This is a genomic window from Paenibacillus sp. JDR-2, from assembly GCF_000023585.1.
Lineage (GTDB): Bacteria > Bacillota > Bacilli > Paenibacillales > Paenibacillaceae > Pristimantibacillus.
Genome location: NC_012914.1, coordinates 6,547,501 through 6,605,171, shown reverse-complemented (window position 1 = coordinate 6,605,171; position 57,671 = coordinate 6,547,501). Strand labels below are relative to the sequence as shown.

Below are 57,671 nucleotides of genomic sequence, written 5' to 3'. Positions count from 1 at the left end.
TGCTAATGGGGATATTCAAGTAACGATTCCTAAAGGCTCGGTTCTTCCTGAAGGTACCGTACTTAACGGAGTTACATACGCAGGCGCTAACCGTACGCTTGCAGAGGATTTGACTGTAACGGTTCAAGGTCTGAACGGCTTGCATCAGCTTGGCTATACGATGAACGGGGAACAAGGCGAACCGCTGTTTACCGATGCGAACGGCAATACGGATAATTTGACCGCTGCGAATATTCAGTTGAATCCAAAGATTGCAGCAGACCCTACGCTGCTTGCCACTTCCATGAAGGTGACCTTCAACGACGATGGTACGGAGACGGTTGTAGCGGGTAACAACTCGATGGCTGTCCTTATGTCTCAGGCACGTGACACGAAATTTGCTTTCGATGCGACGGACAACAATACGATTAGCGGATTCTTCCGTGCCGTTGTTGGCCAATTAGGCGTGCAATCCAAGGAAATGCAGCGGCTGCAGACGAATCAGCAAACGATCGTGGACCAGGTGGATTCCCGCCGTATGTCGGTAAGCGGAGTTTCTCTTGACGAAGAAATGTCCGATCTCGTGAAGTTCCAGCATGCCTATAACGCATCCGCACGCGTGATGACCGTTATTGACGAGACGCTGGACCGTATTATTAACAGCATGGGCCGCGTCGGCCTGTAATCTACTAGATAAAGCCGGAGGTGCAGCCACATGGCATTACGCGTAACGCAAAGAATGATGTCTTCCCAAATGCTTGGCAACATAACGAACAACCTTAACAGTATGAATAAGCTGCAAAATCAACTCGCTACAGGTAAAGCGATTAATAAACCTTCCGATGATCCAATCGGGATTACGTTCGCTTTGCGCTATCGCGGCGAGATTGCATCCAATGATCAATATACCGACAATTCCGATGCCGCATTGTCCTCCTTGGAATATATGGATACGACGATTGGACAGGCTACGGACATCGTTCAACGGTTCCGGGAGCTCATCGTCAAAGGCTCGAACGGCACGTTGGAACAAACCAGCATGACCGCTATTCAAACGGAAGTTTCCCAGCTGTACAACCAAATGGTAGAGATCGGCAACAGTCAGTTTAACGGGAAACAAATGTTTAACGGTGAGCAGACGGGCGTTAAGCCTTACTCCACCCTTGGCTTGGATCAGCAGTCCGATCCTTCTGCAGATCCTCCAATTCTGAAGGCTTTCAGCAATCAGACCGACACGGGAAGCATCCAATACGAGCTGTCTCCGGGAATGACGATGGATGTAAACATGACTGGCAATGATGTGTTTGGCGCTCCTGTTGCAGACGAATCCGATACGACAAGCGATAACTTGTTCCAGCTCATGCACCGTGCTTACGATATGCTGGGTTCTGGCGACCAGGAAGGTCTGACGGGTCTGCTTGGCCAGATTGATACGCGTATGAACACGATGCTGACGGCAAGAGCTCAGGTTGGAGCGCGGGTTAACCGTGTGGAGATCGTGCAAGGAAGGCTTTCCGATGTGGATATTAATCTTCAACAGATGCAGCAAAAGGTCGAGGACGTCGATATGGCCGAGGCTATCACGAATATTACGACCTTAGAGAACGTCTACCAAGCTTCTCTGTCGGCAGGCGCGAAGATCATTCAGCCAAGTCTTGTTGACTTCCTGAGATAGGGTGGTTCCATGGCTATCGGACAAATTCAGATTCACCAGCAGCCTGCCCTTATTGGAATTCAGGTAAGGCCGGCGGAGCAGCATATCGAGCAGCCGCAAGCTACGATCGACATGCGTCAGATCCCCGCGCAGCTGTCGATCGAGCAGCCTATGGGTGTCCTGGAGGTCGATCAGAGTCGGGCTTGGGATGCGCTTGGGCTGGCGAACAACCTGGAAGTATCGAGCAGAATTTATTCGCAAGCTAAAGAAATAGCGCTGCAAGGTGTGGCTCGTCGCATGGAAGAAGGGCGGCAGCTGGCAGATCTTGCGCATGTGAAGAGTAATCCTGTAGCAAGCTTGTCTAAGGACTGGCGGATCGAAGGACCGCCGATGCCCGTTACAGGTCCAGCGTCCATTGATAACGTGGATCTATCTTTTACGCCCGGAAAAGTGCAAATATCGGTTGAACAGGGCGGTGTCGAGCTAAATGTTACGCCTAACCGTCCCATCCATGAATATACGCCGGGTAAAGCGGAGATTTATATGAGGCAATATGCTTCCGTACAGATTACGCCGCCAAGCATCGACACGGTTTTATAGGATTTTACATTGCTCATAGAATTAGGTTTAATAACTATAGGCCTTATGCGTATCTTTATACGGGGCCTGTAGTTTTCTTTTTATATAATGAAGACGAAGAGGGGATTCGAGTGACTACATACCAGTTCGATAACGGAATACCGGGCTTTGAACATCTGCAGCAATTTGTGTTGTCCGAGGTTGAAGGGGAAATGCCGGTCAGGCTGATGCAATCCGTGGAGGATGGGAATATCACGTTTCTTATTGCCAGCCCCTTTTTCTTTTATAGCGATTACGAATGGGACTTGCCGGATTCGGTCGTACAAGAGCTGAAGCTGGATGACGAGAAGGATGTTGAGGTCTGGTCCGTCGTTACTCTCAATCAAGATCCGAATAAATCCACGATAAATTTGTTGGCGCCGATTGTATTAAACAAGACGACGAAACGCGGCAAGCAGCACATCATCCACGATCATGTTTATAGCTCAAGAGCGCCTTTATATCAAGCCTAAGGAGGAGCGTTATGCTCGTATTATCTCGTAAGACGGATGAATCGATTATGATTGGCGGCAATATTGAGATTGTCGTGCTTGGTGTCGAGGGCGAGACGGTAAAGCTGGGTATTCGCGCCCCTAAGGATATTGAAATATTCCGCAAAGAACTGTATATGAACATTCAAGCTTCTAACCGGGAAGCAGCGAGCAGTCTTCTAGCTATTAACGATGTTGTTCAGCTGCTCAAACAAAATCGCTCAGACAAATAAAAAAGAACAAATTAAAATAGAAAATTTTGTTTTTCCTCTATAAAAAATCCCGAATGCTGTCGATATAAATAATAAGCGCGGGGGAGGGGCGGCCGACCCTTTCACCGTAAGCTTCCGCAAGGATGCGGAACTAACAGACATTCAGGGAGGAAATAACAATGCGTATTAATCACAACATTGCAGCTCTTAACACTCTGAGCTCGCTGAACAACGCTTCTAGCGCTCAAAGCAAATCCATGGAAAAACTGTCTTCCGGTCTTCGTATCAACCGTGCTGGCGACGACGCTGCTGGTCTGGCAATTTCCGAAAAAATGCGTGGCCAAATCCGCGGTCTGGACATGGCTGCTAAAAACGGTCAAGACGGCATCTCTTTGATCCAAACAGCTGAGGGCGCTTTGAACGAAACTCATAGCATCCTGCAACGTATGCGCGAGCTGGCTACACAATCCGCGAACGGTACGAACACGGATACTGACCGCTCGGCTCTGCAAGACGAAATGAACCAATTGACTTCCGAAATCAACCGTATCGGCAACACAACTGAGTTCAATACTCAAAAATTGCTGAACGGTGGTATCGCTTCTACTGACGGTTCGAAAATTACTCAAGCTACAAACGCGAAAATGACACTGGCTAACGCGATTGCAACTGGAACAGTTGGAGCTGTAACAATCACTGTTGACAACCAGACGTTTGATCTTTCCGGTGCTACTATGGATACAACGCTTGGCAGCTCGACAACCGCTATCGATGCTGAAGACTACAATGAGTTCATCACTGAACTTGGGAACACTACTTCTGGTGGAGTAAAACTCTCCGATTTAGTAGATATTACCAAAGATGCTACTAATCATCTAGTGTTCACAGCTAAATCTGCAGGGTCAACGAGCACTATTCAAATCAATGCGGCAGCTGCTGACACATCTCTGGGTCTAACAACTGCTAGCACAGGTTCGGCTAACACGGCAAAAGGAGATCCAACAACAATTGAGCGAGCCGGTGTAGAAGCTACAGCAGCTATTGGTGCAACTGCAGATACAACTATTGCAGCAAACAGTACCTTTACAATTCAAGTTGGTACTGACAGTGCTGTAACAGTAGAACTCAACAAAGGTACAGATCCAAAAGTATATGACACAAATAATACAGATGTAAATGTTGCCAATGCGGCAAAACAAGATCTTATTAGAGATTTGAACGCAGCTCTGCAAGATGCAGGTCTTGATGGAAAAGTATCTGCTTCTCTATCCAAAGACGGTAACGTTCAATTCATCTCGGAAACTGGCAAAGACCTTAAACTGACTGATGGAACAAACGGACCACTGTCTAGTGCAACAGGCCTTGCATTTACAACTGCATCAGACCTGTCTACTGTTAAAAACGTTGAACAAATTGTTGGACCTGGCGCTCAAGGTTCCGGCTTCTCGACTAAATTCCAAATCGGTGCGAACTCGGGTCAATCGATGTCCCTGACAATCGGTGATATGCGTTCATCTGCACTAGGCATAACTGGTAATGCGGGCCAAGCTGGTTTTACTACATCTAACTCGGTTACTAACGGAACAAACGACGTGAAAGCTGAAGCTGCTCTTGATATCTCGACTAAAGAAGGCGCTTCTTCAGCAATTAAAGTTCTGGATAAAGCGATTAACTCTGTATCCAGCGAACGTTCCAAACTCGGTGCTGTTCAAAACCGTCTGGAGCACACGATCAACAACCTGGGTACAGCTTCCGAGAACTTGACTGCTGCTGAGTCCCGTATCCGTGACGTTGATATGGCGAAAGAAATGATGGAGCAAACGAAGAACTCGATTCTTGCACAAGCTGCTCAAGCTATGCTTGCTCAAGCTAATCAACAACCGCAAGGCGTTCTGCAACTTCTGCGTTAATACAATGAACTGTAAAAGGGTCAGGAACTTTCCTGGCCCTTTTTTAAATAATTATTGAGGTGCAAAATGAAAATTTCAGCTTGTTTAATCACAAAAAATGAAGAAGCAAATATCCGCAGATGTATTGATAGTTTTAAAGAAATAGTAAATGAGATTATTCTAGTGGATACTGGCTCTACTGATAACACTGTTGAAATTGCAAAAGAATTAGGAGCAAAGGTGTTTTTCTTTGAGTGGAATAATAGCTTTGCGGATGCAAGAAACTATGCCTTAGATCAAGCTTCAAGTGAATGGATTGTATTTTTGGATGCAGATGAATTCTTTTATAAAGATACAGCTAAAACAATTCCTCCAGTTTTACAAAAGATAAATAATAATAAAAATATTGATGCTTTATTATTAAAACACTTGAGTATTGATGGAAGAGAAGAAAAAGTAATTCAGACTAATTCTTTAGTAAGGGTATTCAGGGGAAATACTAATATTAGATATAAGGGAAACATTCATGAAAGTGTTTTTAAAGAAGGGGATACGGTTAAGTTATTTAATTCAACTAATCTCGACTTGAAGATCTATCACACGGGTTATTCAGGTGAAATAATTTCAACTAAGGCTGAAAGAAATCTTGAACTATTATTAATTGAACTGGCAAACAATAGTAAAAATAAACTTAATTACTTGTATTTATCGGATTGTTATATCACATTAGGACAATACGATGATGCTATTAAATATGGACAAATGTTTATTGAGTCAGGGGCTTCGGCTGTAGGGCTTAATTCCAAGCCATATCACAATATAATAAGGTCAATGAAACAGCTAGGTTATTCATATGAAGAAAAGAAACGGACAATATTCAAAGCAATCGATAGATTTCCTTCGCATCCGGATTTTTATAAATATCTGGCCGTAGAATATTTTAATAACAAGGAATACATTAGGGCACTAGAGGCATTTAACAAAGTTATTGAACTTCAATCTAAATATAAAGACATTGAACTTAATACAATACCCGGATTATTAACGGATATTTATTACTATATGGGTATTTTGTATGAATATAAGAATGATGCTGGATCAGCATTTGATCATTACTTTAACTCGTTATCTGAGAATAAATATAACGAAAATTCCTTTTACTCCTTAATAAATTTAATTAAAAAAGAAAATCCAGAAGATATTATTCTTCTACTAAATAGAATTTATCATAAGTCCGTTGAAGAAGATGTTAGGTTTCTAGTAACTAAATTGTCTACAGTGAAACTAGGAAAAGTTCTATTATTCTATTGGAAAATTTGGAACTCACAATATAGATACGAAGACAGCACACTTATGTTCGCGTTACTCTCTAATGGTAATTATGAAGCAGCCTATAGCTGTTTTTACAAATGTTATTTAGAAGAACGTACCGATTGGACAGCTCTGTTTACTGTTGTTTCTTCTATTTTAAGCAATTCTACAATAGAAGTAGATCAGACTGAGGATTTTCCAATATCGTATAAAAAAATCATTCTTTTATATACCGGACAAGCAACTGATCAAATACTTTTAAAGGAAGAATTGCTGGTTTACATGAACCTAATAACTGAAATGATTTTACTTGATAATAGACAAGTAGTTAACGCCTTGCTCAACTTAAAATCTAATTTTGAAATTGATATTTCAACAGCTATAGGCAGTACCCTTATGGATTATAGAATTTATGATCTTGCTATTGAGCATTTCGCCGAAGCTTTAGACAATACGAGTGAAGATATGCAAAAGTCAAAGCTATACTTTAACATAGGTTATTGCCATTTTAAATTAGTTAATTATAGCTTGGCGAAAGAATCTTTTATGATGGCTCAACGACACGGATACAATGCCAACAATGTTTATGATTATATGACATGGGTTAATAACCTAATTAAATAATTTAGGCAATTGCTGAAATTTGAATAGAAAGAAGTTGCTTCTATGCTAAGAGAGTCCATTCAAAAACTGAGGTCGCAGGAATATATTGACCGCGTAAAGCGCCTTATATGGGCTGAAAAACAACAGCTTAATAAAAAAACAAACTCCAGAAATAAACAAGAGCCAATACATGTTGTATATGTATTAAATCATGTTGGTGTTTGTGGTGGGGTCAAAATTATTTTTGAACATGCGAATGGATTGCAAAAACTCGGAGCCCGAGTGACCTTGGTGTCTCATTTTCCTAAGCCCGATTGGTTTCCTATAGAAACTGATTATATATGTGTTCCCTTTGAAATCGAATTAGCAAATGGTATTCCAGATTGCGATGTAATTGTTGCGACTTACTGGGAACACGTTAACGCATGTGTGGGAATGGGAATTGCACCTGTCGTTTATTTTGAACAAGGCGATTTCCATCTTTTTGAGGATGAAGGTGTTTCTAAAGAAATCTCAGTGATTGTTAAAAAACAATATCAAATGCCAGCCTATATTCTTGCTGTGTCTGGACAAATCTCTAAAATCATTCACCAAAAATATGAGCGGCAATCTACTGTGTGTCAAAATGCACTAAACAGCTCTTTATTTTATGGTAAAAAGACAGAAGCAACTAAAAAATCAATGATCATAGTTGGAAGTGAACAAGCCGCTTTTAAAGGGATCAAAGATTTGAAAGCTGTATATAAAGCTGTACTTTCAAAAGGCTATGATATTGAGCTGATTTGGATAACCCAACACCAGCCTGCTGAACCGCTTGGAAGAGTGTATGTTAGCCCATCTCAAGAACAGATAGCAGATCTGTATAGGGAGGCATTTGTCTATGTCTCAGGTTCTTATTATGAATCATTTCCACTCCCCCCTCTTGAAGCAATGGCATGTGGTACTCCAGTTGTCACAACTGAAAATGTTGGCGTAATGGAGTATGCAGAGGATGAGTACAATTGTCTAATTGCTCAGATAGGCGACATAGAGAAATTGACAGATAACATAGTGAGGCTGCTAGAGGATCAAGAGCTATATAGAGAGCTACAAGAAAACGGGTATCATACGAGCTCGAATTACGAATGGAATGCTATCTTAACGGAACTGTTGAATTATTATGAAGAGATTGCAGATTATGAGGTAGCTCCATTATATTCAAATGAGCACGACTGGAACAGAGTTTATGGTGGTACATTTCTTGCAGATAAGAATACCATTTTAAAAATAGATCGATTTTTATCCCATTCAATGGCTAATGAAGTTTTTATTCCGGTGGAATATGAGTTTATTCCTGGGATCTCAGTCGTAAGGTGGGAAATGTGGGCCAGCAGGAAAAGTCATATCGATAACGGCTATTCGGACAAACTCTACGTCAGAGTGAAGGGCCTTGGTCAACCTAAGGACGATAAATATAAAGAAATAGCAGATTTGTTTTTGATTAAGAAATACAAGGAAGCTCTTTATTTACTAAAGGACAAATTGCAAAGTATTTCATCGGATTCTATGGAGTATCCGATTTGTGTCCGATGGATTGTGCTGTGTTATATCGAGCTGGAGCTTGATAGTCAAGCACTGGCTTTATTGGAAAGTACGTTGCCCAACCATATGTTAAACACAGATTTAGTCTATTTATATGGAACGGTTCTTCAATTAATGGGAAATAGTGAGATGGCAAAGCAAGCCTATGATTATTGTCTTTATATCCAGGATGCGGCTTACTATCCAGAATACTTTGGTAACTTAAGAGAAAGAATTCTATTAACAAAAGATGAATTATAGTTTTGCTGGTAAAAGATCTAGGATTTTTAATTAGGAATCTTTTATGTGAAAGGATACTATATAAATTGATTACATTAAGAAACCTTGTAGCATCAACCGAAAACGCTATACTTTCCTATGATAGTCCACCCAATCGGAATTTTAGTTATGGAACAATTGGGAGATATAGTTATATTAATGAAATGACAGTTTATATGTTACACGGGGTTAAGAATGCAAACTTACAGATAGGAAATTTCTGTTCAATTGGATATCAAATTACTTCAATTCTTAATTTAGTTCATGACTATAAATCAGTGACAACATCTTACGCTCCGATTTTTAATTTCAATTTTTATGAAAAAAAGATGGAACAAAAGTATGAAATTCTTATTGGCAATGATGTATGGATTGGTAACAACGCAATCATTTTACCCGGTGTAAAAATCGGAGATGGGGCTGTTATTGCGGCAGGGGCTGTTGTTACAAAAGATGTTCCTGCTTATGCAATCGTAGCCGGTAACCCTGCTAGAATAATAAAGTATCGATTTAAAGAAGAACAAATAGAAAAACTATTAAAAATTAAATGGTGGAATTGGCCTAATGAGAAGATTCAACAATACAGAGAGTATTTCTCGTTAGAAATTGAAAATTTTGTTGATAGATTTTATTTACAGGAGCGACATATACCGAGCTTAGCTTTACAACTGAAATCAACTTCTGTGTTATTTTATCCTGATTTTGATGACCCTTATCCATTATGGGAAATGGTTATTGAGGAATTTATTGAAAAATTTTCTGCCAAAGATGACATAACATTGGTTTTAAGAATTGAAGATAATACCGAATTTTACACACAGTTGAATGCTATAAAAGGGCTTCTTGCTTCACATGAGGAGGACCTGCCAGATATACTAGTATTAAATGATAAAATCAAGGAAGAGAGTAGTATATTCCAAGAAATCAATTTTTATATTACAAGTAGGAGTGAAAATACGATTTTTCATATGGGAATTGCAAATGATTTTAATGTGAAAATTCTGTCTGGTGTTAATATTCCTGTATTTAATTTCAGTTTATAAAGCTTTAGCCAAGTTTGAATATGGCTGTTATCCATAAGGGGTGATTTATACTGAAGATATTAATGTATTCATTTGATCTACATCCTTGCCCTGGCGGTGTCAACACTTTTGTTTATCAATTGATGGGTGGACTACGCCGACGTGGGCACATAGTTGACTTCTTGTGCTCCTCACATATTAAATTCTTACCAAAGTCAGTTCAGGAGGATATTAATCGATATCGTCAAAGTATTCTTCAATTCCCCCGAGCCGTTAGAAATATAGAATTGTTAAAGTATTCCAATAAATTATTGGCGCAACACATTGACATGACTAATTATGATGTGATTCATTCCAATAACGCACTATCAAGCTACGTTTCAAGCTCGATTGCACCCTCCATACCATTATTAGGTACAATACACGGTGTTTATAAACAAGAAGGACTTTTAAATGGATCGGTATCCTCCAAAGAGGAGGAAGAGTGGTTGCGATCATATGATCAAATGGCAGTTCAGTGTCCAACACTTGTGCATACAGTGTCTCATGCAATCACCGAGTTAATGCCGGAAATTGCATTATCAAAGCATGTTGTTGTTCATAACGGGGTGTATCCAGATCAGTTTCAACCTAATTTTCGTATCAATAGTCCTCTGCGAATAGCAGGGGCTGGCCATTTTAATCGTCTGAAAGGATATGATCTGTTACTCAAGGCATTGGCTTTATTAAATGGACAAGATATAGGAGAGTTCGAGGTTGTACTTTATGGTGACGGACCCCAGAGGGCTGCGCTCGAAGCTGAATCAAAAATATTAAAGCTTCCGGTTACTTTTCGTGGGAATTTACCATCTAAACAATTACATGCGGAGCTAGCAGATTATGATATATTTGTCCATCCGTCGAGAATGGAGAGCTTTGGTTTATCAGTAACGGAAGCGTTGGCAAGTGGCTGTGCTGTAATTTGTAGTGATGTCGGAGGATTAAAAGAACAAGTAATTAATGGTGAGAATGGTTTACTCTTTGAGTTAGAAAACGTGTATGAATTAGCTCATTCAATTCGTTGTTTGGCTACAGATACTGAATTACGCCAACGTTTGCGTCGTCGGGCTGTCGAAACGGTTCGTGAAAAGTTTTCCTTTGATAATATTGTGGTAATGTTTGAACAAGCTTATAAAAAAACAATTCAAAATCATCTTTTTTAAAGAGGAGATACACATGAGAGGATGCTATATTGGTAATAATCGAGTTTTGGTGCACTTAACATGGGGTGGAAAGATGATTGTCAATTCAAATGACCTAAGTCTCGCACCAGACCTTATCATTCATGGTGTATATGATGTGCCATTGACCAATTACATTTTGAAAAACTTAAAGCGTGGTCAAGTTTTTGTAGATGTAGGAGCAAATATGGGGCTATTTACGATATTGGCTGGATATTTGGTTGGGAAGGAAGGCTATGTAGTTGCGTTTGAAGCAAACGTTAAGCATTATGAGATCATCAGAGAAAACCTCGCAATGAACTATTTAACTGAACAAACTCTTGTTTTTAATGCAGCCGTATATTCAGAAGAGACTAAATTGACATTCCATGCAACAGAGAAGTTTATGGGGAATGGATCTTTGATTGAACATGATGAAAATTATAAGAACCGTTATCACGTTGATACTTATAGTAGTTATGAGGTGGACGCAGTTGCCCTTGATCCGTTGTTTACAGATGTAGAGTATATCGATCTCGTAAAAATAGATATCGAGGGAGGGGAATATCATGCCTTTCTAGGTCTTGAAGAATCTCTGCGTACTAGGAAAGTAGGCACCGTAATTTTTGAATTGAACAAACAAATGTTACGAAACAAGTGGTTTACATTTATGAATCGATTAATGGAGTGTCGTGATGATTATGGTTATAAATTTTTTATTTTAGACCAAAAAGGAGAAACTATCCCGACCGACATCGACAACTTGTTCATGCAGGATGAGGTACATGCGGTTGTGATGTCAATCAAATAACGAAGTGTGATATCTCAAAAAACGTAGAGATCTTTCAGCATGGAGGAACTGCTAATGGTAATACTAGTAACTGGTGGGGCAGGTTATATTGGTAGCCATACCTGTCTCGAGTTGATAAATGCCGGTTATGAGTTAATAGTTTTAGATAATTTTTCAAATAGCAATATTGTTCCTCTACATCGAATATATGAGATCACTGGTAAGCATATAAAATTTTATCATGCAGACTTATTAAATAAGAATAGTATTGAAAAGATTTTTATGGAGAACAAGATTGATGCAGTTATACATCTAGCTGGATACAAATCAGTCGGACAGTCAGTACAATCTCCCTTGAGTTATTATCATAACAACGTTACAGGAACTCTTTTTCTTTGTCAAACTATGCAGAAATTTAATGTGACGAAGATGGTATTTAGTTCTTCTGCTACAGTATATTCCATTAATGAAGGAGCAATATCGGAGGACGCGCAACTTGGATCTTCTAATCCTTATGGGCGTACTAAGCTTATGATTGAGGAGATTTTAAAGGATCTATATGTCTCGGATAATAATTGGAGTATTTCGATTTTAAGATACTTTAATCCAGTGGGTGCTCACTCAAGCGGTCGACTCGGTGAGGAGTCCAACGGTATTCCAAATAATTTAATGCCCTATATTACTCAAGTAGCGATAGGAAAACTTGAACAACTTCAGATATTTGGTGGCGATTACCCAACTCCTGACGGAACAGGGATTAGAGACTATATTCACGTGATGGACTTAGCAGCAGGGCATATTAGGGCAATTGAGAGAGTAATGACATCTACTGGTGTCAAGGCGTACAATCTTGGGACAGGTAATGGTTATAGTGTCATGGAGATGATCATTATGTTTTCACAAGTATCGGGTAGAAAGATTCCATATACGATTGTTGATCGAAGACCAGGTGACGTTGCAGTATGTTACGCCGATCCATCTATGGCTAAAAGGGAATTATTTTGGGAAGCGGAAAGAGGAATCGAAGAGATGTGTGAGGATGCTTGGCGATGGCAGTTAATAAATCCGAGTGGTTATAAAGAAATAGTTAGAAAAATATAAAAGCAATAGAGATATAAGTGCTGAGTCTCCCTATAAATTAGAGGACCCGGCATTTTTGACGTTTATGGCAGGTTAATAGAAGTATTAGAGATTAAGTTTTTAGTGGACTAGGTTATCTATTGTCTCTCATTTTATCCCCATTACCTTGATTGAGCCTATAATATTTCCATTTTATTGTGCCGATATAATAAGTAATAAACATCAATCTGGCAGGAGGAAAATTCGGATGAGTTCAAATCTTTCTATCTCAGGGTCGAATTTTCCATCGGAACGAATTCCAGCATCGGATGCACCAAAGACTCCTAGCAAAGAAGTGTATGCGGAAACTTCGGTACAGATGGAAGCAGCTGTTCAAGGATCACGATCCTATACCAGCTTTGAAGATGTGAAGATAGCTGAGCTGCAGGGCGAGAAGATTAGCGTTGGAGAGCAGCAGTTATTCAAAAATATTGAGCAGGCCGTTAAGGCTATGCGCGGAAGACCAACGGAACTGCAATTTGACGTACACAAACAAACCCATCTTGTCGCAGTAAAGGTGAAGGATAAAGAAACGGGCGAAGTATTAAGAGAGATCCCGCCGGAGAAGTCTCTGGACTTTATCGCAAAACTATGGGAAATGGCAGGCTTAATTGTTGACGAGAAACGGTAACGATCAGGAGGGATAAGAGTGAGTACTTTACGTGTAACCGGGTTAGCATCGGGTATCGATTACGAGAGCATGATTAAACAGATCATGGATGCCCAGCGCGTACCACTAGACAAGCTCAACCAGAAGAAGCAGATTAACCAGTGGAAGCAGGACGATTATAGGGCGATTAACAACAAGGTTCTGGATTTTAAAAATGCCGCATTCGATATGAAGCTGCAATCCGCTTACTTGACGAAAACTGCTTCTTCCTCGAATACAAATGTAGCGACGGTAACAGGAACGGCAACGGCGATTGAAGGATCGTATTCCCTGCAGGTTGAACAGCTGGCTAAGTCCGCTACGCTTAAGAGCGGAACTTTGACGGGCGCAACCATCGGGAAGGATACGACGATTAGCGTCAATGGTGTTGACGTTGAGGTTAAGAGCGAGGATACTTATCAGGATCTTGCTAATAAAATCAACGCGCAGTCCGTAAAAACAGGTGTAAAGGTAGCCTATGACTCTACTTTGAAGACAATGTTCTTCTCTTCTTCCAAAACAGGCGCGGCTGCGGATATTGACCTTAGAGGCGCGGATGTAGGTAGCATTTTAGGCCTGACTACAAGCACAACGGCTGCAACTACAACGGGAACGGAGAAGCTGGCATCGGATACTTCTTTAGCTTCTTTTGCAGGCAAAGCTTTCTCCCTGAAAATCGGTGGCAAAGAGTACAAGGTTGATCTTACGGACAAATCCACCGTTGGAGATCTGGTTTCAAAGATGAATGATTCCCTTAAGAATACAGGTGTTTCTTTATCTTTGAATTCTACTGGCAATCTGGTTATTGATAATCCGGATAAAAGTAAAACGATTGATTTTACTACAGGTTCCGACGCTGGTGTAGTAGGTGCTCTTGGTTTGACAGGCGCTACGCCTACTGATACAGCACCTTCTATTTATACGCAAGGCCAAAACGCTAAAGTAAAGTTCAACGGAGTAGAGGGCGAATACGACTCAAATACTTTCACCATCGCCGGCCTCAGCATTACGGCTAAATCGGAAGGGTCCGATGTAACGAACATTGGCGTTACGCAAGACGTTGATTCTGTTTTTAACAAGATCAAAACCTTCGTAGATAAGTACAATGACCTGATCAGCTCGATCAACTCGGAATTGTCGGAAGAGAAATATCGCGACTACACTCCGCTGACTGATGCTCAGAAGAAAGAAATGACCGACGATCAGATTAAGCAATGGGAAGAAAAAGCAAAAAGTGGTATGCTTGCTAATGATTCCGTTCTTACATCAAGCCTGTATTCGATGAGACAGGCCTTGTCTTCCTCAATTAGCGGCTTGGCATCCGGACAATTGAAGAATCTGTCCGATATAGGGATTTCGAGTTCGTTAATTAGCGGAACGTCCGTTAGCGGCAGCTATTTGGATAAAGGCAAGCTGTACATTGACGAGACAAAGCTCAAACAAATGATTTCGGAGAAGCCGGATGAAGTAATGGCTTTGTTCACTGCAGACGATAAGGATAGCAAGACGACTGCGGGAGACGGTGTTGCCACTCGGCTGTACAATCAGGCGAGCTCCATTTTTAGTCAAATTGTTGATAAAGCGGGAACAAGCACATCCGTCAAAAACACTTATATACTCGGAAAAGAATCATTAGAATACGATAAGCAAATCTCGGCTCTCCAGACCCGTCTCGACGATATGGAGACCCGTTATTACAATCAATTCACCCAGATGGAAACCTACATCAGTCAGATGAATTCACGCAGCTCAAGCCTTGCATCGCTGCTTGGTTCCTAGGAGGCTAATAACCCATGCAATACCAACCGCGCAATCCATACATGCAGACATCGGTTCAGACGGCTAATCCGGCTGCTTTGCTTATCATGCTTTACGACGGGGCGATTCGTTTCTGCCGTCAGGGCATTGAGGCTCTCAAAGAGCAGCGGAATGCGGATGCGCATACGAGTCTCATGAAGACGCAGGAAATCATTAGCGAGTTCATTATTACCCTGGACCGTTCGAACCCGGTATCGGAAAGCTTGCTGCTGCTTTACGATTATTTCAACCATCGGTTAATCGAAGCCAATACCCGGAAGGATGCCGAACCGGCCGAAGAAGTGCTTGGGCACTTAATAGATCTGAAGGCAACGTGGGTGGAAGCGGCCAAGCAAGTCAATCAAATGGCGGGACAAGCTAATGGAAGCTCTTTTACAGCGACTCATTCTACTGTCGTCTAATTTGGTTGAGCGGTTGGACAGCGCCGATATGGAACAGTTCGACGAATACATGCAGCAGCGGGAAGAACTGTTCCTGGAACTGGAGCAGCTGGTTGTCCCGGCGGAGCAAATGGCCGTGCTCCGGCTGGAAGCCGACCGGTTAATTTCCATCGAGTCCGTTATCGTTGCGAGAATGGTTATCCTTCGTGACGAAGCAAGGCAGCAGTGGGATAAAATCCAGCAGGGACGCCGTTCCCAAGCTAGATACGACTCCGCTTACGGCGGCGGAGACAGCCTCTTTTTTGATACGAAAAGGTAGTCTTCAGGGATGTCTAAAAAAAATGTATTCGCTTACAAGGAAATATTGACAATAGTGTGTCACTGGTGGTATATTCGACTTGTGGGCCATAACATAACTTAGACGCCTCACAGTATTTGAAGATGAAGGGACTGTTTATGTATGCAAGGTAAAGTTAAATGGTTTAACGCAGAGAAAGGTTATGGATTTATCGAGACTGAACAAGGCGGCGACGTATTCGTTCATTTCTCCGCAATCCAAGCCGAAGGCTTCAAAACACTCGAAGAAGGCCAAGCGGTTGAATTCGACATCGTAGAAGGCGCTCGCGGTCCACAAGCTGCAAACGTAGTCAAACTGTAATCATCTAGGCTGACTCATTCAGCCACATTATATGGTTCGATTGACAAGTGCCTATTCTAAGCTCCGGGAAACCGGGGCTTTTCATTTTTATAGCCCCTTTTTCAACTGTCATGATCCATAGCTTATCCGCATATTAATGAAGAAACAGATTCAGGCCGATCCTCCGAAAATATTATCTGAAAATTCATAATAAATAAAAAACTATTTTGAAATAGGCGCTGGCATATGTTATAATAAGAACACGTAAAGGAGGAATGCCCCATGAAATACATCATTCGAGGTCATCGTATTCAAGTGACAGAAGCTTTACGAGAGTATGCTGTGAAGAAGATCAGTCGATTGGAAAAGTATTTTGAAGCTCCTGCCTCCGAAACAACCGTCACGTTGTCTGTTACCAAAGGCAAACATGCGGTGGAAGTAACAATCCCGCTGGTCGGCGTTATGCTGAGGGCGGAAGATAAGAGTGAGGACATGTATTCCTCCATTGATGTTGTGGTGGACAAACTGGAACGTCAAATTCGCAAACATAAGACTAAGATGAACCGTAAGTTCAGGCATGAAAGCGGCGTAAAAGCTCTGTTCAAGGAAGGCCTCAGCCAGACAGCCGTATCCGTTATGGATGAGGAAGATGAACTTGAGCTCGTTCGGACGAAGCGCTTCATGCTGAAGCCGATGGACGTTGAGGAAGCCATTTTGCAAATGAACATGGTAGGACATAACTTCTTTGTATTCTCCAATATTGATAATAAGGAAGTGAATGTTGTTTATAAACGCAGCGACGGGAAATATGGGCTGATCGAGCAAGAATAAAATCTGAAACCAGCAATTATTTCCGCATTCTTACTTATAAAATTGCCAATCACGGCCTTTTCTCCGACGGGGAAGAGGCCTTTTATATGAATGTATACCTGCTTATTGCTGGAAATGAACGCGATGCGTTGCGGGCGTCACGACAAACTGTTACAATTTAAGGCAAACAGGCGTATTTATGAAAGGGGAAGACCATGCTCGGACTAGTGAAAAAAATATTCGGTGATGCGAACGAGCGCGAGGTCAAGCGTCTCACGCGTACGGTAGAAGAAATTAACGGACTTGAGTCCAAGATATCGCCGCTGTCAGACGATGAGCTGCGTAATAAAACGGAAGAGTTCAAGGCACGCCTTGAGAAAGGCGAGGAGATTGACTCGATTCTGCCGGAAGCTTTCGCGGTTGTGCGCGAAGCGTCGAAGCGTACGCTTGGCATGCGCCATTTTGACGTACAGCTGATGGGTGGTATGGTACTGCACGAAGGCAAGATCGCAGAGATGAGAACCGGTGAAGGTAAAACGCTCGTTGCGACGCTTCCTACTTATCTGAATGCACTGCAAGGCAAAGGCGTACACGTTATTACGGTCAACGATTACCTTGCATCACGCGACAGCCAGATCATGGCTGAGCTTTATAATTTCCTTGGACTGACTGTCGGCTGTAACTTGCACGGCTTGACGCATGAAGAGAAGCAAGAGGCTTATGCTTGCGATATTACTTACGGAACCAATAATGAGTTCGGCTTTGACTATTTGCGCGATAACATGGTGCTCTACAAAGAGCAAATGGTTCAACGCCCGCTTTATTATGCAATCATAGACGAAGTGGACTCCATCCTGGTCGATGAGGCGCGTACGCCGCTGATCATCTCCGGACAAGCACAAAAATCGACGGAGCTGTATTATGCCGCAGACCGTTTCGTTACCCGTTTGAAGCAGGAAGAAGACTACACGGTCGACATCAAGCTTCGCAATGTTACGCTGACGGAAGCTGGCGTTGACAAGGCGGAGAAAGCATTCGGCATCGAGAACTTATTCGATCACGCGAACGTAACGCTGAACCACCACGTGCAACAAGCGCTCAAAGCCCATGTTATTATGCGTCGTGACGTTGATTACGTAGTTAATGAGGACGAAGTCGTTATCGTTGACGAATTCACCGGCCGGCTTATGGCTGGCCGCCGATATAGCGATGGTCTGCACCAAGCAATTGAAGCGAAAGAGCAGCTGAAGGTTCAGAACGAGAGCATGACGCTTGCAACGATTACGTTCCAGAACTACTTCCGTATGTACCGCAAGCTGTCCGGCATGACCGGTACGGCGAAGACGGAGGAAGAAGAGTTCAAACGGATCTACGGTCTTGAAGTAATTCAAATTCCGACGAACCGCTCGCTTATTCGTAAAGATATGCAGGACGTGGTCTACAAATCCGAGAACGGCAAGTTTAAAGCCGTTGTGGAAGAGATTGTAGAACGTCATAAAAATAATCAGCCTGTGCTTGTTGGTACGATCTCGATCGAGAACTCCGAGAGATTAGCCGAAATGCTGAAAAAACGCGGTGTTGCGCATAAAGTGCTAAACGCGAAGTTCCACGCGGAAGAAGCGGAAATTATTTCCCGCGCGGGTCAAGCGGGTTCGGTTACGATCGCAACGAATATGGCGGGACGCGGTACGGACATTTTGCTCGGAGAAGGTGTTCACGATGTGGGCGGCTTGCACATTATCGGTACGGAGCGTCATGAGAGCCGTCGTATCGACAACCAGCTGCGCGGTCGTGCCGGACGTCAAGGCGACCCGGGTTCCTCGCAGTTCTACCTCTCCCTGGAGGATGAGCTGATGCGCCGCTTTGGCGCGGAGAACATCATGGGCATGATGGACCGTCTGGGTCTTGAAGAAGACCAGCCGATCGAGAGCCGCCTGATTACTCGTGCCGTTGAGTCCGCTCAGAAGCGCGTAGAGGGCAGCAACTTCGATACCCGTAAAGTCGTCCTGCAATATGACGATGTCATGAACCAGCAGCGTGAAGTTATATACAAGCAGCGCCGTGACGTATTGTACTCGGAGAACATCCGCGAGATCGTTATGGAAATGATCGTGCCGGTCATCGAGCATGTGGTTGAAGCCCATACGGAAGGCGATATTCCGGAAGAGTGGGAACTGCAGGAAATTGCGGATTACGCGAACTCGAACCTTCTCCCTGACGAGACCTTCACGAAGGACGATCTGTGGGGCAAAGAGAAGGAAGATATTATCGAGCTTATCAAGGGTAAGGTTGTTGCTTATTATGATGAGCGCGAGGCTGAGCTTGGCGCCGAAACGATGCGTGAATTCGAGAAGGTTGTCGTATTGCGCGCGGTAGACAGCAAATGGATGGATCACATCGATGCGATGGATCAGCTCCGTCAAGGTATCCACCTCCGTGCATACGGCGGTACGGATCCGCTTCGCGAGTACCAATTCGAAGGCTTCGAGATGTTTAAGGAAATGATCTACAGCATCCAGGAAGAAGTCGCGAAGTACATCATGAAGGCACGCGTGGAGAGCAACCTGGAGCGTCAAGAGGTCGCACAAGGCCAGACGACGACCAATAGCCCTGCAGAAGCGGAGAAACGCCCTGCGAAGCGCGAAGAGCGTACGGGACGCAACGACCTTTGCCCATGCGGCAGCGGCAAGAAGTACAAAATGTGCCATGGCATGGGTAAGTAACACCTGACCTAAGCTATCCGCATAAGGTAACATACACGGTTAACGCGCCGGTCAGCCCTTAACGGGCGAACGGCGCGTTTTATGCGGTCTGCACGGATTTACCGTGGCCAGGCCGCGCATACTTAATTTTGAGGTGAAGCTACGCGATGATAGAAACAAACGTGAAACAGGATTTGCGTGAAGTGGCGAAGCGGCTCCAAGAACTCAGGGGGTCTCTTTGACTTAGATCTGAAGCTGGAGCATATCGCAAACTTTGAGGAGAAAATGACTGCCCCGGATTTCTGGGACGATAATACGAAAGCGCAGGGCATTATCTCGGAGCTGAATGCGATTAAGTCGGTCGTTGAGCATTATGAACGGCTGAATGCGGATTGCGAAGATCTACAGACATTGATTGAACTGGCTGATGAAGAAAGCGATGATTCGCTGGAGGCTGAAGTCATTGGAGGCATTGCTTCCCTGAACGAAAAGGTAAATGGCTTTGAATTGCAGCTGCTGCTGAATCAGCCTTACGATAAGCTGAATGCGATTCTCGAGCTTCATCCGGGTGCGGGAGGTACCGAGTCGCAGGACTGGGCGCAAATGCTGTACCGGATGTATACGCGCTGGGCCGAGAAGCGTGGTTTCAAGGTTGAGGTGCTGGATTATTTGGACGGCGATGAAGCGGGCATTAAGAGCGTAACGATAGCGGTCAAAGGTTATAATGCCTACGGCTATCTGAAAGCGGAGAAAGGCGTGCACCGTCTGGTTCGCATCTCGCCGTTCGACTCGTCCGGCCGCAGACATACCTCATTCGTATCCTGCGATGTGGTACCGGAGATTACGGAAGATATTGAAGTGGAGATCCGTACCGAGGATCTCAAGGTCGATACGTACCGCGCAAGCGGCGCCGGCGGCCAGCACGTCAACAAGACGGAATCTGCAATCCGGATTACGCATATTCCGACAGGGATTGTCGTAGCCTGCCAGCAGGAACGTTCTCAGATTCAGAACCGCGAGCGTGCGATGAACATGCTCCGTTCGAAGCTTTATGAACGCAAGATCGAAGAGCAGCAAAAGCATCTCGCCGAAATTCGCGGCGAGCAGTCGGATATCGCATGGGGCAGCCAGATTCGTTCGTACGTTTTCCATCCGTACAGCATGGTGAAGGATCACCGGACTTCGGTGGAAACAGGCAACGTTGGCGCTGTGATGGACGGCGACTTGGATGCATTTATCGACGGCTATTTGCGCAGTCAGATCCGTCACGACTAAGGAATCGGCAAGTTTATATGCATAGCTTTGGGGAAGAGCTCCAACACTTATAAAGGTTGGAACTCTTCTTTTTTGTGCGTTATGAGAATTACATACGATGGAAAGTCATGCGCAGCATGAATAACATAACAGAGGTTGACATACAGAGAGGCGGCATGGTGATCCATGGACAGCAAGAATAACGGGGTAAAAATTTCAAAACGCAATCGACGGCCGGCAGGCAGGAAAGCAACGCGGCTTGATGTCTTCTGGAGCTTTTTTCAGGTTATTATTGGCTCGTTTGTAGTAGCGCTCAGCTTTAATCTTTTCCTTGCTCCGAATGGAATCGCTTCCGGCGGCGTATCGGGCATATCGATCCTTGTGCATAAAACGCTTGGCATCACGCCGGCTTATACCCAATGGGCGCTCAATATTCCGCTCTTCCTGGCGGGGTTGTTCCTGCTCGGCAAACGGTTTGCGCTCAAAACCCTGCTTGGCACCATCGTGCTTCCTTTATTCGTCCTGCTTACGGCAGACTGGTCGCCTCCTACCGACAATATGCTGCTTGCGGCAATCTATGGCGGCATTGGCGTAGGAATCGGGCTTGGCATCGTATTCCGCGGGCGGGCTTCAACCGGAGGGCTTGATTTGGCCGCGCAGATCCTGCACCGTTACACCGGCATTCCGCTTGGGCTTGCCGTGGCATGCTTTGACGGATGCGTGATTGCGGCGTCGGGTATTTTTATTTCTCCGGAGGCGGCTTTGTATGCCTTGATCGGACTGTTCGTAACCAGCAAGACGATTGATATTATTCAGAGCGGCATTCCGCTGTCGAAGGTTGCTTTTATTATCAGCGATCATGCCGATCTGCTTGTGAATGCGATCCTGCATGACCTGGACCGTGGAGTTACGAAGCTGGACGCGCATGGCGGCTACACGAACGAGAAGCGTCAGGTGCTGATGGTCGTTGTCGGGCAGATGGAAGTAGCCAAGCTTAAGCAGCTGGTAAGAGCGGTGGATCCCGGTGCTTTCGTCATCATTAGCAACACGGCGGAGGTTGTGGGGCAGGGTTTCAAATCGGAATAAATTGTACGGAAAATGACATCTTTTTAACATTGTATTAATATGAATACGACTGTATAATAATACGAAACAACGTAATATTTCCATGTGAACCTGATTCATGTACAATATAGATTTAGATGATCTAGGTAGGTTGAATCCATGCTTCGGGTTCAACTTATTTCAAGGGAGAGAACGTGTATGAGCGAGAAATTGAAGGTTGCGATCGTTGGCTCTACCGGCTATGGCGGTATTGAGCTTATTCGTTTGTTGGCTAGCCACCCGTTGGTGGAGATTACGTCGGTTATTTCCTCGTCCAGCGCGGGGATGCCGATTGCGGAATGGTTCCCGCATTTGACGGACATTCAGACGGCTTTGCTTGATGACGTGGATCCGCAAGGGATCAAAGCGAAGGCTGACGTCGTCTTTACGGCAACTCCGGCAGGAGTTGCGGCTAAGCTTGCTCCGCAGCTGCTGGATGCAGGCCTGAAGGTTATTGACCTGTCCGGCGATTTCCGTCTGCAGGATACGGCTGTATACGAGGAATGGTATAAAAAAACACCGGCGGATGAGCACTACCTGAAGCAGGCTCTTTATGCTCTCCCTGAGATTAACGGCGACAAAGTGCAAGGTGCTTCGTTTATTTCCAACCCGGGCTGTTTCGTAACGTCCGCGCTGCTTGGTCTTGTTCCTGCCGTGAAGGCAGGCTGGATTGATCCGGCGACGATTATTATCGATTCGAAATCGGGCGTGTCCGGCGCAGGCCGCGGCGCAAGCCTTGGCACGCATTACTCCGAGCTGAACGAGAACTTCAAAGCATACAAGGTAAATCAGCATCAGCATGTCCCTGAAATCGAGATGGTGCTGTCGGAAGCAGCTGGCCAGGAGGTAGTGACAACGTTCACGCCGCATCTAGTGCCAATGACGAGAGGGATCCTGTCGACCATGTACGCTACGGTGAAGGGCGAGCATAACGCCGCTGATTTTATTGAACTCTATAAGCAATCCTATGAAGGCCGCCAATTCGTCCGTATCCGCAAGGAAGGCGTTCTGCCGCAGACGAAGGAAGTTTGGGGCTCCAATTATTGCGATATTGCTTTTAACTACGATGCGAGAACGGGCCGCATTACGATTATTTCGGTCATTGATAACCTTGTTAAAGGCGCGTCGGGACAAGCGATTCAGAACCTCAACCTGATGATGGGCTGGGATGAAGGCCTTGGTCTGCAGTTCGTGCCGGTATATCCGTGATCTTGAAAACATTGCAGTAAGAATATTCTTTATACTTATAAAGTTTTAAATGGAGCAATTATTCGTACAAGGTGAAGGAGAAACGAGGAGAAATGGGACAGGTGCAACAAGCTAAAGCGCTGTATTCGGTCGTCTCGGACGGATCGATTACGACTCCTAAAGGATTCAGAGCCGGTGGTCTCCACTGCGGCCTGAAGAAGACAACCCGCCATGATCTTGGCGCAATCGTATGCGAAGTACCGGCGGCATCCGCTGGCGTCTATACCACTAACGTGTTCCAGGCTGCGCCAATCAAGGTGACGCGCGAGAGCATTGAATCGGATGGCTTCCTGCGCGCCGTTATCGTGAACAGCGGCAATGCCAACGCTGTAACGGGCAAGCAAGGCGAAGACGATGCTTACGAGATGCGTTCGCGCTTTGCCGAGTCTATTGGCGTGTCTGCAGATCAGGTTGCGGTCGCTTCGACGGGCGTTATCGGCGAGAATCTGAAGATGGATAAGGTACGTGCGGGTATCGACGCGCTTCCAGCCAAGCTGGAGAATGACCGCGATGCAGCGGACGGCTTCTGTCAAGCGATCCTGACCACGGACCTTGTGCAAAAAATGGTATGCGTCTCGGTTGAGATCGACGGCCAGACGGTACATATTGCCGGCGCGGCCAAAGGCTCCGGCATGATTCATCCGAACATGGCTACTATGCTTGGCTTTGTGACTACGGATGCGGCAATCGGAAGCGTTGCGCTTCAAACGCTGCTTCGCGAAGCGACAAACTATACGTTTAATATGATTACGGTTGACGGCGATACAAGCACCAACGATATGCTGGTAGCCATGGCGAGCGGTCTTGCCGGCAACAGCGAACTGACTTCGGAGCATGAAGGCTGGGCGGCTTTCTCGGCAGGTCTTCGTTATGTATGCGAAGTGCTGGCAAAAGCGATTGCCCGCGACGGAGAAGGCGCAACAAAGTTGGTTGAAGTGCAAGTGCACGGCGCTGTGAACGACGAAGCTGCTAATGCGATTGCGAAGACGGTTATCGGCTCCTCCCTGGTGAAGTCCGCGGTATTTGGCGCTGACGCGAACTGGGGCCGGATTATTGCCGCGGTGGGCCGCGCTGGCCAGCCGGTGAACCCGGATACGGTAGACGTGCGCATCGGCGATATCGTGACTCTCGAAGGCTCCCGTCCGGTTGCTTTTGACGAAGATGCGGCACTCGAATACTTGAAGGGCGATACGGTAGTGATCCGCGTCGACCTGCATATGGACAATGGCACGGCAACGGCTTGGGGCTGTGACCTGACTTACGATTATGTCCGCATTAACGCGGCATACCGTACGTAACGCTAGGGCAGAGGAGAACGGATTAACTTATGGCACAACGTTTTGTAATGAAATGCGGCGGCAGCACGCTGGCGGCGCTTCCCGATTCCTTCTTCGGCGAGCTGCGTGAGCTTCAGCAGTCCGGCGTTCATCCGGTTATCGTCCATGGCGGCGGTCCGGCGATCTCCGAGACGCTGACGAAGCTTGGTATTGAGACGGAATTCGTAAACGGCCTGCGCAAGACCAATGACGCTGTACTCGACGTTGTCGAGATGGTGCTTGCGGGCCGAATCAATAAAGAAATTGTCCGCAAAATCCAGACAAACGGCGCGAAAGCGCTAGGCCTCTCCGGTGTAGACGGTTTGCTGATCCAAGCAAAGCCGGTAGCTAACACCGCGGAAATCGGTTTTGTCGGGGATGTAACGGATGTGAATGCGGAAGTGATTGAAGGCGTAATGGCTATGGGCTATATGCCGGTTATCGCTCCGATTGGGATTGATGCAAGCGGTCAGCGCTACAACATCAATGCGGATACGGCGGCAGGCGCCGTTGCTTCCCGTCTTGGCGCTCCGCAGATGATCGTCGTGACGGACGTACCGGGCATAATGCGTACGGTAGACGGCGAGAAGAAGGTACTGCCTTCCGTTACCGTAGCCGAGATCGAAGAGATGATTGCAAGCGGCGAGATTTACGGCGGCATGATTCCGAAGGTGCGCGCGGCGGTGCAATGCATTCAAGGACGCGTTCGCGAGGTTGTTATTGTCAGCGGCGAAGAGCCGGGTGTTCTTAGCCGGGCCGTGCGAGAAGGCGGCGTAGGCACAAGAATCGTACAGGAGTAGAGAAAGGCGGTTATAGTCGATGAGCGAAACGAAAGTAGCGGCAGCGCCCGAGCAATCCTTGCTGCCAACGTATGCGAGATATCCAATCGCGCTTGTGAAGGGCGAAGGAAGCTGGCTTTGGGATGATCAAGGCAATAAATACCTCGATTTCATGAGCGGTATTGCCGTAACCAACCTTGGCCATGCGCCTCAAAAAGTAAAAGAAGCGTTGATGAAGCAGCTGGATGAGCTGTGGCATGTGTCCAACCTGTTCCGCATTCCGAATCAGGAAGAGGCAGCGCATCTGATCACTTCGAACAGCAGCGGCGATGCCGTCTTCTTCTGCAACTCCGGCGCGGAGGCGAATGAAGCAGCGATCAAGCTGGCTCGCCGCTACCAGCAGAAGGTGCTGAACAACGGAAGGTACGAAATTATTACGTTTGAATCCTCCTTCCACGGCCGTACGCTGGCAACCTTGACAGCTACCGGACAAGAGAAGGTGAAGGAAGGCTTTGCGCCTTTGCCGGAAGGTTTCAAATATATCCCTTATAACGATATCGAAGCTTTAAAAGCGGCGATCTCCGATAAAACAGCGGCAGTTATGCTCGAATTGATCCAAGCGGAAGGCGGTATCTTCCCGGCGAATCAGGCGTTTGTAGACGACTTGGTGAAGCTGTGCGAAGAGAACGGAATTCTGGTCATCATCGACGAGATCCAGACCGGTATGGGCCGTACGGGCAAATTGTTCGCATATGAGCATTACGGCATAGAGCCGGATATTTTCACGCTGGCAAAAGGTCTCGGAAGCGGGTTCCCGGTTGGCGCGGCGGTTGCGAAGGAAAAGCTTCGCGAAGCTTTTGGCCCGGGCAGCCACGGCTCTACCTTTGGCGGTACGCCGATTGCGACGGCAGCGGTAAAAGCAACGGTGGAGACGATTGTAGGCGAGAACCTGCCGCAGCGTGCGGCTGAGATGGGTGCTTATCTGATGGATGAGCTGAAGAAGGAACTCGCGGGCAATTCGTTCGTGAAGGAAGTTCGCGGCCAAGGTCTGATCGTTGGAATCGAATGCGCGGAACCGATTGGATCCGTTTTGACGGCGGCGCAAGAGCAAGGTTTGCTCGTCATCTCCGCAGGACCAAACGTTGTGCGTCTTCTGCCTAACCTTCTGGTGACGAAGGAAGAGATCGATCAGGCTGTGGCAACACTAAAGCAATTGCTGGCTAACGCGGTTAAAGCCTAAGGGCTAGAAATTGAAATATAGGTTTTAGGAGGGTTACGCAATGGTAGATACAGTAAAGGAAGATTTGGCGGCAAGCCTAAAAGGCCGGGATTTTCTTATGCTTCTGGATTACACGCCGGAAGAAATCAGGTACCTGATCGATCTTGCGATCGATTTGAAGAAGAAGCAGAAGGCTGGCGAGGTATATCAACCGCTGAAGGGCAAAACTTTGGGCATGATTTTTGAAAAATCGTCCACCCGTACCCGCGTATCGTTCGAGGTTGGCATCTACCAGCTGGGCGGCCAAGGGCTGTTCCTGAGCGGTAATGACCTGCAAATCGGCCGCGGCGAGCCGATTCTGGATACGGCGCAAGTGCTGTCTCGTTACCTTGACGGCATCATGATCCGTACGTTTGCTCACCGCAACGTGGTTGAGCTGGCGCGCGGAGCAACAATCCCGGTTATTAACGGCCTTACGGATCTGTCTCATCCATGCCAGGCGCTGGCGGATTACCAGACAATCCTCGAGCACAAAGGACGTCTTGAAGGGCTGAAGCTGGCTTACATCGGCGATGGCAACAATGTTGTTCACTCCCTGATGATGGGCGCTGCGAAGCTGGGCGTTGATATCTCCATCGCGACACCGGAAGGCTACGAGCCGGACGCGGATCTTCTGAAGCAATCGATCGACAACGCGAAGGAAACCGGCGCTCGCATTCACCTGTGCCGCGATCCGAAGGAAGCGATTGCCGATGCGGACGTGGTATACTCGGACGTTTGGGCGAGCATGGGTCAAGAGTCGGAGCAGAAGGATCGCGAGCTTGCTTTTGCCAACTTCCAGGTGAACGAAGCTTTGGCGAAATACGCGAAAAAGGATTACCTGTTCATGCACTGCCTGCCTGCACACCGCGGCGAGGAAGTAAGCGAAGGCGTTATCGACGGCCCTCATTCGATTATTTTCGACCAGGCGGAAAACCGTCTGCACGCGCAAAAAGCGATTATGGCAGCAATCATGTAGCATTGAAATAGTGTTTAATAACTTAAAGGGGTGCTAGGAGAAATTATGGCGAAGGAAAAAATTGTACTGGCCTATTCCGGCGGTCTGGATACGTCCATCATCTTGAAATGGTTGAAAGAAACTTACGATGCGGAGATCATTGCTTTTACGGCTGACATCGGTCAAAAAGAAGAGCTCGACGGCCTTGAGGCAAAAGCTCTGGCAACCGGAGCATCGAAGGTATACATCGATGACCTGCGCGCTGAGTTTGCAAGCGACTTTATTTTCCCAATGTTCCAAGCGGCAGCACTGTATGAAGGCCAATACCTGCTTGGTACATCCATTGCCCGTCCTCTGATCGCGAAGCGTATGGTTGAGATCGCCCGCGCGGAAGGCGCTACGATGATCGCGCACGGCGCAACAGGCAAAGGCAATGACCAAGTGCGTTTCGAGCTTGGCGTAGCCGCTCTTGCTCCGGACATCAAAGTTGTCGCGCCTTGGCGTGAAGAGCGCTTCCGGGAAGAGTTCCCTGGCCGCGCGGAAATGATCGCTTTTGCCGAGAAGCATGGCATTCCGGTAACCGCATCGGCTTCCAAGCCTTACTCGACGGACCGCAACCTGCTGCACATCAGCTTTGAGTCCGGCATGCTCGAGGATCCTTGGTTCGATCCAAGCGCAGAGTCCAACGAAGAGATGTACGTGCTGAGCGTATCCCCGGAGAGAGCTCCGGATCAAGCGGAATACGTAGAGCTTACTTTCGAAGCAGGCAACTGTATCGCGATCAACGGCGAACAGCTGAGTCCGCTGCAAGTGATGGATAAATTGAACGAACTAGGCGGCAAGCATGGCGTAGGCCGCGTGGACATGGTGGAAAACCGCTTCGTTGGCATGAAGAGCCGCGGCGTGTATGAGACGCCGGGCGGTACAATCCTGTTCACGGCACACCGCAAAATGGAATCCCTGACCATGGACCGCGAGGTTATGAACCTTCGCGACTCCCTGATCTCGAAATACGCGCAGCTCGTGTACAACGGCTTCTGGTTCGCGCCTGAGCGTCTTGCGCTTCAAACGCTTGTAGCCGAGTCGCAAAAGAACGTAACGGGCGTTGTCCGCCTGAAGCTGTACAAAGGTAATGTGATCGGCGCCGGCGTGAAGAGCCCGGTGAGCTTGTACAACCCGGATATCGCGACAATGGAAGCTGATCCATCCCAAGCGTACGATCAAGGCGACGCTACTGGCTTTATCCGCCTGAACGCTCTTCGTCTGAAAGTATCGTCCGGCGTAGAACAAAGCAAGAAATAATATAACCGAATATTCATCTAGGCCGTTATGTGCGATGCATCTAGCGGCCTTTATGGCAATTTCGGGAGGGAGTGTACCAAGTGAGCAAATTGTGGGGCGGACGGTTTACGAAAAAGACCGACCAATTGGTAGAGGAATATACGGCATCCATTATGTTCGATAAAGAGCTTGCCGAAGAGGATATCCAAGGCAGTCTGGCGCATGTAACGATGCTTGGCAAGCAAGGCATCTTGCCTGCGGACGACGTAGAGGCGATCAAGGACGGCCTGCACCGCGTGCTGCAGCGCATTAAACGCAATGATATCGAGTTCTCCATTTCCGATGAAGACATTCATATGAATATCGAAAAAACGCTGATCGACGATGTTGGCCCGGTAGGCGGCAAGCTTCACACCGGCCGCAGCCGTAACGACCAAGTAGCAACGGACATGCACTTGTACCTGCGCAAGCGCGTCGTTGAGTTCGTGGACATGCTGCATAAGCTGCAATCCGCGCTGATCGAGCAAGCGAAAGCCAACATCGATACCATCGTACCGGGCTACACGCATTTGCAGCGTGCGCAGCCGATTCTGTTCGCTCATCATCTGATGGCGTACGTTTCGATGTTTGGCCGCGATCTGGAGCGTCTGCAGGACAGCTACAAGCGCATCAACATGCTGCCGCTGGGCGCTGGCGCTTTGGCGGGAACAACGTTCCCGATCGACCGCCATTTCGTAGCTAGCCAACTGAAGTTCGACCGCGTATACGAGAACAGCCTGGATGCGGTAAGCGACCGCGACTTCATCCTTGAGTTCCTCTCCCACGCTTCTATTATTATGATGCACCTGTCGCGTCTGAGCGAAGAGCTGATCCTGTGGTCGAGCACGGAATTCCGCTTCGTTGAGCTGGATGACGCGTTCTGTACGGGCAGCAGCATTATGCCGCAGAAGAAGAATCCGGACGTTCCGGAACTTGTCCGCGGTAAAACAGGCCGTGTCTACGGCAACCTTGTCGGCCTCCTGACGGTACTCAAATCTCTGCCGCTTGCTTACAACAAGGATATGCAGGAAGACAAGGAAGGCATGTTTGATACGGTGAAAACGATGCAGGGCGCGCTTCAGCTGTTCGCTCCGATGATCGCGACAATGAAAGTGAACAAAGAGCAGATGCGCCAAGCCGTTAACCAGGACTTCTCGAACGCAACGGACATCGCCGACTTCCTCGTTGGCAAAGGCCTGCCGTTCCGTCAAGCGCATGAGGTAATCGGCAAGACGGTATTGTACTGCATCGAGCAGAACAAATACCTGCTTGACCTGACTTTGGAAGAGTTCAAGCAATTCTCGCAGCTGTTTGACGACCGCATCTACAACGTGCTTCAGCCGGAGCAAGTCGTAAATGCCCGCAACGTCTACGGCGGCACGGCGAAAGTACAGGTCGAGGCGGCAATCGCCCGCGCCGAGCAGGTGCTGGAGCAAACCGCTGCCTGGGTAACCGAGTACGCCGAGAAGAGCCGTTAATTCGCATTATAGTTAGCAAGCTCCTGACCCCGCCATCATGGCAGGGTCAGGAGCTTTTTTGGCGTCCGCGCCAAGTGCCCGCGCCCTCGTGAGGCGGTTACATTGGATTCACTCCAGTATAATTGGACCGGAAAGAATAGAGGGACACGCTACGTTGGATTGGCTCCAGTAAATTTCGTCTGAATGAGCTCTAATCGTCCAAATCAGCAGATTTAATTGTATAGAATCCAACGTAGCCCAAATTCCAGGCTAAAATGCCGCTATACGCTGTATGAAATCCAACGAAGAAAGTTTTTATCCATGACCCCTTCTACAACAAAGAACTAAGTGCTCTCTCAGTTATTTCATAACGCCTGATTTGCGTTCCGCTTATGATTGGCTTAAGTAATCCTTTGTTAGAGAGGGTCTGCAGCTTATTGCGAGCCGTCCGAAAATCAACCTGTAAATAGTCGATAATATCTTTAGGACGAATTGGTCTGCTTAGCTGAAAGGCATATCGCAATATTTCTTTTTCAAGTAATTGAACGGGATCGGGAGAAGGAGCGCTATGTATGAGACGTGGATTAATAATACCCTGGAGCAGCATTCTGCAAATCTCGGGTCGATTCTGAACATCATCAAAGGAAAAATGGATCATAGTCCAGCCCATTCCCTTTAAGAACGTATCCCGATTCAGCGAATAACTGAACTTCTCCCGATCCATATCTTTGACGTGGCTTTGAAAACCGTCGCATTCGATGCCGAATTTACCGTAAGGCGGAAGAAAAGCAAAGTCCAAGAATTGTGACTTCCGATTCCAATCGTACACCTCATATTCGGGATGCAGGTGCTCAAAGCTGCCGAACAACGGCCACCATACGTTTTGCAGAATCAGCTTCTCCGCAAAGTTATGTCCGCGTACCAAGCGTCCCTTTCTTTCACCGCCTCTCAATTCCAAATGTTTCGTAAGAAATTGCTGATGTGCTTCTTCAAATTCAATCATCCTTTCCCCTCCTTAAAACATAAAAAAACGCCCTCAGCCAAAAGGCTAAGGACGTTCTTCGTCTGCCAATAGTTTACCATATCATTTCCAATGTGAACAGTCGCCCCTCTATGGTAGTTCTTACGGTGGATTCACTCCATTAAAATAAGCAGAAAACGATGGCAGGATACTGCTACGCTGGATTCTCTACAGTAAAAGTAGCTAGAATAAGCCCGATTGGTCCTAAAAAGCAGTATTTTACTGTATCCAATCCAACGTAGCTTAATCCCCGATCGAAATCGACGCTCTATACAGTACGAATTCCAACGTAGCCCATAAGAGGGGCGATGCTAAGACCTAAGCGGGGACCAGCCCGTGGTCAAGGAAAAGCAGAGGCCAAGAGTAGAGGCTAAAGCCAGTTAAGGAGGCCAACAAACTCAGAACCAATGCCAGCAGCTAAGTCAAGGCAAAGGCCGAATGCAGCGCACGGCCATTCGGCCTTACCCAACCTAATCAAATCCCGTCCTCAACCGCGCCGCCCGAGCTTTGCGAACCGGAGGAACCGCCGGCGCCTGCGGCGACGTGAACTACGATTGGCTGCGCTCTGTACGTATCATGCGAGATTTTCTCGCGGGAGACCTGTTTGCCGTCTTTGTACATGGTGCGGTAGGTATCCACTACATAGCCGATTGAGCCGTTCTGAACGGTAACGCTTTGACCGGCGCCGAGCGATTTGTCCGTTACCTTTTGTACGGCAGGCTGCACCGTCTTGACGATGCTCGACTCAATGTCGTAGCGGATATTCTCCGGCATCGTGCCGAACAGCTTCACCGTCAGCTTGCGGTTCTCCACCACCGTGCGGATGATTAATTGCTTGCCGGTCGAGTTGCGGAAGCGGAAATCGATCGAACCGGATGCGAAAGTGGCGTCCTGGCCTTTCGGCAAATAAGCGACAGGAAGGGAGTGATTGCGCCGTTCTACGATATCAATCCCTGCCGTTCGGATAATCGCATTGTACAGCGTGCTGGATACCTGGCAGATCCCGCCTCCAATACCCGGCACAAGCTTGCCGTTCGAGATAACGGGCGCTTCCTTATAGCCGTATTCCTTTTCGGTCTTCGCGACAACGTCTCCGTAAGAGAACACTTCGCCGGGTTCGAGCACCCAATCGTTTAACGCCTTGGCTGTCGACGTTACGTTGAAGGCCCTGCCTTCGGCGCTTGTAGCAAAGTTGGTTGTAAACTCCATGATTTTGCGGTCGATGCCTTCATCCTTCAGCTTCTCAAGCGTGATCTCCGGATGAACGGTCTTTACGCCCAGCTGGACGGTCAGAACCTGCTCCGGCTGTCCGCCCAGCTGGCTGTCGGGCACGGTAATCCACGAAGCGACCTTTTCCTCGAGTGGAGCGACGTCGATCCGGTAAGCGTCGGTATGGGACGTATAGACGACCTCGTCATTGTCCGTTATTTTGCGCGTGGCATTTACAGGCTTATTGGAGTCAATCCAGTCGAACTCCGCGAGGACAAGCTTGTCAAAGACGGCCGGATCATAGCTTTGCTTCAGCTCAAAGGAAGTAGTGAAATGATAGCGGAATTTCGAACGGGTCCATACGTTTCCGGTACGAAGCTTTTTAAGCTCCTCCTTCACCCCGACGAACTCGGCGTTATAGCCGATCTCTGCTGCCTTCCACGTTTGGCTGCCTTCCGCTTTGGCTTCGGCATTTCCCTCGACGGTTACCGTTCGGCTCTCCAGCATCTGTTCGTATTGGTCCAGCTTTTTCAGCGCATCGTCAATGGACAGCCCCCCGATGTCTACTCCTCCGGCCGTAACCTTCTCGGGTACGGTATCCTGCCCGGAATAATAGGATAGGGCGCCGTAGCCGACAGATGCGACCAAGAGCAGCGCAAACACGATAATGACCCACAAGTGCAGCTTTTTCCACATGATAAGACCACCCTTTCCGTTCAAAAATGGCAATGTTTCATGTATATGCAGGAGTTGAAAGGTACTTGTCATTTACTCGTTATTGTTCATTTTCGCCAATAGACGACAAGCACTGCTTGTCGAAAAACAGGCATATTTCCAGGGAAATCAACGATCTAAACGTTTATGAGAATTGTGAAAAATGAGGAAATAAGACCCAATATGAAGGATTTCGTATATCCCTGTCGAATTAGTAAGGCCGAGGTGAAATGGCTTCCGCCGTTTTTAGGTGGCGGGGAATGTTTCATTCCGGAGAATTCTAAGCCCTATTTATAAGACGACAACTTAGAAATGCTTAGAATTTGATAAAAAACAGGATGTGATAATGTTGATAGAGATGCAAGACATATGGAAGACTTACACCGACGGTACTCACGCCCTGCGCGGCGTATCTGTTCGCATAGATCGCAATGAATTCGTTTACCTCGTCGGCCCGTCCGGCGCCGGCAAATCTACCTTCATGAAGCTGATCTACCGTGAGGAAGTGCCAACGAAAGGCCAAATCTCCGTCAACGGTTTCAATATTGGCAAGCTTAAACCTCGCAAAATCCCGTACGTTAGACGCAATATCGGCGTTATATTCCAAGATTTCCGGCTGCTTCCGAAGCTGACGGTCTACGAAAACGTAGCCTTTGCCATGGAAGTTATCGAAGCGCCGCGCCGCCTCATCAAGAAGCGGACGATGGAAGTGCTCGACCTGGTCGGACTTAAACATAAGCATTCCAGCCTGCCGGCCCAGTTGTCCGGCGGTGAGCAGCAACGTGTCGCTATTGCGCGCGCAATCGTTAATAATCCAACCGTTATCGTCGCGGATGAGCCGACCGGTAACCTTGATCCGGAGACCTCATGGGGCATTATGAATCTGCTCGAGGAAATTAACTTCCGCGGCGCAACAATCGTAATGGCTACTCACAACAAAGAAATCGTAAATACGATGCGCAAACGCGTCATCGCCATCGAGAACGGCAACATTGCCCGTGACGAAGCAAGAGGGGAGTACGGGTATGAGAATTAGTACGCTCCTCCGCCACTTCCGCGAAGGCTTCAAGAACATCATCCGCAACGGGTGGATGTCCTTCGCCTCGATCAGCTCAATCTTTTTCTCGCTGTTCCTGCTTGGCGTATTCGTCTTGTTGGCACTGAACATTAACAACATGACCTCGAATATCGAGAGCCAGGTGCAAATCCGCGTTTACCTGCAGACCGATATCGATCAGCAGAAGGCCAATGAGCTGGAGAACAAGATCCGCAAGCTCACCGACGTCAGCAAAGTCGAGTTTGTGTCCAAGGAAGAAGGACTTGAGCTGCTCCGCAAAAATCTCGGCAAAGACGGCGACGCTCTCTTGGACGGTTACGATAAGGACAGCAACCCGCTGCCGGATTCCTTTACCGTCGAGGTGTTTGACCCTCAGAACATAGCTGTCACGGCAAACGAGATTACGGCACTGAACAACAGTGATGAAACAAAGCCGATTACAAGCGTCAAATACGGCCAAGGCACAGTAGAGAAGATGTTCAAGATTACGAATGCGATCCGCAACATCGGTCTTATCATCGTTATTGGTTTAGGCGTAACCGCGATGTTCCTGATTTCCACAACGATCAAAATGACGATTCTGGCAAGACGGCGCGAGATTGGCATCATGAAGCTGGTAGGGGCGACGAATTCGTTCATCCGCTGGCCCTTCTTTGTAGAAGGCGCCTTGATTGGGATTGTGGCTTCGGGCATTACAACGCTTGTTGTTCTGCTTGCCTACTCCAAGCTAGTTAGCATGAATGAAATGGAATTGGGACTGCTGATGATCAAGCTTATTCCGATAGAGGAATGCGGATGGAAAATCACTGTCCTGCTTATGGGTCTCGGTACCTTGCTTGGCGTCTGGGGAAGTGTTTTATCCGTACGAAAATATTTGAAAGTGTAGGTGACCGCGCAGGTGAGTGTGAAAAAAGGGTTTATCGTCATAACGATGTTGACTGTATTTTTGTTGCAGCCTGTTGGCGGAAATGCCGCATCCTCAATGGATAAAATCAACAAGGATCTTGCCGCGGCAAAGAAACAGATTGAAGAGGCGCAGAAAATCGCCAAGAATGCCGATGTAAAGAAAGCGGATATTGCCGGGAAAAAGGAAGATGCCCAGCAGGCTATCCTCAAATTAAACGCACAATTGGATCAGGTTGCGGACAATCTTAATTATGTGCAAGATCAGGTGGATACCAAGGAAGCCGAGCTTCAGAAGGCCGGCAAAGAGCTGGACACGGCTATAGAACAGGTGAAGGAGCGGGACGAGCTGCTTCAATCCCGCCTGAAGCTGATGTATGAGAACGGCGCGGTTTCTTATCTGGAGGTGCTATTCAGCGCCACCAGCTTCTCGGATTTTCTTGACCGATTTGATTCGCTTCACTCCATTTTGAGCCAGGACCGCTCGATTCTTGAGCAGCACAAGAAGGATCAAGCGATGGTAGAGGAGAAGAAAGCACACGTTGAAACGGCTCTCGGAGAAGTAAAGACGATGTACACCAAGCTTCAGAAGTACAAAGGCGAGCTGGATGAAAAAGAGGGAGAAAAAGAAGTGCTGATCGCGAGCTACAACAAGGAAATGGAAGAGCTCGAGGATATCAGCGAGGAGCAGGAGCAGCAGCTGCTTGCCCTTGCGAAGAAAGTATCCGATCTGAATAAGAAGAAAAACGCGATCAAAAAGCCATACTCCGGCGGCAAGCTGGGGATGCCGCTTCGCAGCAATTACCGGATCAGCTCGAACTTCGGTTACCGGATCCATCCGATCACCCATGTGAAGAAGCTGCATGCCGGCATTGACTTTGCAGTCCCGCAAGGCACTGATGTTTACGCGGCTGAATCGGGTGTTGTAATCGTTGCTCAAGTATGGAGCGGTTACGGCAATACCATTATTATCGATCATGGCAACGGTCTATGGACGTTGTACGGCCATCTCCGCAACGGCGGCATTATGGTTGAGAAAGGCCAAAGCGTGAAGAAGGGCGAGAAAATCGCGGAGTCCGGCAATACCGGCGATTCGACTGGACCGCATCTTCACTTCGAAGTCCGGAAAAACCAAGTAGCGGTTGATCCGGCGGGCTATTTGAAATAACTTTTGCTTGGAAGGCATACCGGGAATGCGGAACTGTTCCGTATATTCACGAGTATGCCTTCTCCTGCATTAGGAAGAGTTGTAAATAAATACGGACAACTTATCATATACTAATGAGGTTCACTTCAAAACAGGTTAGGGTTAAGGATAGGGTGGTGTCGAACGTGTACTTTAAAGGAAGAACCGTATTTGTCCTTCTGCTGATGACGATGGTGGCATCAGTGCTCGTAACATTAACGATAGGCGACCAGGTCTTCTGGGCGGCTAACGGGAAACAGGCTTCCGTGTCGGCTGCTGCGGCAAGCGAAGGAAACGGGCTCAACAAGAAGGAAGAGTCGAAGATTAATGCGGTTCTGGGGTTAATCGAAACCAAATATTTTAAGGATATTGACCGGGACGAGCTGTTGGACGGGGCGGTCAGAGGGATGATGGAATCGCTTGACGATCCTTATTCCGTCTATATGGAGAAGGATGTCGCCAAGCAGTTTTCCGAGTCTATTGAAGGGTCGTTCTCCGGCATTGGAGCCGAGGTTACGCTCGAAAAAGGCAAAGTCGTGGTTGTCGCGCCAATCAAAGGCTCACCGGCAGAACGCGCCGGGCTGCTCGCCAAGGATGTCGTTTTATCGGTCAACGGCGAGAAGCTGGACGGCTTAACCTTGAATGACGCAGTCGCCAAGATCCGCGGTCCCAGAGGGACAAAAGCGAAGCTTCGGATTGAGCGTGCAGGCAATACCCAGCCGATTGATCTCATCCTTGTCCGCGACGACATTGATGTAGAGACGGTGTACGCGAATCTGCGCAGCGATGGCGTAGGCGTGATTGAAATCCGCCAGTTCTCCCTTAACACGGCAGACCGTTTCAAGGAAGAACTCGCCAAGCTTGAGAAGCAAGGCATGAAAGGACTTGTTATCGACGTCAGGAACGATCCGGGCGGCATCCTGCCGGTTGTGGTGGAGATCGCGCAGCAGTTCATTCCGAAGGGCGAAACGATCGTGCAGGTCGAAGACCGCGACGGCCACCGCGAGAAAACAAACTCGCAAGGCGGCGGCAAAACGTATCCGATTGCCGTGCTGATGAACAAAGGCAGCGCAAGTGCCTCCGAGATTCTCGCCGGCGCTCTGCAGGAGCGGGCAGCGGCTATTCTAGTCGGGGAAACCTCATACGGAAAAGGAACGGTGCAGGTCAGCTATAACAAGACGCTTGGGGATGGCAGCCTGGTGAAAATGACCATTGCGAAATGGCTCACGCCGGACGGCAATTGGATTCATCAGAAGGGCATCAAGCCAACCGTGGAAGTACAGCCGCCGAAGCTGTATACGGTAGCAAGGCTTACATTGACGGAGACCCTGCGCAAGGATATGCTGGGCGAGCAGATTCGGAACGCGCAGGTAATGCTGTCCGGCCTTGGTTACGCGACGCAACGGGAGGACGGCTATTATAACGCTTCGACTGAACAGGCCGTTAAGGATTTCCAGAACGCTTCCGGACTTCCCGTTACAGGCGAGATCGACACGAAGACAGCGGCTTCTTTGGAGCAGGCCGTAGTGAAATGGATTAAAGATCAGAAGAACGATAAACAGCTGCTGGAAGCAATCCAGGCGGTCAGCAGGAAATAAAGAGGAAACGGCGAATTTATAAAAGGCTGGCTCTTAAGCGGAGTCAGCCTTTTATTTTGGATCAGGATGGGAGTGTGGCGATTGGATGCAGCCAATGCTTTACTAGAACAGTTCGGCAAGGCGTTTGTACATTTGCTGGCGCAGCCTTTTTATTATATTGCGGTATTATTTATTATTCTTCAGTATACGAGACAGATCAGTCTGGAAAGACGGATGTTTGCCGTAAGGCTGCACATCTGGCCGCGATTGGTGGCCAAAGCGATGCTGGCCGGGCTTGCAGCCGGGGTGCTTGCCTCCGTTGCCGGCGCCTTTATCGGCATAACCTTAACCGGCGACGCTGTCTTATGGCTATGGGGTTCGGCGGTTGTGCTGCTTTTGTTCCGAATCCGCTATCTGTGCTTTGCCTACGGAGCGGGAGCACTGGCGCTTCTGCAATGGATCGTTGGTTTTACTTCGCTCGAAAATAGTGACGGATGGCTTGGAGACGCGGCGAATTCGCTAGCCGGACTCGATATGCCGGGGGTTTTCGTATTGGTAGCGCTGCTCCATCTGGTAGAAGCTTTCCTTGTCAGGAGACAGGGGAACAAGCTTGCAACTCCGCTCTTCCTGGAAGGGAAGCGGGGGAAGCTTGTGGGAGGCTATATGCTGCAGGGCTTCTGGCCGGTTCCGATGCTGCTTCTTGTACCGGCAGCCGGAGGAACATCGGTTGTTGATCTGCCTTGGACGCCTTTATTCGGCGGCGACTGGACGCAAGGCTGGACGGTTGTGGCTTTGCCGATGATTATCGGTTTCAGCGAGATGACGCGCGCGATGCTGCCTGAGGCCAAAGCGCGACATGCGGCAAAAGGGCTCATGTGGTACAGCCTGCTGCTGACCGGCGCGGCGCTTCTCGCTTGGTGGCAGCCGGCTCTGCTGCCGGTAGCTGCCTTATGTTCGCTGCTGCTGCACGAAGCGATCATCTGGCGCAGCCGTGCGGTGGAGTCCACGCAAAGCCCGCTGTACGTGAATGATCAGCGCGGCTTGCGTATTCTGGGTATCGTGCCGGGTACGCCGGCTGAGGCGATGAAGCTGTATGCCGGCGAGATTATTTCGAAGGTGAATGGCGCCAGGGTGTACACGAAAGAAGATCTTCATGAGGCGCTGCAGAACAACTCGGCGATGTACAAGCTGGAGGTGCTGAACAGAGAAGGCGAGATCAAGTTTGTTCAGCGGGCCCGTTATGAAGGGGAGCATCATCAGCTCGGGGTTATCTTATCTCCTGATGAGCGGGCGACCTATTATGCTTCGGCAGAACCAGCCACGCTGATGGATCTTTTGCGCCGCGCAAGGACGGCAAAGCGCAGCGGCCGCGTTTATACGGAAGACGAAGAGCGTCCGGGTACTTTGAATGTTTAAATAGAAACGGGGCTTTTCCTGGGCGGCTGCTTAGGGAAAGCCCTTTGATTTTATGTTTGCATCAGCCTCTCCGGACGTCTATAATAGAGGGGAACACACATTCGGATATGCTGTATGCTTAACGATTTCGAAGCGAGACGGTTGCTGCTTCTTCAAAGTTCCAGGAAGGGAGAAGCCGTTTACGCTTATATATATTGACTATAATGATTGATGAGTAAGGGAAACGGGGTGGATGACGCAAGTGAATGAGATATCAGAGCAATTATTCCAATTAAAGTCCGACTACACGCCGCAGGGCGATCAGCCGGGAGCTATCAGGAAACTTGTTGAAGGCGTGAATAACGGAGAAGCCAAACAGACTCTGCTTGGTGCGACAGGTACGGGCAAGACGTATACGATTGCCAACACGATAGCGGAGCTTAACCGGCCAACGCTGGTCATTGCGCATAACAAGACGCTCGCGGCACAACTGTGCAGCGAGTTTAAGGAGTTTTTTCCGGACAATGCGGTAAGTTATTTTGTCAGCTATTATGACTATTTTCAGCCTGAGGCTTATATTCCGTCTACAGACACCTACATTGAGAAGGATTCCAGCATTAATGATGAGATCGACAAGCTGCGCCACTCCGCGACCAGTTCATTGTTCGAACGCAGGGACGTCATTATCGTAGCGAGCGTATCCTGTATTTACGGCCTCGGTTCGCCTTCCGAGTACGGCAGTCTGGTCCTGTCGCTGCGGGTAGGCATGGAGAAGTCCCGAGATACGATTCTTCATAAGCTTGTGGATATTCAGTACCAGCGCAATGACATTAACTTTATCCGTGGTACGTTCCGCGTACGCGGTGATATAGTAGAGATTTTCCCGGTGGCCAATAATGAACGGGCGATCCGGGTCGAGTTGTTTGGCGATGAGATTGAACGGATTACGGAAATCGACGTGCTTACTGGCGAGATCGTAAGCGAACGCGATCATGTTGCTATATTCCCGGCATCTCACTTCGTTACCCATGAAGAAACGATGAAGGTTGCGCTTGGCAATATTGAGCGAGAGCTGGAGGAACGTCTTGCGGAGCTGCGGGAAGAAGGTAAGCTGCTGGAGGCGCAACGGCTGGAGCAGCGTACCCGTTATGACCTTGAGATGATGGCGGAGATGGGCTTCTGCTCTGGCATCGAGAACTATTCGGGGCCGCTGACCTTCCGGGAACGCGGGGCAACGCCGTATACCCTGATGGATTATTTTCCGGACGATATGCTGATCGTCATTGACGAATCACACGTTACCCTGCCGCAGATTAGGGCTATGTACAACGGTGACCGCGCGCGGAAGGAAATGCTCGTGAACCACGGCTTCCGTCTGCCGTCCGCGCTCGATAACCGTCCGCTGCGCTTCGAGGAATTCGAGGGGAAATCCAAACAGCAAATCTATGTGTCGGCGACACCTGGACCTTATGAGCTGGAACACTGTCCAACGATGGTTGAGCAGATTATCCGTCCGACAGGCCTGCTTGATCCGATTATTGAGGTGCGTCCGACGAAAGGGCAAATCGATGATTTGCTAGTCGAGATTCGAGACCGGATAGCCAAGGATGAACGTGTCCTTGTCACCACGCTGACGAAGAAGATGGCCGAGGATCTCACGGATTATTTCAAAGAGATTGGCATTAAAGTGCGTTATCTGCACTCTGATATCAAGACACTGGAACGGATTGCGATTCTTCGGGATTTGCGCCTTGGTACGTTCCATGTGCTGGTGGGTATTAACCTGCTAAGGGAAGGTCTCGATTTACCGGAGGTATCGCTTGTCTCCATACTGGATGCGGACAAAGAAGGCTTCCTTCGTTCCGAACGCTCTCTGATTCAGACGATTGGCAGGGCTGCGCGTAATAGTGATGGCCGAGTTATCATGTACGGGGATAAGATTACCGATTCCATGGATAAGGCACTTAAGGAGACGGAGCGCCGCCGGGCCATCCAGATTGCTTATAACGAAGAGCATGGGATTACGCCGCAGACGATCCGCAAGAAAGTGCATGATGATATAAAGGCAACGAAAGTGGCCGAGGAGAAGTCGGAATATCTGACTGGCGTAGGCTCCGAGAAGATGTCGAAGAAGGAACGCCAGGCTTTGCTGCAAAGGCTGGAAGCCGAGATGAAGGACGCGGCGAAGAACCTGCAGTTCGAGAGAGCCGCAGAGCTGCGTGACGCTTTGCTGGAACTGAAAGCGGAGATGGGCTAGAGACAAGGAATGGGAGGAACGTAAGAAGTGGCTAGTGACAAGATTGTAATCAAAGGGGCTAGAGCCCACAATTTGAAAAATATCGATGTTACCATACCCCGCGACAAATTTGTCGTGCTGACGGGACTAAGCGGCTCCGGTAAATCCTCGCTTGCTTTCGATACGATTTATGCCGAAGGCCAGCGCAGATACGTAGAGTCGTTGTCCGCTTATGCCCGGCAGTTTCTCGGGCAGATGGAGAAGCCGGATGTTGATTCCATTGACGGCTTGTCTCCGGCGATCTCCATTGACCAAAAGACAACAAGCCGTAACCCGCGGTCGACGGTTGGCACGGTAACGGAAATTTACGATTATTTGCGTTTGCTCTTTGCACGGGTCGGAAGACCGCATTGCCCGGATCATGGCATCGAGATTACTTCGCAGACCGTTGAGCAGATGGTTGACCGTATTATGGAATATCCGGAGAGGACGAAGCTGCAGATTCTGGCTCCGCTTATTTCAGGCAGGAAGGGCGAGCATACCAAGCTGTTTGCCGATATCCAGAAACAAGGTTATGTCCGCGTCCGGGTAAATGGCGAGCTTCGGGAGCTTAGCGAGAAAATCGAGCTTGAGAAGAACAAGAAGCATAATATTGAAGTGGTTATTGACCGTATCGTGGTGAAGGCGGATATTCAAGGCCGGTTGGCGGATTCCTTGGAAACCGCGCTGAAGCTGGCTGACGGTCGTGTTATTGTTGATATTATTGACCAAGAGGAGCTGCTGTTCAGCTCCAACCTGGCTTGTCCGGTATGCGGATTTAGCATTGAGGAGCTGGCTCCTCGTATGTTCTCTTTCAATAGTCCGTATGGTGCCTGCCCGGATTGTGACGGTCTTGGCGTGAAGATGATTGTTGACCCGGACCTGCTTGTTCCGGATCTGAGCAAAGCCATAAATGAAGGGGCGTTCGAAGCTTGGGCGGGAAGTACGTCGAATTATTACCCGCAATTCCTGAGCGCAGTGTGCCAGCACTACAATATTCCGCAGGATGTGCCGGTATCGGATCTGACAGCCGATCAGATGAAGACGCTGATGTTCGGTACGGGCGGAGAGCGTGTACGGTTCCTGTATGAGAACGACTTCGGCCACCGGAAGGAAGCTTATGTTCCTTTCGAGGGAATTGTTCATAATCTGGAGCGCCGCTACCGGGAGACGGCTTCCGAAGGTATCCGCGAATATATTGAAGCTTATATGAGCGCAAAGCCATGCGGGACCTGCAAAGGCCATCGTCTGAAGAAAGAAAGCCTTGCCGTTACGATTAACGAACAGAATATTTCCTTTGTGACTTCGTTATCTATTGGCGAGGCGCAGCGTTTCTTTGATTCCCTTACATTAAACGAAAAAGAGCTGAAGATCGCTCAACTCATTCTGAAAGAGATCAACAGCCGTCTAGGCTTCCTTGTGAACGTTGGCCTCGAATATTTGTCGATGAGCCGTGCCGCAGGCACCTTATCCGGCGGAGAGGCACAGCGGATTCGTCTCGCTACGCAGATTGGTTCCAGTCTGATGGGCGTTCTGTATATATTGGACGAGCCAAGCATTGGTCTGCATCAACGCGATAACGACCGTCTTATCGAGACTCTGGAACATATGCGCAACCTGGGCAATACGCTAATTGTCGTCGAGCATGATGAAGATACGATGCTTGCCGCCGATTATATTATTGATATCGGGCCTGGTGCAGGTATTCATGGGGGAATGGTAACCGCCGAGGGAAGTCCTGAGGAAATTATGAAGGACGATAACTCTCTGACCGGCCAGTATTTGAGCGGGAAGAAGTTTATCGAGGTTCCGCTTGAGCGCCGTAAGACTGGTGAAAAGTGGCTGGAGATCCGCGGCGCCAAGGAAAATAACCTGCGCGGCGTTAATGTGAAGATCCCGCTAGGTATCTTTACGGCTGTTACCGGCGTATCCGGTTCGGGTAAATCTACACTCGTGAATGAGATTCTGTATAAGACGCTGGCCCGTGACCTGAACAAGGCGAAGGTGCGTCCAGGCGAATACAAGGAATTACGCGGTCTTGAGCATTTGGAGAAGGTTATTGATATTGATCAATCTCCGATTGGCCGTACGCCTCGTTCCAATCCGGCTACTTACACGGGAGTATTTGATGATGTACGTGATCTCTACTCCACAACAAATGAAGCGAAGGTTCGCGGCTACAAGAAAGGCCGCTTCAGCTTCAATGTAAAGGGCGGCCGCTGTGAAGCATGCAGAGGCGACGGTATTATCAAGATTGAGATGCACTTCCTGCCGGATGTGTATGTCCCTTGCGAGATTTGCAAAGGCAAGCGATATAACCGTGAGACCCTGGAAGTGAAGTACAAGGGTAAAAACATTGCCGAGGTGCTGGAGATGACGATCGAAGACGCAACCAAGTTCTTCGAGAACATTCCTCGTATCCACCGGAAGCTGCAGACTCTGCTTGATGTCGGTCTAGGCTATATGACCTTGGGCCAACCGGCGACAACCTTGTCCGGCGGTGAAGCGCAGCGCGTGAAGCTGGCTTCCGAGCTGTACCGTCGCAGTACCGGTAAGACGTTGTACATTTTGGACGAACCAACAACAGGTCTTCACGTCGATGATATCGACCGTCTTCTTACAGTCTTGCATCGTCTCGTTGATTCCGGCGAATCCGTCCTTGTTATCGAGCATAACCTCGATGTGATCAAAACAGCCGATTATCTGATCGATCTTGGACCGGAAGGCGGTAATGGCGGAGGTACCATTGTTGCATCGGGTGCCCCTGAGGATGTTGTTAAGGTAACAGGCTCCTATACAGGCAAGTATCTGAAGCCAATTATGGAACGCGACCGCGAACGTACGGTGAACAGGCATCGTGCAGTCGAAGAAAGCGTAGCGGCAGGCGCCGTGGAGTAAGCGTAAGGCAAAGAGAGACTCTTCTTATCCGACATGAGAAGAGTCTCTCTTTGTATGTTTAGTAATAAATAAGGGCAGAATTGGACAAATTAACTTGCAGAGTATACTTGGTAAGACACGTTTTTAAGAACAAATGTGGGAAAACGTGACAAACTTGTTACGAAATCTGAATCGGACTTGCATGATTTGCCACTTGAAGATAACATAGAGGTAATATAGGCTACGTGCGAATAAAAGGGGGTCACTCGATGTTTTTGGCAGCAGAGGAAGCAGCTAAATCAACCAGCAACATCAATACATTTGACTGGTTTATGCTTGCGTTCACCATTTTAATCTTGATTGGCTTTGTACGTTTAGTAAAAGCTCGCTCTAAGAAAAATGTTTTTGCAATCGGATTCACGACGATCGCGTTGCTTTTGTTTCTTTACATAGACTACATTATGATTTTTAAAGTTTGGATGGCATAAATACAAGGCCTGCCGGCTCGCCGGCAGGCTTTATACATTTATAAGCGCCAGTTCATGATCCGAGAGGAAAATGGGCCGGTGCTTTTTAGTTTGCCAATTGACATTCGTCAGGTGATCCTTTATCATCTTATTTAATAATCATCTAATTAGATATTCGTTAAATTAGTTAAATGAAAGGAAGTGAAGATTCCATGCAATTAGATAAGGTAGTGAACTACCATAAAGCATTAGCGGATCCAACACGTATCCGCCTTCTCATCCTGCTGGCAGACGGAGAACTCAACGGGCAGGTATTGGCAGAGAAGCTTGGCGTAACACCGGCTACCGTCACACATCACGCGGCCAAGCTTCGTGAAGCAAGCTTAATTAATGAACGGAGAGAGAAGAACACCATTTATTTCTCGCTTAATGATTACTTCATTAAGAATGGCTCTAACGCTGCAGCTAATTTGATCTATCGGACATCTAATCAGAAAGGAGGAGAAGAACAAATGAACGAGGAATTTGAGCGTGTAAGGCAGTCCGTGATCAAGAACTTCTTCGCTGCTACGGGTCAACTGAAGTCCATTCCGGCGCAGCTTAAGAAGAAGCTTATCGTACTCGAGTATATGGTCTCCAAGCTGGAGAAGGGGCGCAAATACACGGAGAAGGAGCTCAATGAATTCATTAAAGGCTTCCACCAGGATTTCGCGACAATCCGCCGTGAATTTATTATGCACCAGTTCATGTTCCGGGAGAACGAAATCTACGAGCTTAATCCACCGGAGATGTGGGCCAAGTGGGAGACGCTTTCCTAGCCTTTATCTTTATCGCATGCAAAAACAGCCTGCCCGGCATAAGCCAGGCAGGCTGTTTTACTGTTTTCCTCATTAATTCGATGGTTTTTGTATGAGCGGAGCGAAAGTATGATTCTGGAGAAACGGAGTGTTCGCCTTTGACCGGGGGATTTCAACCGCTAAGCGGTTATATTCGAAGAAATCCACGGTCAACAGCTCGGAAGAAACATACTTTTGCGCAGCGAATCTCAATTAACCAATCCGAATTATACCCACCACATATCGCCAACAGGCTCTTTAATCAGAACTTGCTGCAGGTTTTGAACAGCTTTCGAGAAGCCTTCTTCAACGGACATCAAGCCGTCTTCATGCTCGATGCTGACAACGTAGTCGTAGCCAACGAGACGCAAAGTGCTGATAATGTCTGCCCAAGTTTTCAGATCGTGGCCAAAGCCAACGGAGCGGAACTGCCAAGCGCGGTCCAGCATCAGTGTGTAAGACTGCATGTCCGTTACGCCGTGTTTGTTCACGTTGTTGAAATCAATCGAAGTATCCTTCGCATGGAAGTGATGGATCGCGTTTTCGCGGCCCAGGATTTTGATCGCTTCAACAGGGTCAATGCCTTGCCACCACATATGGGATGGGTCAAGGTTAGCGCCAATCGCTTTGCCAGCAGCTTCGCGAAGACGAAGCAGGGTAGCAGGCGTGTGAACGGAGAAGCCGCCATGCAGCTCGAGGCCGATTTTAACGCCGTTTTGCTCAGCGATACCGCCGATTTCAGACCAATATGGAATAACTTTTTTCTCCCATTGCCAAGCAAGGATTTCTTGGAAATCGTTTGGCCATGGAGCAACCGGCCAGTTTGGATATTTTGCATCCTCATGGTCGCCAGGGCAGCCGGAGAAAGTATTTACAACCGGTACTTCAAGGCGGTTAGCCAGCTCAATTGTTTTACGGATAGTAGCGTCATCCGCGCTGGAAATCGCTTTTTGCGGGTGAAGCGGGTTAGCATGGCAGCTAAGTGCGCTGATCATCAGTCCACGCGATTCTACCGCATGTTTAAACGCTTTCAATTTGCCTGCGTCGGCAAGCAATGTATCTGGATCGCAATGCGCGTTGCCAGGGTAGCCGCCTGTACCAAGCTCTACCGCCTCAAGACCTTTGGCAGCGATATAGTCGAGTGCTTCTTCAAATGGTTTTTGCGAGAAAAGTACGGCAAATACGCCTAATTTCATTAATATTACCTCCTAAGGTTTGGCTGTCCCTATTATAGCATTCTAGTTGTGCGTATACCTCATTTTTGCGAAAGAAAAACCAAAATCGCATACAAACTAGGCAATTCAAATGAAAGCATTCTCCCCGCCCGACAAGATTGTGCATTCCGCTTGCGATAAGCCTTGAAAATCACGTCAAATTTAATTGAATAAAGCGTTAAATTTTGTCGTATTTTTGGATTTTTAATCATGAGAAAAGAAATGGTTTTATAGCCTGTTTTTTTACTTTATATTTAGATTTATATTTTACAAATTCTTCTTGTTGTCTAGTGCTTTGGCATGATACATTTAGAACGTGTTTCCTATAAATGGATTCTCGTTTTTGATTGGATCTGGGAGAGTGATAGAGTGAAACGTAGTATGCTTCGCGCAGGCGCCATCGTCCTAACGGGAGGGCTGTTGGTAGCCGGTTCAGCGTTTGCAGCGGGAACGGCAACAAGTCCCGGAACAATGAAAATGAGCGCGACCAAGATTAACGGAGAGGTGTACGTCAAGGCATCGTCGCTGACGGGTACTTTGGGAGGTACGGGTGCTTACGATGCATCATCCAAGACCTATACCTACACTCCTCCGGCAGATGTACCGTCTGTCGTCAGCAAAGTCTCACCTTCCGTTGTAGGAATCATCGGCAAGCCGGCGGATGGCGGCGACCAGCGCTATGTTTTGGCACATGGGACAGGCGTTATTATGAAAGCGGACGGCTGGATTTTGACCAATGCCCATGTTGTAAAAGACTTGACCAACATTACGGTTGTAACCGCGGACGGCAAGCAGTATAGCGGGAAAAGAAGCAATGTCGACGAAGTAAGCGACCTGGCGCTCGTCAAAATCAACGCGACCAAGCTGCCGGTAGCGAAGTTTGCGGCATCGCCGCTGCAAGCAAAAGTCGGCGAGACGGTTATTGCAATCGGCACGCCTGTCTCTTTCTCGCTTCGCAACACGGCAACAACCGGCGTACTAAGCGGCATGAACCGTTCAGTATCTTCTTATTACCGTCTGCTGCAGACGGATGCCGCGATTAACCCGGGGAACAGCGGCGGTCCGCTCGTGAATATGAAGGGCGAAGTGATCGGCATCAATTCCATGAAATTCGTGGATGAGGGCATCGATAACATGGGCTTCTCGATTCCGGTGGATACCGTATCGTACGTAACGGGACATTTCTTCAAGTACGGCTACGTGAAGCGCTCCTCCCTTGGAATAGGGCTGGAAGAGAGCTACGCGGCCATCGTTGGATTGCCAACCGATGACGGTTTAACCGTTACCTCAATCAAATCGGATTCGGCCAAGAAGCTTGGCATTCAGGTTGGCGATGTGCTGTATTCCGTAGCAGGCCATCAGATTTCTTCTATTGTAGAAGTGAACGAGCTTTTGAAATCGTATTTACCCGGCCAACAGATTGAAGTAACAATGATGATGGATGGCGATTTGGTTACCCGTAAACTGACGCTAACAACGGCTTAATCTTTTATTCCGTTATAAATAGGGAGAGTAGAGAGAATGAAGATGAAAAGATTTATGTTTATGCTGTTAGCGGTACTGCTGGTCGTAACGATCGTGCCGGCAGCGGCTTTTGCAGCAGACTCTGCGAGCGGTAACGTAGAAATCCGCCTCAAAACAAACAGCTCAACCGTTACGATTAACGGTAAACAATCATCTGTAGTGGCTCCATTCGAGAAAGCAGGCACAACCATGGTGCCGCTCAGCATTATTACGAAGGCATTTGGAGCTAAGCTGAAGCTGCAAGACAACAAAATTATAACGCTGACTTATAACAATAAGACCGTAGTCGTAACGATTGGCAGCAAAACCGTAAAAGTAAACGGTAAAGACCAGACGGTTGCGGTTGCTCCAGTTGTAATCAAAGGTACAACGATGGTTCCAGTACGCGTAATCGTTGAGGCCTTTGGCGCGAAGATCGGCAAAGATAAGAAAACCAATGAAATCGTAATCACCGGTACTCTTGCTCAATCCGGCAATAGTAATTCGGGCGGTGGTTCGACTAACCTGGACCCTGACTATGGCAAAACCAAATTCGGCGACAGCTACTACGGCTGGACAATGAATTATCCGCCAGGTCTTGTGCTTATTCAACAAAGCGATGACGGAACTTATGCGGAATGGGGCAGCACTACCAGCAAATCCAGCGTCATTGTATCGACGGAGCATTCGTCGGATGTTCTGACCACCAATGAAATCCGCGATAAAATTACCGTGGACTGGATGTACAGCGATGAAGTAGTTGTCGACAAACGCAGCATCACGGTTAACGGCCAAAGCTTCGAAAAAATGGTAACAAGATCATCGAAGCAAGGTATGCTGTTCGAATACCGGGCTATTCAAAAAGGCGAAACGCTTTATTTCGTAATGGTAGGCGTAGTTGGAACCGAAAAGACTGCCCTTGATCCGTATCAGTCGTTGTTGGACAGCTTTACGCCATCCTTCAACAAAGCGGATAACGCGATTAAAGATATCACTAAAGTTAAAGATGGCCTTATGTCCATCAATAACAAGGAATTTGGCCTTTCGCTTAAGCTGCCAGCTGGATGGTACGGCGTGAAAGACAGCTCGACCCCTCTGTATGTAAGCGAAGACGGCTACTTCTCCTTCGCAATCTCCTCTCTGCAGACGGGAGATACAGTAGACCAGTGGCTTTCCCGCATGCAACAGCAGCTTCATAATGACTTCCTGCCGAATTATATTAAGAACGAAAAGGTTTCTTCTATTACTATGAAAGACGGCAATGCGCAAGTTTTGACTTACGATTACAGCTATGACTTGAAGACTTGGGTTACCGTTAATGAAGTTTACCTGGTTGCAGGCAACTATCGTTATTCGGTTCATTTTACCTATGATACGAATCTTGGCGCTAAAGGCGATGCGTTGTTCAAGTCTACGATGGCTACAGTAGATATCGACACGGCTTACGTAGAAAAGAATTACGGCCAAATCGAAGATGAGTACGATAACATCGACCGTACGCAAGTCGTTACAAAAACAAGCAGTAAATATGGCTACTCGATTGACCTGCCTTCATATTGGTTAGGCGTCGACACTGACTTTAACCAAGAGACGGTAACGTATCTTGGCGACTATGGCAGCATGAATATTCAAGCATACGAGGATACAGATGCCGGCGTAGCGAACAGAGCGGTTCAACAAGGGCTGCAGCAGCAGGGAATCACGGTTTCCAATAGTTCCTCCATCTATGTGGGCAACTTATCCGTTGGTAAATTTACCGTTCATGAAGTAACAGAATCCGGACTGCCGATTACCGAAGTGTTATACTTTGTCCAAAGCAAAGGGAACACGCTGTTGTTCGTGTTTGCTATCAATGACTCGAATGCAACAACCAGTGCTTTGAATGGCTTTGATAAGATCGTCCAATCGATCAAATTCCAATAATCAGGACTTATAAGTGAAAGAAGCCGGTTCTCATCCAAGAGAATCGGCTTCTTTTCTCTTCCCTGCCAGTATTGGGTGGTGGCATCTGATGCCGCGGTTTGATAAACTAGCAATAGCAGGTTTACAAATGGAGGAATGAATGTCGTATGACGATTGATATAAAACGAGGGGATATCGAGCTGCTGGCTCCTGCCGGTGACTGGGATTGCATGCGCGCAGCAGTGGCCAACGGCGCGGATGCCATTTTTTTTGGCGTAGAAAAGTTTAATGCCCGTGCACGCGCAAACAATTTCCGGAGCGAAGAACTGCCGGAGATTATGGCGTTTCTTCATACCTATGGCGTAAAAGGTTTCCTGACCTTTAATATTCTCGTATTTGAAGACGAGCTTCGCGATGCGAAGCAATTGATAGAGATGTGTATTAATGCCGGCGTGGATGCGGTAATCGTGCAGGACTTGGGTCTTGTGAAAATGATTCGCGAGCTGTCTCCGGATTTCCCGATTCACGGTTCGACGCAAATGACGATTACATCGCCTGAGGCGGTAGAATTCACGAAGCCTTTTGGCATGGAACGCGTCGTTCTTGGCCGTGAGAATAACCTGAAGCAAATTCAAAAGATCGGTGAGCAGGCGAAGCTTCCGATGGAAGTATTCGTGCATGGTGCGCTTTGCGTATCGTACTCGGGCCAATGCTTGACCTCGGAAATGTGGGGCGGCCGTTCCGCGAACCGCGGGGAATGCGCACAGGCCTGCCGACTTCCTTATGATCTGATGGTAGACGGAGAGCATAAGCCGATGGGCGATGTCGCTTATTTATTATCTCCGAAAGATCTGGCGGCTATCGACCTGATACCGGAATTGATACAAGCGGGCGTAACTTCTTTTAAAATTGAGGGACGTCTGAAAAGCCCGGAATATGTAGCTAACGTAGTGAGCAAATACCGCCGCGCGATTGACAGCTATTTTGCCGGTGACCTGACGGGTCCTTCGAAGGAGGAAGTTCGCGAGCTTCAGCAAAGCTTCTCCCGCGGCTTCACCCATGGCTTCTTGAAAGGAACAAACAACAAGCAGCTGGTAGACGGAACCTTCCCGAAAAGCCGCGGCGTTTATCTGGGCCGCGTAGAACGGATATTGCGCGATGCGGTAACGATTCGCCTGGAAGCCCCGCTGAAGCGCGGTGACGGTATCGTATTTGACGCTGGCGATCCAACCAAGAAGGAAGAGGGCGGACGTGTCTACGACCTGCGCCGTCATGGCCAGAAGATCGATGGCGAAGCGATGGAAGGTACTCTTCTTGAGCTGGTTGCCGGACGTAATGACGTAGACCTGCGAAAGGTTCATGTCGGCGATAAGATCTGGAAGACCAATGACCCTGCGCTCGACAAGAGACTGCGTACGACATTCGAGACCGAGAAGCCGTACCGCGTATTCCCTCTGCATCTGAAAGTAACGGGTGCCGTCGGCGAACCGCTTCGTACCTGGTGGACGGATGTCCAAAAAGGAGTCACCATTGCAGTTGAATCCGAGCTTATGCTGGAACAGGCGAATAAACGTCCAATGGACGCTGCGCTGCTTGAAGACCAGCTTGGCCGTCTTGGCGGCTCGCTCTATCAGCTGGATCAACTGGAGGTTGCGCTTGAGGGCGATGTTATCGTGCCTGTACGCGAACTGAACCGGATGCGCCGTGAAGCAGTCGAGAAGCTGTCAGGCGAACGTCCAAAACCGCCGGTATACGTGAAGCATATGATCGATCCGCTTGACGATGCGCCAAACGCAATCGCAAAAGCGAAGACATCCAAAGAACAGGTATCCAATCCGAGGTTAACGGCTCTCTGCCGCAATCTGGAGCAGGTTGAAGCAGCTGTTCAAATGAATGTCGAGATGATTTATGCGGATTTTGAATTTATTAAGCAGTTCCCTGCGGCAATTGAAGTGGCTAGACGTGCGGGCAAGCCGATTGCGCTGGCTACGCCGCGTATTCATATGCCGGGGGAGAACGGCTACCATGCGAATATATTGAAGCTCCAGCCGGATGCCGTGCTTATCCGCAATACAGGTGCTTTATACTACTACCTGCGTGCGCGCGCGGAGAACCCGGGCAAGCCGTTTCCTAAGCTGATCGGCGATTTCTCGCTTAACGTAGCGAATCATAAAGCCGTTGAAGTCTTTGCGGAATCGGGTCTGGATCTTATTACCCCGTCCTATGACCTGAACATTCAGCAGATGGTCGATATGCTCGAACAATCCGACACATCGCGTCTGGAAGTCGTTATTCAGCAGCATCTGCCGATGTTCCATACCGAGCATTGCGTATATTGCACGTTCATGAGCGAAGGTACCGACTATACAAACTGCGGACGTCCTTGCGAGGATCATCGCGCATCCCTGCAGGACCGGATCGGGATGTCCCATCCGGTACGCGTAGACGAAGGCTGCCGCAATACGGTGTACAACGCAATCGAGCAATCGGGCGCCGAATATATCCGTAACTTTATGGAGCTTGGCGTACCTTCCTACCGCGTTGAGTTCTTGGAAGAGACCGGGGACAAAGTGCGCGAAGTGCTTGGCTTGTACCGTGACGCGCTGGATGGCCGCATTAGCGGCACAAAGGTATGGAAAACGTTAAAAGCAACGAATCAGCTCGGCGTTACGCGCGGGCAGCTCGTGAAATAAGGAGAACCGCCTTTATGAGTGGAGCATGGTACAGCGGCTGGAGACATGTGTTCAAATTAGATCCGGAGAAGGAAATATCGGATGAAGCATTAGATGCCATCTGTATGTCCGGAACCGATGCGATCATAGTTGGCGGCTCCAGCGGCGTTACGTTTGAAAATACGGTTGACCTCATGGCGCGCATCCGCCGCTATGAGGTTGATTGCGCCCTCGAGGTTTCGACCCTAGACGGGGCCGTTCCCGGCTTTGACGGTTATTTTGTCCCGATTGTCCTCAATACGGACAAGTCGGAATGGATCATAGGCCGGCAGATCGAAGGGCTTAAGGAATACGGCTCCTTTGTACCGTGGGAAGAGACCGCTTCGCAGGGCTATATTATCCTAAACAGCGAAGCGACGGCTGCTGCTGTAACAGGCGCCGACACAGAGCTGGACGAGACGGCTTTGGTAGCCCATGTCCGAATGGGCGCAAGGCTGATGCATCTTCCGGTCATTTATATCGAGTACAGCGGACGGTTCGGCGATATGGCCTTGGTCCGCGCGGCGAAGGATGCGGCTCAAGGGGCGCAGCTCTTTTACGGCGGAGGCATTCATAATGCCGATACCGCTGAGCAGGCTGCTCAGGTTGCCGATACGATTGTGGTTGGCAATGTCATCTATACCGATCTGGAAGCGGCGCTGTCGACGGTGGAGGCTGTCCGTGCCGCAGCGCGGGGATGAATGAACAAAGCTTGCGCGAAGCAAGCTGAAGATAGAAGCTTTTCCAAGAGATGCAGGGCATCGCAGAGCTATTCCGAGAGCGTAATAACAAGCTTTAGGAATAGCTTTTTATTTGCAAATTGACACATTACTGGCCGTTGTCTACACTATCAGTAAGAAGCGAACAAATGCGAACAGAACTTATAAATAAGGAGTACATTTATGTTTAATCCGATAAATATTGATCAAGCCGTACAGAAGCTGAACCCTCCGCAGAGGGATGCCGTTCAGGCGACGGATGGACCATTGCTTATCATGGCGGGAGCGGGATCCGGCAAGACCCGCGTGCTTACTCACCGTATCGCCTATTTAATCGAGAAGAAGCGGGTTGCGCCTTGGAGTATTCTAGCCATTACCTTTACCAACAAAGCGGCCAGGGAGATGCAAGCGAGGGTGGCGGCGCTGATCGGCCCTACCGGTCAGGATATTTGGGTCTCTACTTTCCACTCCATGTGCGTTCGGATTCTTCGCAGAGATATCGATCGTATCGGCTTTACTTCTAATTTCTCGATTCTGGATTCAGCAGACCAGCTGTCGGTTATCCGCAATTGCATGAAAGAGCTTAATATCGACGTGAAAAAGTTTGAGCCTAAAGCTGTTCAGGCTGAAATCAGCGGCGCGAAAAACGAGCTGATTACGCCGGAGCGTTACGAGCAGAAGACAGGCGACTATTTTACCGATATTGTGGCGAAAGTATTTAAGATGTACCAGAAGCGGCTGAAAAGCAACAACTCGCTGGACTTTGACGATCTCATCATGACGACGATTCAACTGTTCAAGGAAATGCCGGAAGTGCTGGAGTTCTACCAGAACAAATTCCGTTATATCCATGTGGATGAGTATCAGGATACGAACCGTGCGCAATACATGCTTTGCCGTATGCTGGCTGACAAGCATCATAACATTTGCGTTGTCGGCGACAGCGACCAGTCGATCTACCGCTGGCGCGGAGCGGACATTACGAACATCCTGAACTTTGAGGATGACTATCCGGAAGCCCGTACCATTATGCTCGAGCAGAACTATCGTTCTTCGGCAAACATTCTGGAAGCGGCAAATGCCGTCATCAAGCTGAACACGGGCCGCAAGCCGAAGAAGCTGTGGACCGATCAGGGGGAAGGCGACATGATTACCTTGTACCAGGCCGACTCCGAGCATGATGAAGGGTATTTCGTAACCGGCACGATCAGCAAAAACGTGAAAAGCGGCCGCAGGTACGATGACCATGCGATTCTGTACCGCACCAACGCCCAGTCCCGGGTAATCGAGGAAATTCTGATCAAGTCGGACATTCCTTATCAGATTGTCGGCGGCATCAAGTTCTATGACCGCAAAGAGATTAAGGATTTGCTCGCATATCTAAGACTGATCTCGAATCCTGACGACGATATCAGCTTGCAGCGGATTATTAACGTTCCGAAGCGGGGGATTGGCGATACAACGGTAGCGAAGCTGGCGGAAGAAGCGGTTCGTCAAGGCACGTCTATCTTTAGCGTGCTTGGCAATTTGCAAGGGATAGATCTAAACGCCCGTGCCCAGGGTCTGCTGCACGAGTTCCGGGATATGATCGATAATTTAACGCAAATGGTCGACTATCTGTCCGTAACCGAGCTGACGGAGAAGGTTTTGGAAATGTCGCAATACCGCATTGAGCTGCAGCGCGAGAAGACGCTTGAATCGACTGCCCGCCTCGAAAATATCGACGAGTTCCTGTCCGTTACGATGGACTTCGAGAAGCGCAATGAAGACAAGACGTTAGTCGCTTTCCTGACGGATCTTGCCCTTATCGCGGATATTGATTCCATGGACAAAGATGATGACGGGAAGCCGGCGGACAATAATTCCGTTGTTCTCATGACGATGCATAGCGCCAAAGGCTTGGAGTTCCCGGTTGTCTTTATTATCGGGATGGAGGAGAGCATCTTCCCGCATAGCCGAGCATTGAATGACAACGAAGAGCTTGAGGAAGAGCGCCGCCTTGCTTACGTAGGCATAACGCGCGCGGAGAAGCAGCTTTACCTGACCTGCGCGCGCAGCCGGACTCTTTTCGGCCGCATCAGTGCCAACCTGCCTTCGCGTTTCCTGCAGGAAGTGCCGGACAACGTGAAGACATTGGCTTCGCCGGGCGGGACGATTGGCCGCTCCGGCAGCTTTGCCGGCGGAGCAAGCCGCGCAAGCTATGGAAGCAGCAGCGGCAGCAGCTTTGGCGGAGGGCGCGCGCCGTCCTTCGGCGCGTCTGGCGCCGGAGCCCGCACGGCGGGACCATCGGGTGCGGGAGTGCGCGTGAGCACGCCGCTTGACGCAGCAGCGAAAGCGGCGACTAACGCCGGAGCCGCCGCGGGGAATGCCGCGGACCGGAACTTCGTTGCCGGCGACAAGGTTGCGCACGGCAAATGGGGCGAAGGCGTCATCGTTTCCGTCAAAGGAACGGGCAACGATATGGAGCTGCAAATCGCTTTCCCTGCGCCGGTTGGCGTCAAACGGCTTTTGGCCGGATTTGCACCAATAACAAAAGTCTAAATGGATGGAAGGATGGGACCCTCCCATGGAAAACCAGACGGCAACGCCTGAGCAGTTGACCCGCATGCAAGAGCTGGCGGCGGAAATCTCCGCCCATAATTATTCGTATTACACGCTTGACCAGCCTACTATTAATGACGCGGACTACGACAAGCTGTACGACGAGCTGGTAGCGCTGGAAGCAGATACTGGCGTTGTACTGCCCGATTCGCCCACGCAGCGTGTTGGAGGAGAACTGCTTAAAGGCTTTGAGCCCCACCGTCACCGGGCCCGTCTATGGAGCCTCGACAAGGCGCAGGATACCGAAGATCTCCTGGCCTGGAATCAGCGGGTTCTTAAAGCGATTAATGACTATAACGCGAAGCATCCGGAAGAGGAGCCTCTTCCGCAGCCCAACTATGTCATTGAGCTGAAATTCGACGGCTTAACCCTTAACCTGACCTATGAGAACGGCCAGCTTATCCAGGCATCCACCCGCGGCAACGGCACCGTCGGCGAGGGAATTCTGGCACAGGTGAAGACCATTCGTTCCGTACCGCTGACTATTCCTTTCGGAGACGGAATTATCGAAGTGCAAGGGGAAGGCATAATGAACCTGTCCGTTCTGGAGCGATATAACCAGACGGCGGCAGAACCGCTTAAGAATGCCCGCAATGCAGCTGCGGGCGCTCTTCGCAACTTGAATCCGAAAACAACGGCGGAGCGTAAACTGAATGCTTTCTTCTATAATGTCGGGTTTGCGGAAGGCGTTTCGTTCTCGAACCACCGGGAGATGCAGCAGTTTTTGAAGGATAACTTGTTCAAAGTGAATCCGTACGCCTTGTATCTCAATTCAATTGAAGAAGTGCAGGAGGAATTGCTGCGGATTGCCGAGAAGCGCCTGGAGCTCGACTTCCTAATCGATGGCGCTGTCGTTAAACTTACCGATATGCGCACGCGCGAAGCGCTTGGCTATACGGATAAGTTCCCTCGTTGGGCGGTAGCCTTCAAGTTTGAAGCGGAAGAAGCGGCAACGGTGCTGGAGTCTGTCTCTTGGGAAGTTGGCCGTACGGGCAAAATCACGCCGGTAGCACGTGTCGAAGCAGTAGAACTTGCGGGAGTTACGGTACAGAACTGTACGCTTAACAATATCGGAGACATTGAGCGGA

General features: G+C 48.4%; 46 protein-coding genes (2 of these 46 only partly in view). 43 read left to right on the top strand and 3 right to left on the bottom strand.

Annotation, left to right across the window (positions count from 1 at the left end; all coding sequences use genetic code 11):
- The 28 genes from flgK to argH all read left to right on the top strand — a co-directional run.
- Positions 1-664, top strand: partial view of a flagellar hook-associated protein FlgK gene (flgK, locus tag PJDR2_RS29005; protein WP_015847306.1) — the 3' portion only. 893 nt of this gene lie to the left of the window's left edge; the window shows 664 of its 1,557 coding nt (coding positions 894-1,557); its start codon lies off the left edge, out of view; the stop codon is at positions 662-664.
- A 30-nt stretch (positions 665-694) separates the two neighbouring features.
- Positions 695-1,654 carry a flagellar hook-associated protein FlgL gene (gene flgL, locus PJDR2_RS29000; protein ID WP_015847305.1) on the top strand — a complete coding sequence of 320 codons (960 nt, stop codon included), beginning with the start codon at positions 695-697 and terminating at the stop codon, positions 1,652-1,654.
- Between the two features lie 9 nt (positions 1,655-1,663).
- Positions 1,664-2,233, top strand: coding sequence for a DUF6470 family protein (locus PJDR2_RS28995; RefSeq protein WP_015847304.1), 570 nt, complete (start codon positions 1,664-1,666; stop codon positions 2,231-2,233).
- Positions 2,234-2,343: 110 nt separating this feature from the next.
- Positions 2,344-2,724 carry a flagellar assembly protein FliW gene (fliW, locus tag PJDR2_RS28990; RefSeq protein ID WP_015847303.1) on the top strand — a complete coding sequence of 127 codons (381 nt, stop codon included), beginning with the start codon at positions 2,344-2,346 and terminating at the stop codon, positions 2,722-2,724.
- 11 nt (positions 2,725-2,735) lie between these two features.
- Positions 2,736-2,975 (top strand): carbon storage regulator CsrA, encoded by a 240-nt coding sequence (gene csrA / locus PJDR2_RS28985; RefSeq protein ID WP_015847302.1) that lies wholly within the window; start codon positions 2,736-2,738, stop codon positions 2,973-2,975.
- Between the two features lie 158 nt (positions 2,976-3,133).
- Complete coding sequence (locus PJDR2_RS28980) at positions 3,134-4,864, top strand: flagellin (RefSeq protein WP_015847301.1); 1,731 nt, start codon at positions 3,134-3,136, stop codon at positions 4,862-4,864.
- A gap of 66 nt (positions 4,865-4,930) precedes the next feature.
- Positions 4,931-6,778 carry a glycosyltransferase family 2 protein gene (locus PJDR2_RS28975; RefSeq protein WP_015847300.1) on the top strand — a complete coding sequence of 616 codons (1,848 nt, stop codon included), beginning with the start codon at positions 4,931-4,933 and terminating at the stop codon, positions 6,776-6,778.
- Positions 6,779-6,820: 42 nt separating this feature from the next.
- Complete coding sequence (locus PJDR2_RS28970) at positions 6,821-8,578, top strand: glycosyltransferase family 4 protein (protein WP_015847299.1); 1,758 nt, start codon at positions 6,821-6,823, stop codon at positions 8,576-8,578.
- 65 nt (positions 8,579-8,643) lie between these two features.
- The gene (locus tag PJDR2_RS33785) at positions 8,644-9,639 is read left to right on the top strand and encodes a CatB-related O-acetyltransferase (RefSeq protein ID WP_015847298.1); all 996 of its coding nucleotides are present in this window, start codon (positions 8,644-8,646) and stop codon (positions 9,637-9,639) included.
- A 62-nt stretch (positions 9,640-9,701) separates the two neighbouring features.
- Positions 9,702-10,820, top strand: a complete 1,119-nt coding sequence (locus PJDR2_RS32655) for a glycosyltransferase family 4 protein (protein ID WP_015847297.1) — start codon at positions 9,702-9,704, stop codon at positions 10,818-10,820.
- Between the two features lie 13 nt (positions 10,821-10,833).
- Positions 10,834-11,628, top strand: coding sequence for an FkbM family methyltransferase (locus PJDR2_RS28955; RefSeq protein ID WP_015847296.1), 795 nt, complete (start codon positions 10,834-10,836; stop codon positions 11,626-11,628).
- A 54-nt stretch (positions 11,629-11,682) separates the two neighbouring features.
- A complete protein-coding gene (galE, locus tag PJDR2_RS28950) occupies positions 11,683-12,708 on the top strand; it encodes a UDP-glucose 4-epimerase GalE (RefSeq protein WP_015847295.1) in 1,026 nt (341 codons plus the stop codon).
- A gap of 226 nt (positions 12,709-12,934) precedes the next feature.
- Entirely contained in the window at positions 12,935-13,357 is a 423-nt protein-coding gene (locus tag PJDR2_RS28945) for a flagellar protein FlaG (RefSeq protein ID WP_015847294.1), read from the top strand.
- An 18-nt stretch (positions 13,358-13,375) separates the two neighbouring features.
- Positions 13,376-15,154 carry a flagellar filament capping protein FliD gene (gene fliD / locus PJDR2_RS28940; RefSeq protein WP_015847293.1) on the top strand — a complete coding sequence of 593 codons (1,779 nt, stop codon included), beginning with the start codon at positions 13,376-13,378 and terminating at the stop codon, positions 15,152-15,154.
- A 14-nt stretch (positions 15,155-15,168) separates the two neighbouring features.
- Positions 15,169-15,594: a flagellar export chaperone FliS gene (gene fliS / locus PJDR2_RS28935; RefSeq protein ID WP_015847292.1), complete on the top strand. Its 426-nt coding sequence runs from the start codon at positions 15,169-15,171 to the stop codon at positions 15,592-15,594.
- The gene (locus tag PJDR2_RS28930; protein ID WP_015847291.1) at positions 15,554-15,892 is read left to right on the top strand and encodes a hypothetical protein; all 339 of its coding nucleotides are present in this window, start codon (positions 15,554-15,556) and stop codon (positions 15,890-15,892) included. The genes fliS and PJDR2_RS28930 overlap by 41 nt, the downstream gene beginning before the upstream one ends.
- A gap of 141 nt (positions 15,893-16,033) precedes the next feature.
- Positions 16,034-16,231, top strand: a complete 198-nt coding sequence (locus PJDR2_RS28925) for a cold-shock protein (protein WP_015847290.1) — start codon at positions 16,034-16,036, stop codon at positions 16,229-16,231.
- 261 nt (positions 16,232-16,492) lie between these two features.
- Positions 16,493-17,041, top strand: a complete 549-nt coding sequence (gene hpf, locus PJDR2_RS28920) for a ribosome hibernation-promoting factor, HPF/YfiA family (protein WP_015847289.1) — start codon at positions 16,493-16,495, stop codon at positions 17,039-17,041.
- Between the two features lie 194 nt (positions 17,042-17,235).
- The gene (secA, locus tag PJDR2_RS28915) at positions 17,236-19,743 is read left to right on the top strand and encodes a preprotein translocase subunit SecA (RefSeq protein ID WP_015847288.1); all 2,508 of its coding nucleotides are present in this window, start codon (positions 17,236-17,238) and stop codon (positions 19,741-19,743) included.
- Between the two features lie 146 nt (positions 19,744-19,889).
- A protein-coding gene (gene prfB / locus PJDR2_RS28910) for a peptide chain release factor 2 (protein ID WP_015847287.1) occupies positions 19,890-20,997 on the top strand; the annotation gives its coding sequence in 2 pieces (ribosomal slippage) (positions 19,890-19,961 and positions 19,963-20,997; 1,107 coding nt in all).
- Between the two features lie 165 nt (positions 20,998-21,162).
- A complete protein-coding gene (locus tag PJDR2_RS28905; RefSeq protein WP_015847286.1) occupies positions 21,163-22,062 on the top strand; it encodes a YitT family protein in 900 nt (299 codons plus the stop codon).
- Positions 22,063-22,239: 177 nt separating this feature from the next.
- On the top strand, positions 22,240-23,289 hold the full coding sequence (argC, locus tag PJDR2_RS28900; protein WP_015847285.1) for an N-acetyl-gamma-glutamyl-phosphate reductase: 1,050 nt from the start codon (positions 22,240-22,242) through the stop codon (positions 23,287-23,289).
- 92 nt (positions 23,290-23,381) lie between these two features.
- Positions 23,382-24,626: a bifunctional ornithine acetyltransferase/N-acetylglutamate synthase gene (gene argJ, locus PJDR2_RS28895; RefSeq protein ID WP_015847284.1), complete on the top strand. Its 1,245-nt coding sequence runs from the start codon at positions 23,382-23,384 to the stop codon at positions 24,624-24,626.
- Between the two features lie 29 nt (positions 24,627-24,655).
- Positions 24,656-25,444: an acetylglutamate kinase gene (gene argB, locus PJDR2_RS28890; protein ID WP_015847283.1), complete on the top strand. Its 789-nt coding sequence runs from the start codon at positions 24,656-24,658 to the stop codon at positions 25,442-25,444.
- A 19-nt stretch (positions 25,445-25,463) separates the two neighbouring features.
- Positions 25,464-26,663: an acetylornithine transaminase gene (locus tag PJDR2_RS28885; RefSeq protein WP_015847282.1), complete on the top strand. Its 1,200-nt coding sequence runs from the start codon at positions 25,464-25,466 to the stop codon at positions 26,661-26,663.
- Between the two features lie 40 nt (positions 26,664-26,703).
- Positions 26,704-27,660, top strand: a complete 957-nt coding sequence (gene argF, locus PJDR2_RS28880; protein WP_015847281.1) for an ornithine carbamoyltransferase — start codon at positions 26,704-26,706, stop codon at positions 27,658-27,660.
- Positions 27,661-27,705: 45 nt separating this feature from the next.
- On the top strand, positions 27,706-28,941 hold the full coding sequence (locus PJDR2_RS28875) for an argininosuccinate synthase (protein ID WP_015847280.1): 1,236 nt from the start codon (positions 27,706-27,708) through the stop codon (positions 28,939-28,941).
- An 80-nt stretch (positions 28,942-29,021) separates the two neighbouring features.
- A complete protein-coding gene (gene argH, locus PJDR2_RS28870; RefSeq protein ID WP_015847279.1) occupies positions 29,022-30,437 on the top strand; it encodes an argininosuccinate lyase in 1,416 nt (471 codons plus the stop codon).
- 310 nt (positions 30,438-30,747) lie between these two features.
- On the opposite strand, the gene PJDR2_RS28865 is transcribed toward argH, so the two are convergent.
- A complete protein-coding gene (locus PJDR2_RS28865; RefSeq protein WP_015847278.1) occupies positions 30,748-31,419 on the bottom strand; it encodes a hypothetical protein in 672 nt (223 codons plus the stop codon).
- Between the two features lie 492 nt (positions 31,420-31,911).
- The gene (locus tag PJDR2_RS28860; protein WP_015847277.1) at positions 31,912-33,342 is read right to left on the bottom strand and encodes a VanW family protein; all 1,431 of its coding nucleotides are present in this window, start codon (positions 33,340-33,342) and stop codon (positions 31,912-31,914) included.
- A gap of 367 nt (positions 33,343-33,709) precedes the next feature.
- Here PJDR2_RS28860 and ftsE point away from each other — a divergent pair, with 367 nt between their 5' ends.
- The 9 genes from ftsE (at position 33,710) to PJDR2_RS28815 (ending at position 45,915) form a co-directional block, all read left to right on the top strand.
- On the top strand, positions 33,710-34,396 hold the full coding sequence (gene ftsE, locus PJDR2_RS28855; RefSeq protein WP_041614746.1) for a cell division ATP-binding protein FtsE: 687 nt from the start codon (positions 33,710-33,712) through the stop codon (positions 34,394-34,396).
- Positions 34,386-35,303 carry a permease-like cell division protein FtsX gene (ftsX, locus tag PJDR2_RS28850; protein WP_015847275.1) on the top strand — a complete coding sequence of 306 codons (918 nt, stop codon included), beginning with the start codon at positions 34,386-34,388 and terminating at the stop codon, positions 35,301-35,303. Before ftsE ends, ftsX begins: the two co-directional genes overlap by 11 nt.
- Before the next feature lie 12 nt (positions 35,304-35,315).
- Entirely contained in the window at positions 35,316-36,488 is a 1,173-nt protein-coding gene (locus PJDR2_RS28845; RefSeq protein ID WP_015847274.1) for a murein hydrolase activator EnvC family protein, read from the top strand.
- A gap of 155 nt (positions 36,489-36,643) precedes the next feature.
- The gene (locus PJDR2_RS28840) at positions 36,644-38,104 is read left to right on the top strand and encodes a S41 family peptidase (protein WP_015847273.1); all 1,461 of its coding nucleotides are present in this window, start codon (positions 36,644-36,646) and stop codon (positions 38,102-38,104) included.
- 81 nt (positions 38,105-38,185) lie between these two features.
- On the top strand, positions 38,186-39,499 hold the full coding sequence (locus PJDR2_RS28835; RefSeq protein ID WP_015847272.1) for a PDZ domain-containing protein: 1,314 nt from the start codon (positions 38,186-38,188) through the stop codon (positions 39,497-39,499).
- 232 nt (positions 39,500-39,731) lie between these two features.
- Entirely contained in the window at positions 39,732-41,735 is a 2,004-nt protein-coding gene (gene uvrB, locus PJDR2_RS28830) for an excinuclease ABC subunit UvrB (RefSeq protein WP_015847271.1), read from the top strand.
- A gap of 27 nt (positions 41,736-41,762) precedes the next feature.
- Positions 41,763-44,651 carry an excinuclease ABC subunit UvrA gene (gene uvrA / locus PJDR2_RS28825; RefSeq protein ID WP_015847270.1) on the top strand — a complete coding sequence of 963 codons (2,889 nt, stop codon included), beginning with the start codon at positions 41,763-41,765 and terminating at the stop codon, positions 44,649-44,651.
- 248 nt (positions 44,652-44,899) lie between these two features.
- Entirely contained in the window at positions 44,900-45,118 is a 219-nt protein-coding gene (locus tag PJDR2_RS28820) for a hypothetical protein (protein ID WP_015847269.1), read from the top strand.
- A gap of 191 nt (positions 45,119-45,309) precedes the next feature.
- The gene (locus PJDR2_RS28815) at positions 45,310-45,915 is read left to right on the top strand and encodes a metalloregulator ArsR/SmtB family transcription factor (protein ID WP_015847268.1); all 606 of its coding nucleotides are present in this window, start codon (positions 45,310-45,312) and stop codon (positions 45,913-45,915) included.
- Between the two features lie 245 nt (positions 45,916-46,160).
- On the opposite strand, the gene PJDR2_RS28810 is transcribed toward PJDR2_RS28815, so the two are convergent.
- On the bottom strand, positions 46,161-47,129 hold the full coding sequence (locus PJDR2_RS28810; RefSeq protein WP_015847267.1) for a sugar phosphate isomerase/epimerase family protein: 969 nt from the start codon (positions 47,127-47,129) through the stop codon (positions 46,161-46,163).
- Positions 47,130-47,516: 387 nt separating this feature from the next.
- Between PJDR2_RS28810 and PJDR2_RS28805 the strand changes: the two genes are divergently transcribed.
- From PJDR2_RS28805 to ligA, 6 genes are all read left to right on the top strand, one after another.
- Entirely contained in the window at positions 47,517-48,632 is a 1,116-nt protein-coding gene (locus PJDR2_RS28805) for a S1C family serine protease (RefSeq protein WP_015847266.1), read from the top strand.
- Between the two features lie 36 nt (positions 48,633-48,668).
- The gene (locus PJDR2_RS28800; protein WP_015847265.1) at positions 48,669-50,573 is read left to right on the top strand and encodes a copper amine oxidase N-terminal domain-containing protein; all 1,905 of its coding nucleotides are present in this window, start codon (positions 48,669-48,671) and stop codon (positions 50,571-50,573) included.
- A gap of 146 nt (positions 50,574-50,719) precedes the next feature.
- Positions 50,720-53,245 carry a U32 family peptidase gene (locus PJDR2_RS28795; RefSeq protein ID WP_015847264.1) on the top strand — a complete coding sequence of 842 codons (2,526 nt, stop codon included), beginning with the start codon at positions 50,720-50,722 and terminating at the stop codon, positions 53,243-53,245.
- A 14-nt stretch (positions 53,246-53,259) separates the two neighbouring features.
- Positions 53,260-53,964, top strand: coding sequence for a heptaprenylglyceryl phosphate synthase (locus PJDR2_RS28790; RefSeq protein ID WP_015847263.1), 705 nt, complete (start codon positions 53,260-53,262; stop codon positions 53,962-53,964).
- A gap of 201 nt (positions 53,965-54,165) precedes the next feature.
- Positions 54,166-56,523 carry a DNA helicase PcrA gene (gene pcrA / locus PJDR2_RS28785; protein WP_015847262.1) on the top strand — a complete coding sequence of 786 codons (2,358 nt, stop codon included), beginning with the start codon at positions 54,166-54,168 and terminating at the stop codon, positions 56,521-56,523.
- A gap of 25 nt (positions 56,524-56,548) precedes the next feature.
- A protein-coding gene (gene ligA, locus PJDR2_RS28780; protein WP_015847261.1) for an NAD-dependent DNA ligase LigA crosses the window boundary here: on the top strand, positions 56,549-57,671 show its 5' portion. It continues 911 nt past the right edge of the window; 1,123 of the gene's 2,034 nt are visible here — the first part of the coding sequence; it begins with the start codon at positions 56,549-56,551; its stop codon lies off the right edge, out of view.

What these genes read in the sequence shown, in the direction of transcription:
- flgL (WP_015847305.1), top strand. Translation starts at nt 695, where the DNA reads ATGGCATTACGCGTAACGCAAAGAATGATGTCTTCCCAAATGCTTGGC.
- PJDR2_RS28995 (WP_015847304.1), top strand. Translation starts at nt 1,664, where the DNA reads ATGGCTATCGGACAAATTCAGATTCACCAGCAGCCTGCCCTTATTGGA.
- csrA (WP_015847302.1), top strand. Translation starts at nt 2,736, where the DNA reads ATGCTCGTATTATCTCGTAAGACGGATGAATCGATTATGATTGGCGGC.
- PJDR2_RS28980 (WP_015847301.1), top strand. Translation starts at nt 3,134, where the DNA reads ATGCGTATTAATCACAACATTGCAGCTCTTAACACTCTGAGCTCGCTG.
- PJDR2_RS28975 (WP_015847300.1), top strand. Translation starts at nt 4,931, where the DNA reads ATGAAAATTTCAGCTTGTTTAATCACAAAAAATGAAGAAGCAAATATC.
- PJDR2_RS28970 (WP_015847299.1), top strand. Translation starts at nt 6,821, where the DNA reads ATGCTAAGAGAGTCCATTCAAAAACTGAGGTCGCAGGAATATATTGAC.
- PJDR2_RS32655 (WP_015847297.1), top strand. Translation starts at nt 9,702, where the DNA reads ATGTATTCATTTGATCTACATCCTTGCCCTGGCGGTGTCAACACTTTT.
- PJDR2_RS28955 (WP_015847296.1), top strand. Translation starts at nt 10,834, where the DNA reads ATGAGAGGATGCTATATTGGTAATAATCGAGTTTTGGTGCACTTAACA.
- galE (WP_015847295.1), top strand. Translation starts at nt 11,683, where the DNA reads ATGGTAATACTAGTAACTGGTGGGGCAGGTTATATTGGTAGCCATACC.
- PJDR2_RS28945 (WP_015847294.1), top strand. Translation starts at nt 12,935, where the DNA reads ATGAGTTCAAATCTTTCTATCTCAGGGTCGAATTTTCCATCGGAACGA.
- fliS (WP_015847292.1), top strand. Translation starts at nt 15,169, where the DNA reads ATGCAATACCAACCGCGCAATCCATACATGCAGACATCGGTTCAGACG.
- PJDR2_RS28930 (WP_015847291.1), top strand. Translation starts at nt 15,554, where the DNA reads ATGGAAGCTCTTTTACAGCGACTCATTCTACTGTCGTCTAATTTGGTT.
- PJDR2_RS28925 (WP_015847290.1), top strand. Translation starts at nt 16,034, where the DNA reads ATGCAAGGTAAAGTTAAATGGTTTAACGCAGAGAAAGGTTATGGATTT.
- hpf (WP_015847289.1), top strand. Translation starts at nt 16,493, where the DNA reads ATGAAATACATCATTCGAGGTCATCGTATTCAAGTGACAGAAGCTTTA.
- secA (WP_015847288.1), top strand. Translation starts at nt 17,236, where the DNA reads ATGCTCGGACTAGTGAAAAAAATATTCGGTGATGCGAACGAGCGCGAG.
- PJDR2_RS28905 (WP_015847286.1), top strand. Translation starts at nt 21,163, where the DNA reads ATGGACAGCAAGAATAACGGGGTAAAAATTTCAAAACGCAATCGACGG.
- argC (WP_015847285.1), top strand. Translation starts at nt 22,240, where the DNA reads ATGAGCGAGAAATTGAAGGTTGCGATCGTTGGCTCTACCGGCTATGGC.
- argJ (WP_015847284.1), top strand. Translation starts at nt 23,382, where the DNA reads ATGGGACAGGTGCAACAAGCTAAAGCGCTGTATTCGGTCGTCTCGGAC.
- argB (WP_015847283.1), top strand. Translation starts at nt 24,656, where the DNA reads ATGGCACAACGTTTTGTAATGAAATGCGGCGGCAGCACGCTGGCGGCG.
- PJDR2_RS28885 (WP_015847282.1), top strand. Translation starts at nt 25,464, where the DNA reads ATGAGCGAAACGAAAGTAGCGGCAGCGCCCGAGCAATCCTTGCTGCCA.
- argF (WP_015847281.1), top strand. Translation starts at nt 26,704, where the DNA reads ATGGTAGATACAGTAAAGGAAGATTTGGCGGCAAGCCTAAAAGGCCGG.
- PJDR2_RS28875 (WP_015847280.1), top strand. Translation starts at nt 27,706, where the DNA reads ATGGCGAAGGAAAAAATTGTACTGGCCTATTCCGGCGGTCTGGATACG.
- PJDR2_RS28865 (WP_015847278.1), bottom strand. Translation starts at nt 31,419, where the DNA reads ATGATTGAATTTGAAGAAGCACATCAGCAATTTCTTACGAAACATTTG.
- PJDR2_RS28860 (WP_015847277.1), bottom strand. Translation starts at nt 33,342, where the DNA reads ATGTGGAAAAAGCTGCACTTGTGGGTCATTATCGTGTTTGCGCTGCTC.
- ftsX (WP_015847275.1), top strand. Translation starts at nt 34,386, where the DNA reads ATGAGAATTAGTACGCTCCTCCGCCACTTCCGCGAAGGCTTCAAGAAC.
- uvrB (WP_015847271.1), top strand. Translation starts at nt 39,732, where the DNA reads ATGACGCAAGTGAATGAGATATCAGAGCAATTATTCCAATTAAAGTCC.
- PJDR2_RS28820 (WP_015847269.1), top strand. Translation starts at nt 44,900, where the DNA reads ATGTTTTTGGCAGCAGAGGAAGCAGCTAAATCAACCAGCAACATCAAT.
- PJDR2_RS28815 (WP_015847268.1), top strand. Translation starts at nt 45,310, where the DNA reads ATGCAATTAGATAAGGTAGTGAACTACCATAAAGCATTAGCGGATCCA.
- PJDR2_RS28810 (WP_015847267.1), bottom strand. Translation starts at nt 47,129, where the DNA reads ATGAAATTAGGCGTATTTGCCGTACTTTTCTCGCAAAAACCATTTGAA.
- PJDR2_RS28800 (WP_015847265.1), top strand. Translation starts at nt 48,669, where the DNA reads ATGAAGATGAAAAGATTTATGTTTATGCTGTTAGCGGTACTGCTGGTC.
- PJDR2_RS28795 (WP_015847264.1), top strand. Translation starts at nt 50,720, where the DNA reads ATGACGATTGATATAAAACGAGGGGATATCGAGCTGCTGGCTCCTGCC.
- PJDR2_RS28790 (WP_015847263.1), top strand. Translation starts at nt 53,260, where the DNA reads ATGAGTGGAGCATGGTACAGCGGCTGGAGACATGTGTTCAAATTAGAT.
- pcrA (WP_015847262.1), top strand. Translation starts at nt 54,166, where the DNA reads ATGTTTAATCCGATAAATATTGATCAAGCCGTACAGAAGCTGAACCCT.